Origin of the sequence: Halanaerobium sp. DL-01 (genome assembly GCF_003338615.1) — a bacterium.
Taxonomy (GTDB): Bacteria; Bacillota; Halanaerobiia; order Halanaerobiales; family Halanaerobiaceae; genus QPJE01.
This window is the reverse complement of record NZ_QPJN01000018.1, coordinates 1-47,362: the sequence shown is the minus strand read 5'-3', so window position 1 is coordinate 47,362 and position 47,362 is coordinate 1. Positions and strand designations below refer to the sequence as shown.

Below are 47,362 nucleotides of genomic sequence, written 5' to 3'. Positions count from 1 at the left end.
AATTTTCTGCCGCTCTTGCTGACTGTATTCCATAATAGGCATCTTTCGGCACTTTTTTACTGCCTATTGAATCTTGTTCTTCTCTCATTAGCATTGGATAAACCCTCCATTATGTTTATATATATTTATATTTTGAAACATCTATAATTTTACTGAGATTTTTTTGACTTGTTTGATCATCATTAAACCAGAATTTAGAATTTGATAAAATCAATTTATTATCAAGAACTTTCAGTATAACTGGTATATTTCCTTCTTTTTTGAAGAGAAATTTTTTTAAAGTAAAAATTTTTTTTCGTTCAATATTATTCAAATCTATAATTAATATTTTTCTTTCCATCGGGATAATTTTTGAAGCTATTACTTTTTTGTCATCTCTTCTTCCAACAACAAAAATCTGCCCAGATTTCTCCATATCAAAATCCAGTTCAGACAGCAGATCTGGAAATACAATTACATCTATCTTACCTGACCAATCTTCCAATGTCAAGAAGGCCATTTTGTTGCCTCTTTTTGTTATATGTGAACGATTATTTATTATTTGACCTGCAAAAAAAATCTCCCGATTTTCTTTAATATTTTCAATTTGACTTATTGAAAGATCAACTATTTCGTTTATTTTATTTTTGTATTTATCCAGAGGATGACCGGAAACATAAATTCCCAAAAACTCTTTTTCCTGTTCTAACAGAACGTCTTTTCTCAGTTCCTGTATATCCTGATAAGCAAGATCTTCTTCCATAAAGTCATTACTTTTAGAAAACATATCAAAAAATGATATCTGGCCCTGAGCTCTTTCCTTATACAGCATATTATATTTTTTATACAAATCTTTATAGTTTAATAAAAGCTGAGACCTTTTAGCAGAAAACTGAGAAAATACTCCGCTTTTTATAAAAGCCTCTAAAACCTGAATATTTATTCTGCTCATATCTATTCTCTGCAGAAAATCCGTAAAACTTTCAAATTTTTTTTCTTTACGTGCCTCTATAACAGCTTCTATGGAACCGCTGCCTACATTTTTAACTGCTTTTAAACCAAATCTTATTTTATCTTCCGCCTCAGGTGTAAAATAAAATCCGCTGATATTTATATCTGGCGGCAGTACTTCTATATTTATTTCCCGGCATGCTTTAATATAATCCGAAATTTTATCCTGATTACCCATAACAGATGACAGGAGAGCAGACATAAAATCAGCTGGATAGTGTACTTTTAAGTAAGCTGTCTGATAGGCGAGAAATGCATAAGCAGTACTATGGGATTTATTAAATCCATATCCAGCAAAATATTCCATCTGATCAAAAATTTTATTGGCTGTTTTTTTATCTATACCATTTTCTACAGCACCATTTATAAAACGCTTTCTTTCGCCCGCAATTAATTCTAATTTTTTCTTGCCCATGCCTCTTCGCAAAAGGTCAGCTTCTCCCATAGTATATCCACCGAGCGTACTGGCAATCTCCATAACCTGCTCCTGATAAAGAATCATACCAAAAGTTTCTTCTAGAATTGGCTTAAGTTTTGGGTGCAGATATTCCGGCTCTTTTTCACCATGTCTACTCTTTATATAATCATCAACCATATCACTACCAAGTGGTCCGGGCCTTCCCAGAGCCAGCAGAGCTATAAGATCACTAAAGCGGTCAGGTTTTAATCTTCTATTTAAAGATTGAAATAAATATGATTCCATCTGAAAAACTCCAGCAGTATTTCCTGACTGAAGAAGACGATATACTTTTTTATCATCAAGTGGAATACTGTCAATATCTATTTCTTTCCCGTGCCTCTGCTTAATCAAATTTAATGTATTTTCTATAACTGTTAGATTGCGCAGACCTAAAAAATCCATTTTCAGAAGGCCCAGTGCCTCCAGATCACCCATAGGCAGCTGAGTAATTATGCTGTCATCCTGTTTCTGCAGAGGAATAATTTCAGTCAGAGGCTGGGCACCAATTATTATGCCGGCAGCATGTGTGGAGATATGTCTGGGCATACCCTCCACCCCTCTGGCATAATCTATTAATTTTTTAATTTCCGGATCGTTTTTATAATAATCCTGCAGTTCTTTAACAGAACTTAAAGCTTCTTTAATCGTTGTACCAGGCTGAGTTGGAATAAGCTTTGCAATTTTATCAACCCTTCCGTAGGATATCCCAAGCGCTCTACCTACATCTCTAACAGCTGCACGAGCTGCCATTGTTCCAAAAGTACCAATTTGTGCCACTCTCTGTTCTCCATACCTCTTTTTTACATATTCAATAATTTCATCTCTCTGTTCATCAAAATCTATATCTATATCAGGCATTGTAGCTCTTTCTGGATTTAAAAATCGTTCGAATAAAAGCCCGTATTTTAAAGGATTGACCTTTGTAATATTTAATAAATAAGCAACAAGACTTCCAGCTGCAGAACCTCTACCAGGGCCAACTCTAATACCGTTTTCTTCCGCATATTTAACAAAATCATATACAATCAAAAAATAAGAAGCATAACCCATTTTATAAATAATACTAAGCTCATATTCCAACCTTTTTTCTGCTTTTTTAATATCCTGAAATACTTTATTTTTTAATCCTTGACAGCACAATTTTTTGAGAAAACTTTCAGGATTTTCTCCATTTTCTATATCAGGATAATCAGGAAGATAAAACTTATCAAAATCGAGTTCAACATTACATCTTTCAGCAATTTTTACTGTATTCTCATAAGCAGTTTTAATATCAGGAAATAATGCTTCCATTTCTTCAGGTGTTTTAAAATAAAATTCCTTTCCTTCAAAGGTCATTCTATTTTTATCATCTATTGTTGTTCCTGTCTGCAGTGCCAGCAGAACATCCTGAAGATCTGCATCTGATTTATTTAAATAATGTGCATCATTGGTAATTACAAGAGGAAGATCAAGCTCCTGAGAAATCTTTATAATTCCTGAAGCAGCTTCTTTTTCAGACTGAAGATTGTGATCCTGAAGTTCAAGAAAAAAATTATCCCTGCCAAAAATCTGTCTGTATTCTGCTGCAGCATTTTTAGCTGCTTTATATCGACCTTTTAAAATAAGCTGAGAAATCTCTCCTTGAATACACGCAGATAGACATATGAGACCATCACTATATTCTGCCAGCAGTTCTTTGTCCACCCGCGGCTTATAATAAAAACCTTCCAGCCATGCTTTGGAAACCAGCTGAATAAGATTATGGTATCCTATGTTATTTTCAGTCAGTACAATCAGGTGATACCGTTCTCTAGATTTTTCAAATCTGGAACCTGTGGTCAGATAAAGCTCACACCCTAGAATTGGCTTAATATTCTCACTTTTTGCATGTCTATAAAATTCTATCATACCATAAAGAACTCCATGGTCTGTCATAGCAACTGCAGGCATATTATTTTCTTTTGCCTTTTTAACCATATCTTCAATCCTAAGAGCACCATCCAGCAGGCTGTAAGCGGTATGGTTATGAAGGTGTACAAATTTAGACATTTTATCATTCTCCTATTAACAAAATCGAAAATATAATTTAGATAGAGTTTCCCCAAAATTATTTTTAGAGTTGCAAAATGGGAAAAGTCTTTATATAATTTAGTAGGAGTTTCTCCAAAATTTATTTTCAAGCTGCAAAAAGGGGCTTTAGTCATCAACGAAATTTTTAGATTTATCTAAAACACAATTCGGGTGTGAAATAGGGCACACTAATCAATGAGTCCTCCTGACTCATGATTAGCTCACTCCATCCTGTAGTTCAACCCTATTTCTTCCTTAATTTCGTTAAGATTCATTGACTAAAAATTTCAATATTCCTGCATCTCCCTTTTTTGCAGCAGTATATAAAAAATGGGGAAAATCCAGATAATTTAGGTGTTGTAAAAAGTTGAGTTTTTTAGTATAATATAATCAAATGTAAATTAGGAGGTGCAACATTGAAAAAAGAAGTTGAAAAATATATCGATAAAATCAGACCCAGCCTTCAGGCTGATGGTGGTGATGTTGAGCTGGTAGAAGTCACTGAAGACGGAATTGTAAAAGTTAAATTACTTGGAGCCTGCAGTGGTTGTCCAATGTCAACACTGACCATAAAAAATGGTATTGAACGTACACTGAAAAATAACATTGACGGTGTAAAAGAAGTACGTCCTGTATAACCTGTATAAAATGTATCTTATTAAAAGCACCCAGACACTGGGTGCTTTTTTTCTGCCTGACTTTTAATCCTCTTTTTCTGAACTATCCTCGGCTTCATTATTCTGCGGTATACCAATTTCTATATCTGAAAATATAATTTTCTGAAGATCATTTAACATAACACTTAATTTATATTCTGCCTCCAGATATTTTTTAACATTGTTATTAATTTCAATAAAATTATTAAGATTATTGAGCTTTTCTTTTTCTTCTTCACTTATTTCCTGCCCGGAAAGCTGTTTTGTCTGCAGCTCCATCATTAAATTCTGATAGTCTAAAAGCATTTCTCTTGAGCCTTTTTTTCCCATAACTTTTTTTCTTAATTCAGTGTATTCCTGATATTCATCAGAATCTTTTATTTTTCTTTCCAGCCTTCTTGCAATATCATACACAGACATTAAGATCCCTCCTTTAGAATTTTTATTTCAGAATTTATATCTTTATTAATATCTATTATACCAAAGGTATAGTTTTTCTCAAATCTTTTATCTGTTGGAGAACCTGGATTAAAAAATAATTTTTTGTTAATATATTGATTTAACGGTCTGTGTGTGTGGCCAAAAATTATAATATCACAGTCCGGAAAACTGTAATCCAGAGAATTAATTAAATCTCCAGCCCTGAATTGATGGCCGTGAGTCAGCCCAATTTTCCTATCATTTATTTCAAATGTTATTTTTTTAGAAAGCTTATTTTTTATTAAATAATTATCCATATTGCCATAAACAGCGCGAACAGGTTTAATATTTTTTAGTTCATCCAATACTTTTTCTGACACATGATCACCAGCATGTATTATTAAATCTACGTTTTTTAATTCTTCCAGCAGTTTTGGAGGGAGTTTTTGCCCCCCCATAGATATATGTGTATCTGAAATTACACCCAGTTTCATTAATAAATATTCCTCCTCTATCTGCTAAAAAAAAGTTTGCCCAGCCAGGGATGTTTAATATTCACTGCATCATAAGGGCATAATTCCTGACAGCAAAAGCAGCGAATACATAGATCTAAATCAACTTTTGGAAAGCTGTCAACCATCTCTATTGCTTCAGGAGGACAGTTTTCCGCACAGGTTCTGCAGCTTACACATTTATTTTTATCAAAAACCGGTTTGGGCCGCAGAAATTTTTCCAGAAGTTCTGCTAAAAAATTAGGCATTTTATCCTTTAGAAGATTTGAATTCCCTTCTATAGAAGGAATTTTTGCATCTTTATAGCTGTCAAGCTGATCACCCACTATTTGATAATTATCTTCAGCAATTAAACCATCTTCACGAGAGATTTTAATAAGTGGAACTTCCTCTAGTGGATTAATGCCTAAAATTTCTACTGCCACCCTATCCAGATAAAAAGGGGATTCTGAAGCAAGCAGATATTTAAAATTTCTTGGTTCTCCAGAAGAAGGTCCATCTCCTTCCATTCCTATTATTCCATCCATAATTGTTAATCCTGGTTTAACAAGTAAGGCAAGATCATTTAACATACGCGAAAAATCATCCACATTTGGCATTTTAAGATGATATTCTGCTTTTAAAACACCCGGTATACATCCAAATAAATTTTTTACAGCTCCTGTATACATAGTTAATCCATGTGTTTTTAATTTAGGTAGATTTATAATAAAATCTGCATTTAAAACATATTCTCCAAGAACAAAAGACTTGATTATTTTCCCATCTTTAAATTCCACTGTTTTTTCTTCCGTATTATAATTGAGTTCAAAACCTTCCTCAGCTGCCATTTCATAAATACCGCTTTTTTTATAGGCTCTTTTTAGTAAATTTTCATTAAAAGGTCCTCCAGGACTATCACCAATAACTACCTCTGCTCCCAGAGATTTTACTTTTATTCCTACAGCTCGCAGAATCTCCGGATGTGTAGTTACAGCCTGATCAGGATCTTTTCCCATTAAAAGATTTGTTTTTAACAAAACCCTTTTACCTTTTTTAATATATTGCTCCCATCCACCAAGATTATCGATTAGAATATCCAGTGAATTTTTTATTTTTTCTCTATTATATGAATCACATTTTTTTAAAGACACTTTTATCATTTTATTTTACCTGCCTTTATTTTACCTAAAATTAATTATAATTTTATACACTTCATCAACTATTATACAGCTCACACAGGAGAACATTTCAAAAAAAGCCGGCACTACTAGTGCCGACTTTTATTGTTTTTAAGATGCTTTATCAGTATTTTCCTTATTTTTCTTTTCTTTTTTTTCAGATTTTTTATTTTCCTGATTTACATAAAAATTAGAACCTTTAAAAATAATGCCGGGAGCACCTATAATGCGTTTTACTTTACCTCCACACTCCGGACATTCTTCCAGAGGCTCATCCTTAATATTTTGAAATTTTTCAAACCTTCCACAGCTTTTACATTCATATAAATATGTCGGCATTTTTATTCCTCCCTATTGTGTTATTTATATTTACTTATTTATTTTTTAGACCCTGTTCAGCAGAATTTTTTACCTGTCTTATTATAATGGGAAATATTATTCATGTTCAGCATTTAATAATCCCCAGTAATTATAAAGCTGAATAAAAATGAACAGGGCTGTTATCAGCCATTTTTTTGTATAAATAAAATAGCCACCACCTATTACTGTCGAAATTAATATTGATATCAAAACAAATTTTTTGTTCAATTTAATTTTCAAAAGCTGCCATGGTATTAATCCAAACCCTATAAATATACCTGAATCAACCTGATAAAAAAGGCCTGCAGCCCCAACTAATACAAAAAGAATCAGAAAAAAGATATTCATATTTACTCCTCCTATTTTGTGGAGCATTTTTTAACTATACTATAATATATCACAAATCACCCTTAATGAGCAAGGAAACAATTTAAAGAAGTTTTTCATATTTAAGCATAAAACTTAATATTTTATAAGAGGCAGTTTTCTTATGTAAATTTTTTTAATAATGCAACAGACTCAACGTGATATGTCTGTGGAAACATATCAACTGGCTGTATAACTTCAACCTTATAATCACTTTTTAAGTTTTTTAAATCCCTTGCCTGTGTGGCTGGATTACAGGAAACATATATAACCTTCTCTATACCACTTTCTTTTACCATTTCAACTGTTCTATCTTCCAGACCTTTTCTGGGGGGATCAAAAACCAGCAGATCTATCTTATTATCCTTTAATAATTTTCCCAGTTCTTTTTCTACTTCACCTTCAATAAATTCAATATTATCCAGAGAATTCAAATGTATATTTACTTTCCCATCTTTAACTGCAGATGCAGAATTTTCTATACAATATATTTTTTCTATATTATTTTTTTCTTTTTTCATTTTCTGAGCCAGGTAAACAGCAATACTTCCTGTGCCAGAAAAGGCATCTACTATTTTTTCGCCTCCATTAAATTCAGCCATTGAAAAAATCTGCTTATATAATTTTTCTGCCTGAAGTGTATTAACCTGGAAAAAAGATGATGGAGAAATAACAAACTCTGCTTTCCCAATATATTCTTTTATCTTATTTTCTCCAAATAGATTTATATTTCTGCTGCCCATAATTCTATTTGTATTTTTTATATTTATATTCTGAGTTACGCCTTTTAGTTCTGGAATTCTGTCAAAAATTCTTTTGGCTATATTTTTAGAATTTGGAAATTCAAGTTCTGATGTTACAAAAGTAAGCAGAGCTTGGTTTGTACATACTCCAGCTCTAATTATTAAATGCCTCAGCAAACCAACACCTTTCTTCTCGTCATAAACTGATAGTTCTTCCTTGTTCAGCACTTCAAGGGTTTCTCGCAGAATTCTATTTATAAGTGGGTGCTGGATCAAACAGTTATTATATGGAACTATAGAATGAGATGCTCTCTGATAAAATCCAGCCACTATTTCCTCACCAACTTCTGTGAGTGGAAATTGAGCTTTATTTCTGTAGCGAAATGGAGGCTGATAGGGAATTATTTCTTTTAAAGGAATATTATCAAGTTCTCCGATTCTTGCCATTAAATCATAAATCATATTTTTCTTGAATTCCAGCTGTTTTTTATAATTTATATGCTGAATCTGACAGCCCCCACATATATCAAAAACCGGACACGGAGGTTCTATTCTATCTGGAGAAGATTCAATTAGCTCTATTAATTCACCCTGTGCAAAATTCTTTTTTTTGTATGTTATTTTAATTTTTACATAATCACCAGGAAGAGTTAGGGGTACAAAAACTACCAGATTATCCTCTATTCTTCCTACACCATCTCCACCATTGGCAAGATCTTCAATTTTTACTCTATATATATCATTTTTTTTAACCATTTTAGCAGCCCCCTGTAAATCTTATAAGACAATTTTATCAATTAAAACTTAAAATGCAAATATATTTACTAAAAGACTTTCCCCATTTTTTTATATACTGCTGCAAAAAGGGGAGATGCAGGAATATTGAAATTTTTAGTCAATGAATCTTAACGAAATGAAGGAAGAAATAGGGTTGAACTGCAGGATGGAGTGAGCTAATCATGAGTCAGGAGGACTCATTGATTAGTGTGCCCTATTTCACACCCGAATTGAGTTTTAGATAAATCTAAAAATTTCGTTGATGACTAAAACCCCCTTTTTGCAGCTTGAAAATAAATTTTGGGGAAACTCCTATTATTTACTGTTTTTGACAGCCCACATCTTCTGTGGTAGAATTACTTGACAGTATTTATTAATATTTTGCCAGTATAATTTTAAATGGAGGCTAAAATCTTGGATTTTCAACTGATTATTGGACAGATAGTCTCACTGTTTATTCTTATTTTTATCGGTTATTATTTGAGAAAAATCAATTATCTTAATGAAAATAATATGGCAGCAATTTCTAAGCTGCTGATGAATCTTATTTTACCGGCAATGATTATATCATCACTGCAGATGGAATTGAATAAAAACTTGATATCTAATATGAAAACTATTTTAATATACTGGTTTATTTTCTATATTTTTCTTATTATTACAGCAAATTTAATCACCAAACTTTTCTCACTACCTAAAAGTAAAAAAATAATAGTAAAATTTTTACTAATTTTTGGTAATATAGGTTATATGGGGATACCGGTAGCAGATGCACTGCTTCCCGAAAATGGCCTGGCATATGCTGCCCTTGGTCTAATTCCATTTAATATAATTGTATGGACTTATGGGATCAGACTTTTTATAAATGACAGTGATGAGCTGGATTTTAATTTTAAAAGCATGTTTAACAATGGATTAATAGCAATATTTATAGGACTATTTTTAATGATTACTGGCCTTAAACTTCCCCTTCCTCTAGAGTCTGCAGTTGATATGCTGGGAAATGCTACTTTCCCACTTTCTATGCTTGTTATTGGCAGCAGTCTGGAAAAAATACAGTTGAGGGGAATTTTTACTGATATTAATTTAATAGTATTTTCTATCATTAAATTACTGATAATTCCGGCAGCAGCTTTTTTGGTGCTTTTTTATTTTGAAGTAGACAATCAAGTTAGAACTATTTTAACCTTACAGATGGGTATGCCGGCCGCATCCTATGGAGTTATATTTGCGGAAATATATAATGGCGACTACACCTATGCAGCAAAAAGTTTATTTGTTTCTACACTTTTTTCAGCATTAACAATACCTGTAATATCTTATTTTATCATTTAATTAATTTTAACAGCATATAATCTATAAGACAGAGGAGGTCTACAGAAAATGCAGCAGAAAGGTTCAGAAAAACTGGGAACTGAAAAAATAATACCGCTTTTATTGAGGTTGTCTGTACCATCAATAATTGCTATGGCCATTCAGGCCCTCTACAATGTAGTTGACAGCATTTATGTTGGCAGACTCAGTACTGAAGCTCTTTCGGCATTGTCACTTGCTTTCCCAATTCAAATTATCTTAATAGGTATTGGAGTTGGAACAGGTGTAGGTGCAAGTTCTCTTATTTCAAGAAGACTTGGGGAAAATAACAAAAAAGCGGCTGCAAATGCGGCAGAACACAGCATCATGATTACCCTAGTATATGGAATAACAGTAGCTGTAATTGGATTTTTTTATGCTGATAAAATCCTGCGTCTCTTTACAAATGATAAGCTTCTCATCCAAATGGGAGGTGAATATATCAGCATAATTTTAATGGGATCAATCGCCATGTTTTTCCCCATAATCACAAACAATATTCTCCGCGGTGAAGGTAATACATTTACACCAATGATTGCAATGCTTATCGGATCTGTAATAAATATTATCCTGGATCCTTTTTTGATTTATGGATGGTGGATCTTCCCTCGTTTGGAAGTTACCGGTGCCGCAGCTGCTACTGTTTTTTCCAGAGCAGTAAGTGGAATATTCCTTTTCTTTATTTTTTTCGATGAGCGCAATGAACTTCAAATAAAGCTTAGAGATTTTTCTTTCAGATTTCAGATAATAAAAGAAATTTACAAGGTAGGTTTCCCGGCAATGGTAATGCAGTTTTTGGCCAGTTTTATGCTGGGTGGTATGAATAAAATCCTGGCTGGTTTTGGCAGTACAGCTATTGCTGCCGCAGGTATTTATTTTAGACTTCAGTCATTTGTCTTTATGCCTGTTTTTGGACTCAATCAGGGATATATGCCTATTATGGGATATAACTATGGGCATAATAATCCAGCAAGAATGAAAAAAGTATTTAAATCAGCATTAATGATTGCTTTTACCTTTACTTTTATAGGATTTATCATCTTCCAGACTGTTCCAGAATTTTTGATTAAATTGTTTAACAGTGATCCAGAACTCATAGATATTGGAACAAATGCACTCAAAAAAATAAGCACAGCTTTTCCAATTATAGGTCCGGCAATAATTGTCTCAACTACTTTTCAGGCACTGGGAAACGGATTACCAAGTTTATTCTTTTCTTTCTTGAGACAAATAATAGTTCTGCTTCCTTTAATGTATATTTTAGGAAGGACTGTTGGTCTGGAATATCTTTGGTTTGCCTTTCCTATTTCAGAAGTTATAAGTGGTATACCGGCAGCACTCTGGTTAAAATTTAAACTTAATAAAATATTTTTCCAGATGAAAAATAAAGGCAGTTGATATTTTCAATCAGACTGCCTTTAATATTATCTTCAATCATCTAAGGACATTACGATTTTCTTAGCTTTATCACTGATAACATAATAATTTCTTTCCAAACCATTTCTTTTGCTCGAAAGTATACCTGCATCTCTTAATTTTGCTAGATGCTGTGACAGAGTTGACTGAGGTATATCCAGACACTGCTGCATCTTCGAAACATTACATCCTTCAACATCCAGCAGCCCTCTTACAATACAGAGCCTCACCGGATGTGCAAGCGCCTTTAAAATTTCAGCTTCTGACTCAAAATTAGAAAAATTATCTTCCAATAAATTTCCCGTTTCTGAATCTGTAAAAAAGGGCATTTTATTTCCTCCCAGCCTTTAATATTATTGTATTCAAATAATACGATATATAGAATAGAATGTCAAGCTTTATACTCTGTTTTTTAAGATATCAATAAAGTTTTTACTTATTTCTGCTGTTATTCCCCATATTATTCTATCTTCATACCTGTAAAAATAAACTGTATAGCTGCTTCTGCGGTGGTTGTACTCCTCTCCCCCTGGAATTAAATGATAGGGGAAATTATTATCCATTTCACTTTTCAGCTCTGCTCTGTATTCTTCTGGCTTATGGATCATAAGATAATCAACAGGAACTTTAAATATTTCTTTTACTTCATTTTTGTTAACTTCAATCCCATATAAATTATCAATATCAATTTGAGCAACAAACGCATATATTATAAAATTAAATGGGGTAATTAAATAATCTATTTCTCCCAGAACATCTATTTTTTCTTCAGCAATGTTTAATTCTTCTGAACACTCTCTTACAGCACCCTGACAGAATGTTTCTCCTCTTTCCACACGTCCGCCAGGAAAAGATATTTCTCCCGGCTGTGTGGAAAGATGATCTGCTCTCACCTCATACAGAATATAAGTTTTATTATTTATCTCAATCACTGGTATTAATACAGAATAATATCTTTCTATCCTCATCGGTCCTGGAATTCTGTTTTTTATTTTATTTTTTATTTTATCAATTTTCATTTCACCTCATCCTTATTTTGAACCCGCCTTTTCTGCGGCGGGTTCAATTGGTACTTATTTTATTCAGCAACTTTTTTCCTCAACATCTGATTTACCAGTCCAGGATTGGCTTTTCCTTTTGTCTCTTTCATTACCTGACCAACCAGAAATCCAATAGCCCTATCTTTTCCGTTCTTTATATCTTCCACTGCTGATGGATTATCTGCTATTATTTTATCAACGATTTTTTCTAGTTCATCCTCATCACTTATCTGCTTCAGTCCTTCTTCTTCAACAATTTTTTCAGCACTTTCTCCACTGCTGTACATCTTTTCAAATACTTTTTTAGCTATTTTCCCACTTATTACTCCTTCATCAATTAGTCCAAGCATTTCAGCAAAGTTTTTAGCCGAAATCCCAGTCTCATCTACACAGTCATTATTTTCATTAAGCAGGCGGAGAAACTCACCCATCATCCAGTTGCTGATTGTTTTAGCATCAGAGTAAGATTTTAAAGTTTCTTCGAAAAGTTCAGCCATTGCTCTATCTCCTATTAATACACCTGCATCATATTCCGGCAGTCCTAATTCAGAAACAAATCTTTTGTATTTTTCACGCGGGAGTTCCGGTATTTTTTTGCTCATTTCTTTTTTCCAGCCCTCATCTATTTCTAGAGGTACCAAATCCGGTTCAGGAAAATATCTGTAATCATGAGCTTCTTCTTTACCGCGCATAGATATTGTTTTATTTAAAGATTCATCCCAAGTTCTTGTTTCCTGAATAATCTCTCCTCCCTCTTCCAGTATCTGCTGCTGTCTTTTTATTTCATATTCCAATCCTTTTTCTACTGCACTAAAAGAGTTCATGTTTTTAAGTTCAGCTTTTGTACCAAATTCTTTTTGTCCTGCAGGGCGCAGAGAAATATTGGCATCACAGCGCAGAGAACCTTCTTCCATATTACAATCTGATATATCAAGATATTCCATAATAAGTTTCAGCTGTGTTAGATAAGCTTTAGCCTGAGCTGGAGTTCTTATATCCGGCTCACTAACTATTTCTATCAGCGGAACTCCGGTTCTATTATAATCTATTAGACTTCCTTCAGATTTATCAATACTACCTTCGTGAATTAATTTTCCGGCATCTTCTTCTAAATGAACTCTGGTAACACCTATGTTAAAAACTCCTTTATCTGTCTCAACTTCAATATTTCCATGTTCTGCAATTGGAAGATCAAACTGTGAAATCTGATAGGCTTTCGGCAGATCAGGATAAAAATAATTTTTTCTGTCAAATTTAGAATACTCTGCAATTCTGCAGTTTAAGGCAAGTCCTGCCATAATTGCATAATCCACTGCTTTTTTATTTAAAACCGGCAGTGTTCCTGGTAGACCCAAGCAGACAGGACAAGTATTTTCGTTTGGTTCTTTTCCAAATTCTGTACTGCAGCCGCAGAAAATTTTAGATTCTGTAGCCAGCTGTACATGGACTTCAAGTCCAATTACTGTTTCATATTTAGTAGCCATTTTTTCACCTCTCTCAATGATTTATAATTCTGCTCTTCTATCTTTAATATTCAGCAGTTTTTCTAGGGTATATGCTGCCTGTATAATTTTACCTTCACCAAAATGTGGTCCAATCAACTGCAGTCCAATTGGCATATTACTGGAGTCAAAACCACAGGGAACAGACATTGCAGGGACACCGGCTATATTTACTGGTACTGTAAAAATATCTGAATGATACATTGTTAAAGGATCACTTTTTGAGTCCAGTTCAATAGCTGTTGAAGGCGCAGTTGGAGTTATGATTAGGTCAAAATCATTAAAGATTCGGTCAAAATCATCCTTGATTAGAGTTCTAACCTTCTGTGCCTTAAGGTAATAAGCATCATAATATCCTGAACTTAATACATAAGTTCCAATCACAATTCTTCTTTTAACTTCATCACCAAAACCTTCATATCTGGTGTTTGTAAACATTTCTTCCACATCTGAAGCATGCTCACTGCGCAGACCATAACGCACTCCATCATACCGGGCCAGATTGGAACTTGCCTCAGCTGGAGCAATTACATAATAAGCTGCAAGAGCATAGGATGCATCTGTCATATGTACTGTTTCTACTTCTGCACCTGCTTTTTTTAGCTTTTCTACTGCTGACATTACACTGTTTTTAACTTCCTGATCAAAATCTAAGTTAAAATATTCTTCGGGAATACCTATTTTCATGCCGCTGACATCTTCTTTTAAGTATTCTGTATAATCTTCTTTTTTTCTCTCAACTGAAGTGGTATCTTTTGGATCATGACCTGCAATTACATTCATCATAACGGCACTATCTTCCACATCTTTGGTAAGAGGGCCTATCTGATCTAAAGAAGATGCAAAAGCAACCAGACCATAGCGGGATACCAGTCCATAGGTAGGTTTTAGTCCAACCACACCACAGTATGAAGCCGGCTGTCTAATTGACCCACCTGTATCAGAACCAAGAGCAGCTGCACATTCTCCGGCTGCCACAGCTGCTGCTGAACCACCACTAGATCCTCCTGGTGCACGATTTAAATTCCAGGGATTGTGGGTATTAAAAAAAGCTGAATTTTCTGTGGTTGAACCCATGGCAAATTCATCCATATTGGTTTTACCTAAAATTAATGCTCCAGCATCATTTAGATTTTCAACTACTGCAGCATTATAAGGTGGTTTATAATTTTCCAGTATTTTGGATGCACAGCTGGTTTTTATTCCATCAGTTGACATATTATCTTTTACTGCTATTGGAATTCCAGCCAGCAGGCCATCCTTATTTTCTTCATAGTTATTTAGCTGACGATTAACCAGCTTATCAATAACAGTAATATATGATTTGACTTTATCTTCAACGTCATTAATTCTATCTAAAAAAGCATTTTTTATCTCTGCTGCAGTCAATTCTCCATCAGAAAGTTTATCCTTTAATTCATGGATCGTTAGATCATAAATGTTCATTTTATTAATTACCTCTCTTTCTGCCTATATTTAGTCTGACATTATTTTGGGTGCTCTAAACTGACCATCTTTTTGATCAGGTGCATTTGCAAGTGATCTTTCTCGTGGAAGTGATTTTTCCACCTTATCCTCACGCAGAACATTTTTCATTGGTACTGTATAAGCTGTCGGCACAACACCATCTGTATTCAGTTCATTCAGCTTATCTACATAATTTAATATTTCACCAATCTGTTCTGTGTATTTTTCTTTTTCTTCTTTATTAAGTTTAAGCTTTGCTAAAGCAGCTGCGTGTTCCACATCTTTTCTTTTAATCATTAAATTTCCTCCTCACATATATAATTCATTTAATTTTTAGTATAAAATATCAGTTTCTTATCCTATCTTAGTGTTTTTAATCGGACATTTCTTCAATCATATTTTTAAATTCATCTTCATCTAATACTTTAACTCCAAGTTCTTTTGCTTTATCATACTTAGAACCTGGATTTTTGCCAGCAACAAGATAATCAGTTTTACTGCTGACTGAAGAAGAAGCTCTACCTCCAGCTTTTTCTACTATATCTTCTACTTCTGAGCGAGTAAAAGCGTCCAGTGTACCTGTAAAAACAAATTTTAAACCTTCCAGATAAGAATCCTTATTATTATTATTTTCTTTTTTTAACCTTACTCCTGCCTGTTTAAGTCTTGTTATCAGATCTTTATTATGTCTTTCCGAAAAAAATGAAACTATACTCTTGGCAATAACAGGACCAATCTCATCAATCCTGACAAGTTCTTCCTCTCCAGCATCTGCCAGCTGGTCAATTGAATCATAATTTTTATCCAGCACACGAGCTGCACCAAGACCTACGTGTCTTATTCCCAGTGCAAAAAGCACCCTAAAAAATTCTCGTTCCCGGCTTTTTTCTATTGAATCTATCACATTTTGCGCTGATTTCTCGCCCATCCTCTCCAGTGGAATAAGGTGTTCTTTTTTGAGAAAATATAAATCAGCATAATCTTCAATAAGATTATTTTCCAACAGCTGGTCAACCAGTACTGGCCCGATTCCTTCAATATCCATAGCATCTCTGGAAACAAAATGAAGTATACTTTCTTTTCTCTGGGCCGGACAGGTAATATTAGTACATCTTGTAACTGCTTCACCTTCTTCTCGGATAACCTTACTGCCACAAACAGGACATGAATCAGGCATTTTAAATTCTTTTTCACTGCCGTCTCTTTTTTCTTCAATAACTTTTACCACTTCCGGTATAATATCACCAGCTTTATGCACTAAAACATGATCTCCAATTTTTATATTTTTTCTTTTGATTTCATCTTCATTATGAAGTGTAGCCCTGCTGACAGTGGAACCTGCCAGCTGTACCGGTTCCAGAACAGCTGTAGGTGTAAGTGCTCCTGTTCTTCCAACTGAAATTTCTATATCTTTAATAACTGTGGTCTTTTGCTGAGCTGGAAACTTATATGCTGCTGCCCAGCGTGGACTTTTAGCTGTTGAGCCAAGTTTTTCCCTCTGAGATAAATTATTTATTTTGACTACAAGTCCATCTATCTCAAAATCAAGCTCTTCTCTTTTATCCTCCCACTTTTTACATATAGCAATTACTTTATCAATATTTTCTGCTTTCTGATACCAGTTTACTCTAAACCCAATTTTTTTTAGATATTCCAGACTTTCAGTATGTGTTTTAAATTCTTTTTCGGAATGATCAATTAAGTCATATATTAAAATAGATAAATTTCTTTCTGCTGCAATTCGTGGATCCAGCTGTCTTATACTTCCAGCTGCTGCATTGCGGGGATTGGCAAAAAGAGGTTCGCCATTTTTTAGCCTTTTTTCATTGATCTTCTCAAATTCTGTTTTGCTTAAAAATACTTCTCCTCTAATTTCAATATGGGCCCTATCGTTTATTTTTAATGGCAGAGACCTAATTGTACGGAAATTTTCTGTTACATCTTCACCAACAACTCCATTACCTCTTGTTGCTCCAAGAACAAAACTGCCGTCTTCATAGGTTAATATTGCCGATAAACCATCAATTTTGTGTTCAACAACATATGAAAAATTATCTTTAATTGTCTTTCTTACACGAGAATCAAAATCACGCAGTTCTCCCTCATTAAACGTATTAGCAAGGCTCAGCATCTGTCTTGAATGTTCAACTTTTTTAAATTCACCTACCGGCTCTCCACCCACTCTCTGTGTGGGAGAATCTTCAGTAATAAGTTCAGGAAATTTTTCCTCCAATTTAATAAGGTCACTCATAAGCTGATCAAACTCAGCATCAGAAATTGACGGATCATCCAGAACATAATATCTATACTCATGATCTCTTATTTTCTCTCTTAAAGCATTTATTTTTTTTTCAGCTTCTTCTCTGCTTAATTCCTGCATATAATCACCTACCTATACTTTCTGAATTGGAGCATATTCTGCGAGAAGAGTCCTTATTCCACCATTATGAAAACTTATTTTTAATTCTGTCCCTTTATTCTCTTTGATAGAAATGACAATACCAATTCCCCAGCGTGGATGTACAATTTTCTGGCCTATTACATATTCTGCAGGAGGATTTTTAGCGGTATAGTTTTCTTTTTTATCTTCTATATCTGTTTTTTGATCTTCTCCTGTTTTTAATAGTTCAGAAGGTATTTCTGCAAGGAATTGAGATGGTGGATTCATTTCTCTTTCTCCAAAGCGAAGCCGCAATTTTGCTCTGCTCAGATAAAGTTTGTCTTCAGCTCTTGTCATACCAACATAACATAATCTCCGTTCTTCTTCCAGACCATCACGTTCATAAAGTGAATTGGAATGAGGGAAAATACCATCTTCCATACCAACTAAAAAGACAACAGGAAATTCCAGACCTTTAGCAGAATGTATGGTCATCAATGTTAATGTACTTTTCTCATCTTCCATAGAATCCACATCTGACATAAGTGTCACTTCTTCCAGAAAACCACCCAGATTATTATCAGAACTCTGCTTCATGTATTCATCAATTACTGAAAATAGTTCTTCTATATTTTCCAGACGCGATTCTGCATCTGCAGTATTTTCTTCCTGCAAATTTTTTCTGTATCCACTTCTATCAAGCACTTTATCCACCAGCATTGAAAGTGCCATCTTATCCTGTTTTTTACGGAGTTCTTCCATTAATTCAAAAAAAGTTTTTATCCTTTTTAAGTACACTCCTGTAAGTGCTGTTATATTATCTGCCTGTAGTCCTGCTTCGTAAAGGCTAATATTTTCTTTTTCTGCATAATCACGCAGCTTAGAAACTGTTCCTTCACCAATTCCCCTTCTGGGCCTGTTGATAATCCTGAGCAGATTAATATTATCAGAAGGATTATATATAACTCTCAAATAAGCCATTAAATCTTTTATTTCCATTCTTTCATAAAAGCGAACTCCTCCAACTATCTGATAGGGAATTCCATATTTCATAAGCATATCTTCAAATGGTCTGGACTGAGAATTTGTCCTGTAAAGCACTGCTATATCATTGTAATTATAACTGCCTTCTTTTTTTAATTCTTCTACCTTTTTGCAGATAAAATCTGCTTCATCTTTTTCGTTTTCTGCTTCATAAAGTTCCAGTTTTGACCCCTCACCTCTGTCTGTCCACAGATTTTTCTCTTTTCGAGAAAGATTGTTTTTTATTACAGATTGAGCGGCCTTTAATATGTTTTCTTTGGAGCGGTAATTTTGCTCTAATTTTATTACCTCTGCCTCAGGATAATCAACTTCAAAATTTAAAATATTTCTTATATCTGCACCTCTAAAACCATAAATACCCTGATCCGGATCTCCAACAACACATATATTTTTATATTTATCTGATAGGAGTTTTACCAGTTCATATTGAGCTGTATTAACATCTTGATACTCATCAACAAGAATATATTTAAACCTCTGCTGATAATATTCCAGAACTGCCGGATAATTTTCGAATAATTTTACTGTAAGCATAATTAAATCATCAAAGTCTACTGCATTATTATTTTTTAATCTTTTTTGATATTCTTTATAAATATCTGCTGAAAGTTTAGCAAAAAAACTATCAGCAGTTAAAAGTGCTTTTTCCGGACTTTTTAATTCATTTTTGGAACCGCTTATATTATTTAAAACCGCTGCTGGTTTTGTCTTCTTTGTATCTAAATTTTTATCTTTTATTATCTCTTTTAAAAGCTTTTTTTGATCAAGTGTATCAAAAATAACAAAGTTGTTTTTATAACCCAGTTTTTCCGCTTCTCTGCGCAGTATTTGCACACAAAAGGAATGAAATGTACTGACAAGAAGTCTTTTATTTTTCTGACCCACAATTTTTTTAACTCTTTCTTTCATCTCATCTGCAGCTTTATTTGTAAAAGTTACTGCAAGAATATTTTCTGCAGGTACCCTGTATTTATCAATCAAATAGGCAATTCTATGTGTCAGAACTCGTGTTTTTCCACTACCTGCACCTGCAAGAATAAGTAGAGGACCATCTTTATATTTAACTGCTCTTTTTTGTTCTTTATTTAAACCAGCAAGTATATCATTATCTTCCATATAACCACTCCTTAAATTCTGAATTAACATCTATATTATATAATAACTCATTGACAAACACTTTCGCAAAGTTTTTTTGAAAAAAAACAAGATGACTCCTGCAGCTGCAGTCTCCTGCACCAAATGTGGGCACAACTATTCTGCCATTATTATTAATCATTAAATCAGTTAAAAAACACTCCCCCTTTTTAGGCAGCTCAAAAGCAAAATCATCTATCAGTTCTGCTTCTCCCAGCAGATAATCAATATGCCAGTGATATTTCTTCTCCTCAGAATAATGTCTTCTAACTCTAGCCGGTAAGTTTCTCTGTGCTGATCCAGCATAAAAATAATATCCTTGTGGAAATTCACATTCTCCTAAGGCTCCAATTTTGATGATCTTATTTTGAGATAAATATATTTTGAGAAGATAAACACCTTTTTTAATTTCTTTCTGCATATATATTCCTTTCTACAGTGTAAATAATTAAAATATTTCCTGATAAATACCCATATTTTTTCTAAAAATTGCTCCAACATTTATTATTCTTGATAAAGTGGTGAGAATCCTTTATTTATAAGCAAAAAGAAAAATGCCTAAAAACGGCATTTTGTTAAAGTTGTATTATATTTATTTTAATTTCAGATTTGATCTTTCAGCAAAATTTTCTATTAACTTTCTGGCAGCTTTTGGATTTATCATACTTCCAGGGCCACCTATACATCTATCTTTACAGGCCATTCCTTCAAGAAAGTCAAAATTACTTTTTCCTGCCTTTAAATTAGTCAATTTTTTTATACATTTTGCCAGGCCTTCAGCATTATCAGCTTTTATTTTTCCTTCAGATAATTCTTCTATTACACCTTTCAAACCCCCAGAATAAGCAAATTGTCTGCCGAATTTTGAAGCATCTCTAATTTCTCTTCTTTCAATGACTTTTTCAAGATTAATCTCAAATCCAGTAATAAGAGCTATGAGTTCTTCAAATGTAAGCACATAATCTACCACTTCACTATCTGCTGCCTCCTCTTTTTTAGCAGTACAGGGTCCAATAAATACAGTATTTATGTCTGAATTATATCTCTTTAATTTTTCTGCAGTTGTTAACATTGGTGAATCAGTATGTGAGAGATTATCTTTTAGATCAGGAAAGTCATTTACTATCATCTTCTTAAAAGCAGGACAGCAGGAACTAAGCAATATTCTATCATTTTCTAAACTCTCTATAGCTTCTCTGCTTTCTTCTAATGCAACTCTATCTGCTCCTTCTGCAACCTCAATAACTTCATCAAAGCCTATTTCTAATAAAACATATTTTACTGTTTCAGGGCTTACTTTAAATCCAAATTGTCCTACAAAAGAAGGTGCAATTAAAGCAGCAGTTTTTTCATCTTTTTTTAATATTTTATCGGTAACCTGCACAATACTTGACTTATCAGCGATTGCTCCAAATGGACATGCTACTATACATCTTCCACAGACTACACATTTTTCTTTATTAATTCTCGCCTGTCTTTTAGCATCAGATTTTATGGCATCTACCTCACAGACTCTGACACATGGTCTGCTGTTTTCTAATATTGCTCCATAAGGGCATTCTCTTGCACATTTTCCACATTCCAGACATTTGTTCTGATCAATAAATGCTTTGTTCTGGATAATTACAATTGCATCTGCTGGACAGGAGTTAAGACATTTATGAGCCACACAGTTTCTACAGGCATCAGTTACTATATATTTATCAATGGGACAGCTGTCACATGCCTGTTCAATAACTTCAACAATATTATTTATATTATCAGCCTTATAGAGATCTGAAGCTAACTCATGTAACTCTATATTTTTATTATTTAAAGTACTATATCCAAGAGCCATTTTTATTCTCTCTGAAAAAATCGCCCTCTCTTTAAATTCACAGCATCTGTATCTTGGTGTGTCGTCTCTGATCATTTTTTTGGGAAGATAATCTATTTCTTCTACCAAATTTTCTTTTATCATCATTTTGACCAATTCTACATATAGCTTTCTTTTTAATTTAACTACATCAGAGATGGTATTATTGGACACTTCTATCACTCCTATTGTGTTTTTTTTCTTATAATCTTACTCAATCTCTCAGGGGTAACATCAAAATATAATTTATCATCAAATTTTATTACAGGTCCTTTTTCACATTTATCCTCTAAACAGTGGGATGTCCTCAACTCAATCTTATCTTTTATTCTACTTTCAAGATTATTGTAGTATTCTATTAACTCTGAGGCTCCCATCAGATAACAGGGTGTTCCTATGCATATTTCCAGTATTTTTTTAGTCAATTAAAGACCTCCTCAAAATTTATTTGCAGTTATTATATATTATAAATATGTTGAATTGAGTTTGTGGTTTTAATACCATTCAATATAAATCTCTTTTTTTAGCTTTTTTAAATGGGTTGCTATCAAACTTATTATCTGGCTTCTTATTCCAAGCTCAAGTGGCAGGTTAAGACTCTGATGTGATTCATTGACTGCTCTGCCAACAAGAAATGTTATTTTATCACTTTCTAATAAGAGTTTTAATAATTTTGAAGCACCATCTTCCTTTTTAATAATTATCTGTCCAGGTTTATAAGTTTCTAATTTATCAAGTACTTTATTTAATGTCAAAAGACCTTCTGTTAATAAATCAATACCTTCCATCTCACTAATCGGCGGTACACTTTTATCTTCATATTTTAGGCTTGTTTTCAATTCTCTATCAAGCTCTCTAGCTGCAATATGAGCTGTTGTTCCTCCACTAATAACTTTTTTGCCATCTGATTTAATCAATTTTTTTACAATACGGCTGTCGTCCTGCTTTTTTAGAGGTGGGCCTGACCAGAGAGTAAGTTTTCTTTTTTCTCTATATCTCATACCTATTATTGTAAAATCATCTCCTGGCTTATCTTCATAAAAAGCCATAAAAATCTTTACCAGCTTTTCAATAATTTCTTTTAGATCAAAATCATTATAATTGATTACTCTAGTAATTTGTTCTGCTGTTCCATCCCACCCTAAACCAAAACTTAAAAGACCACCTAAACCGGCATGTATTACTCCATCACTAACTAAAAACAACTTATCATTTTTGTGAAAGTGAAAACTACTTTCTCTAATATTTTTTCCTTCCAGCACATATTCTTTATAATTTAATTTTTCTATTTTTCCATTTCTATACAAAAAAGCTGCTGGGGTATCTATTTCTACCAGTTTAGCATCTTTATTATGGTCAATTACCATAAAAGCCAGAGTAGCATATGCAATACCTCTAACTTCACAGACAGGCAGAGCAGCTAAAATTGTTGAAAGTATTTCTTTAAGTGGAAGCTCTTTTTCTAGCAAACCAGATGCAATTTTTGAAGTTAGAGTTGATAATATATTGGCTTTAATACCACTTCCCAACCCATCAGAAAGAACAATAATTGTCTTATCGTTTTTCTTAATTATTTCTACATTGTCTCCACATACTTCTTGACTATATTTAGGAACTGATTGATAAAACTCTTCAAATACTATATCCAAGGCTATTCACCCACCTGAAGCAGGTCTGACAGCTCTGAAAGTGCTGCTTTTGTTTCCACAGTTGTTTCTCCTAATAAACCTGCTATTTCCTGTACTATCTGCATCTGTTTATTTATTACAATATTTGTTTTTTCTACAGCAAGTTTTTTCATTTCCTGTACTTCTTCTCTCTGTTTTTCCTGTTCTGTTATATCTGTCAGTATACCTATTACAACTTTGTGTTCTGGAAGAGGAAATATTGTTTGATCAACTACAGTACTTCCGTCGAAATATGAATATTTATGATGTGAAATTATCTGCTGATTTAACCAGGCTTTTTTGAATATAGAACTATCTATTATTTTACCCAGCTTTAAATTTTTTATTTTTCTATTATTTTTATTAAACAATTTATTTGCTACCGGATTAAATTCCTGAATTTCCATTTTCTCATTGACAACTATTATAGCATTGTGCGAGGATTCCACTATGATTTGAGAGAGTGATTCTGCTCTTGATTTCATATATGGTATACACATTTTCTTTTCTGCAAATCCATAATAAACTGCTGCTGCCTTTTCTCTACAGGTAGAATAACCACAGCCTCCGCAGTTTTTTTCATCTTCTTTAGAATATTTACCTATTGAAACAAGTATTTCTCTTATTGCTTGTTCGGGTGGTTCTTCACGAATTTTTTTCTTATCTTTATGAATACGGTTTAAATCAATCTTTTCTCTAACAGCAGTTTTGCTTTTCTCCGGATCATAACTTTGGGATTTTTGCAGATAATTGTTAACTAATATTTCCTTTACCGGTATACTGAGGTCATTTTCTATTGCTGGTCCGGAGATACATCCTCCATCACAGGCCAGCAGCTCTACAATATCTGTATTTAATTTCTCTTTTTTTATATCCTCAAGCACTTCAACAATATTATCTATTCCACTTATGTAAACTGAAGTTATTTTATTATCAATTCCATCAGCACTTAAGCCAGCTGCCTTTACCGCTCCACCTGAAAGTGGATAATCAGCAATTTGTGGGCCAGCCACCAGATCTGGTTCAGATTCCTCAAAGTCTTCCGGGAAAATACCATTTTCCTCAAATAAAACTCTCAGCTGTTTAAAATTAATAACAATATCAGGTCTTAATAATCTATCTTCAACCCGATTCATTTCCTCTATTTTCGATAGGCACGGTCCGATAAAAATTACTCTTGCCTTTTTATACTTTCTTTTTAATTCTCTGACCTGCAGCATCATTGGTGATAAAACCGGGGCCAGCTGTGGAATTAATTCTGGATAATGTTTTTCAATCAAATTAACAACAGTAGGACAGCAGGAAGTAATTAAAGATTTGTTCATATTATGAGCATGATAATTAAACATTGCAGCAACCCTTTTTGCAGCTTCAGCTGTCTCTGCAATATACTCAAAACCAAGTTTCTTTAGAGCTGTAATAATCTGACCACTTTTATATTCAGGAAAAGCAGCTGCAAATGACGGGGCAAGTGAGGCAATAATAAAACTGTCAGACTGAAGAAAAGACTCCACTTTCTTTTTTTCAAATAATGCCTCCTTTGCCCCCTGGGGACAGGTTTTAATACAATTACCACAGTATATACATTTATCTTCTATAATCCAGACCTGATTATCTTTAAAACCAATTGCACCAACACCGCATTCCCTGAGGCATTTATGACAGTCTTTACAGCTTGCTGGATGAACTATTAGAGGTTCTACCATCATAAACACTCACTTATTTTTTCTCTAAATATTTTCTCAGCATTTTCCGGGCCAACATCTGGAATGATTTTACCATCAATAACTACATTAACCCCATTTGTACAATTTCCCTGACAAAAACTTGCACTGAGCTCCACTTTGTTATCTAAACCTAATTTTTTATGTAAATTTTTAAAAATATCAACAACTTCTGCAGCTCCTTTTAAGTGACAGCTGCTTCCTACACAAATAGAAACGTTTTTCATTATCATCACCTCTATTTTTTCTATTTTTGTGAATATCTTCACAAATAATTTTAACGCAAAATCATCTCTCTGTCAAGATGGTTTGAGGGTGATTTTTATTATAAATTTACCCTTAGAGATATTTTAACCTATCAACAAAAATGCTATAATATATTTACATAGAGTTGAAAACTACAGACATGAATTTACTGAAAAGATAAACTTAATTGAAAGAGGGAGGTAATATCTATTAATAATAATTTTAAAGTCTCAAATGAAGATAAAATGTATAACCTTAACCAGCTTAAAGAAAAGGCTGTGCTTGTGGGTTTAAATGAGAGTGATTTAAATGAATTGGAACAGCTTGTTTATACTGCTGGTGCTGAAACCATTTTAAAAATGTCATATCATAATAGAAAAATAGATCCTGCTTTTTACATCGGTACAGGTAAAGTACATGAAATTAAAAAAGCTGTCAGCACAGTATCAGCAAACCTGGTTGTTTTTGATAGTGAATTAACTCCTGTACAGCAGAGAAATCTTGAAGAGGAAATTGATGTTAAAGTAGTAGACAGAGCCCAGATTATACTTGATATTTTTGCCAGACATGCCCACAGCAGGGAAAGTAAAATACAGGTCGAGCTGGCTCAACTGGAGTACAGACTACCCCGTCTAAGGGGAAGAGGTATAGAAATGTCAAGGCTGGCAGGTGGAATTGGCACTCGAGGCCCTGGAGAGACAAAACTGGAAGTAGATAGAAGGCGTATTGAAAAACGAATTTATCGATTAAAAGAGAATTTAAAGAAAATAAAAGGAACACGCAGTCTGCAGAGGTCAAATAGAACTGATCCCCTTATTTCTCTAGTTGGATATACAAATGCAGGCAAGTCAACACTCATGAACCTTTTAACTAATGCGAAAACCTTTGTGGCAGACCAGCTTTTTGCAACACTTGAGTCTACAATGAGAAAAATAACTTTACCTGTGGGCAGACAAATAATTTTAAATGATACTGTTGGTTTTATAGATAAACTTCCACATCAACTTGTGGCTTCCTTTAGAGCCACCCTGGAAGAAATTAAAGAGGCGGATATTTTAATACATGTAATCGATGCATCTCATGAAGATATGGAACGGCATATTAGAGTCGTGCAGGAGGAGCTGCGTAATTTGCAGGTTGTTGATAATACTGAAATAATTAAAGTATTTAACAAAATAGATTTAATTTCTAAAGATCGTCTGAAAAATCTCGAATTAATCTATCCAGATGCAGTTTTTATTTCCGCCCATACTTCGCAGAGAAAAGATGATCTGCTTAATTTATTAAATAGCATAATAAAAGAACAGATGATTGAACTGGAAATTGACCTTCCTTATTCTGCTGCTGACTGGATAGAAAAAATATACAATAGTGGGCAGGTTAAGACAGAAAAATATGAACAGGAATATATCCACTTAAAAGCACTTCTTCCATCTCCACTTGCAGCTAGATTAAATAAATACAGCAGCAGGAATTAATTATCCTCTGCTGTATTTTTAAGCAACTCTTCTATTTCTTCTCTGGAAAAACTATATACACTGTTGCAGAAATGACATTTTACCTCAACCTTACCCTGTTCTGCAAGTGTTTCTGTTAATTCCTCTTTTCCCAGACCAGAAACCAAATTATAGATCCTATCTCTACTGCACCTGCATTTAAATTCAACTTTTTTACTGGTCATTACTCTAAAATCAAATCCATCCAATACTTTCTCCAGCAGCTCTTCGGGCTGCATGCCTGATTCTATTAGTCTGCTGACAGAGTTAATTTGTTTTATATTTTTTTCCAATCTATCCACTGTTTCCTCTGATGCATCCGGCATAAGCTGTACTATAAATCCTCCTGCTGCCCTAACAGTTAAGTCTTTTTCGACAAGCACACCCAGTCCAACAGCTGATGGTATCTGTTCAGATGCTGTAAAATAATAACTTAAATCCTCACCTATTTCGCCAGAAACAAGTGGTACACTGCCAGTATATGGTTCTTTTAGCTTCATCTTTTTTGTTACAGAGAGCTTTCCATTCCCAACTGCTTTTGCAACATTCAGTTTTCCTTCAGGAGTTCTGTAAAATTCCAAATCAGGATTAGAAATATACCCTCTAACTTCTCCATACTGATTTGCTTCTGCAACAATATTTCCTGCAGGGCCATCCCCTTCTACTTTTATGGAAATTTCATCACCAGATTTGACCATTGAACCAACCAAAACTGCTGCTGTAATTACTCTTCCCAGAGCAGCTGTTGCCACAGGTGTCGTATTATGAAGTTTCTGTGCAGTTGAAACGGTATATGTAGATTTTACTGCCAGAGCTCTAATTTCTTTATTTGTAGTAATTGCCCTTATAAGATAATCTTCCATATATAAATTCCTCCATCTTTAAATTAAAATTAGTTATCAAACTGATAAAATTTATTTAAAATACCAAGATATTTATTTTGATGATCAGATTTTTTTAAAGTAAATATACTGTTTTAGAAGGATTGCTTGCAGCTGCTGCCAGCAGCACAGTCATTTCAATAAATATAATTATCAGTATTTTTTTATCAATTTTCTCTTTTCAAAGAGATATTTTTGTTAGTTCAAAAATATCTTCACCCTGTTTTTCAGCTTTTAAAACAAAATCGAATTTATCAAAATCCAGTGAATAATAAAAATCTTCTTCCGGCATATCAGCCTGTGTATCATCTGCAAAAAATCTTCTGCCTGTACTTTTCTGCAGCCGATCAATCAATTCTTTTCTTTCAATTACTTTATTTCCAAGCAGCAAGTTTTTTAAATGTACAGCACAGCTAAGATCTTCTTCAGCTCTTTTTTCCCCACCGATTCCCATTGCAACTAGTGATACCTCTTCTGGTGAAATTTTTTTAATATATTGAGCCACTGAAGCTGAATTAACAAAACTACCTGTTATTATCTGTTCGGCATTTTCAGCACTGATAATTCCTTTAGTACCAGAACTTGTAGTCAGAACAATTTCTTTTTTGCTAAAATCATGCTGATCAATTAAATAAGGAGAATTGCCAAAATCAAATCCTTTAAGTTTTTTCCCACCTCTTTCTCCAACTAAAACCGGCCTATCTAATTTACTTTTTAATTTTAAAGCTGTTTCTATTTTGCTGACAGTATAAACATTTTCGGCACCATTTGCAAAAAGGTAACAGGCTGTAGTAAATGCTCTAAAAACATCTATTATTACTGCAAGCCCTTCAGCTTTTTTGGCCCCGGCAATCAGCTCATATATATTTATTTTCAATATTAACTCTCCCTAATTATTTTATTTTTCATTATTTATTTTCTTTCTTCGTTCAGTTTGCTGATAATTAAATTCTTTATATCTTCTGTATCAGCACTAAGAATATATCTGCGGAAAGCACGGCTTTCCTCAAGCAGTTTATTTAAATATTTCCAGGCAATTCTAGTTTTAGAAGGTCTTTCTATTCCATTTTTGGAGACTACTAGATTGTTATAATCCAAATATTCATAATCTATAAACCCTCTGCCTGACAAATAATCTATTCCCCTTCTCACTGTATTTTCTTGTTCAGAGAGAAATAATGCAGCTTTTTCAATAGAGAAAATTCTATTTTCGTTTACAAAAACATATTTAATCATAGCAGTCAATTTTTTTATAAACTCCTCAATATTTTTAATATTTTCAGCAGCAGAATAAATTTCAATATATTCTGCACCGGTCATTACTACAGCTTCTGCCAAAATATCGGCTGATGGTGGAATACTGAGAAAAGCTATACATTTTGCCTTTTTATAGTAGAAACGGTTAATGAGTGGATAAATATTTTCCTCGGTTCTACCTTCTAAAAAATAAGCTGTTCCTTCTTTACCAGCTTCAGCATCTTTAATATTTTTATTTCTAAAATCTCTTACTTCCAGCTTTATATCAGCTGATTTTTCCTTTTTTATCTTTTCAGTTTCAGTCTCAATAAGTGATTTGATTTCCAGCTGCAGACTTCTACTGCCATTATAAATATTTTCATTCAGTGTATATAAAACCCTTATTTTTTCCTTAATTTTAACTTCATCTGCCCACCACCACAGAGCAGTAAAATGATTTAAACCATCACTCAAAACAAATTTTTTATGATTTTCTGCAATTATTCTAGAACTAATTATCTTTATTCCATTAACTGAAAAAATAGGTTCAGGATTTGCCTCACCAAAAGGAGCCATCATTCTCAATTTGCTGTAAAAATCTTCATCAATTTCATTAAATTTAAGTTCTATATCTGCTTTAGGTTTATAGCTGCTGCTTAAATTTATCATACTGCAGTTCAGCAGCTGATTTAATCTAATTTTTAATTTCTCCAGTTGAGATGGTTTTAAAGAAAATCCGGCTGCTGCCGCATGTCCTCCATATTTGACCAGCAGATCTGAACACTGCTTTATTATTTCATTTATATTTACACCCTCTACAGATCTGGCAGAGGCTGTTATTAATTCTCCTGTTTTATTTTTAGTCATCAGTACAGTAGGAATATTATAGTTTTCACTTATCCTACCTGCAGCTATGCCGATAACCCCCTGGTGCCAGTCAGGATTATATCTGATCAAAGCTCTCTGCTCAGTTGACATATTATTTTCCAAATCTTTGACAATTTCTGAAGTTATTGTTTTTCTTCTTCTATTTATATCTATTAATTCTGCAGTAAGTTCAGCTGCTTCTATTTTACTATCTGTCAGCAGAAGTTTCAATCCTTTAGCTGCATCATCCATTCTACCAGGTGAATTTAATACAGGACCAAGCTGAAACCCCAGCACCTGTTCATTTATATCACCTGCAGAAATATTCAGTTCTTTATAAAGTGTTTTTAAACCAATTCGATCCGTATTTTTTAAATATTTAAGACCTATCTGATATAAATATCTATTTTCTCCAACAAGTGGAACAACATCTGCAATTATAGCAAGCAGAAGAAGATCATAATATTCCTTCTCTTTGCCGGACAGTCCTAATTTTTTGTAAAGTGCTTTCAGCAGAAAAAATGCCATTCCCGCACCAGGAAGCCAGTAAGCCCTATGATTTTCTGGCAGCAGTCTTGGAGAAAGAACATAATCTGCATTTGGGAGTTTTTCCGGCAGTTCATGATGATCTGTAATAACTATTTCTAAACCCATTTTCCTGGCAAATTCTACTTCTTTATGGTTTGTAATACCACAATCACAACTTATAATTAAATCAACTCTGTCACTATATGCTTCTATCACATCTCGATTTAAGCCATATCCTTCTTTAAATCTATCAGGAATATGATAATATACATTTTCGGTTAAATCAGATAGTCCACCTGTTAATATAGATGTAGATGTAATTCCATCAACATCATAATCTCCATAAATAAGTATTTTTTTATTTTTCTCTATTCTGTCAATTATAAATTGAGCGGCATTCATTAGATCTGGAAATTCTTCACAGTCAGCCGCATCATAGTATTCTGGATTAATATAACTTTTTACATCACTTAAACTGCTGAAACCCCTTTTAATTAAAAGAGAAGCAATCTTTTTATTCCCAATATATCTCTCAATCTGTTTTCTTTTAAAATCCCTATTACTGGAAACTTTAGATTTCATAATTACACCTCAAAACTAAAATTCTAATTCTTCTATCTCCTCCCAATTTAAATCCATATCTAAATCTTCTTCAAAAATCTCTTTTTCTTCAGTTTGTTTACTGCGGCAGATAGGTCTGTACTCACAGTAGCGGCAAATATTGAGGTTATCGGTCATTGGAAACTCATCTTCCATTAAAATTTTTTCAACCAGTTCTTCAAAATAAATGCTGTCATTAAAGAAATTTTTATCACTATAATTAACAATTTTTTTTTCTTCAGGAAAACGCGGATTCCAGAATATTAAATCCGGATTGTTCTGAATATCAAATTTATCTGAATAATATTTCTGACCTACTTTTTTAAACAGATAAAGATAAAATCTACTCTGAGTAGAATTTTCCAGTTCTTTTTTCAGCAGGCTTTTTTTATCTGTTTTCCAGTCATATAGTTCTATCAGCTTTTTACCTTTATTGTAATAAAGGAGATCATATTTTGCCAAAAATTTAAATTGTTTTTGACGATAGCGAAGTTCCTGTTCAGCCGAAATAATATATTGAGAATAAGGCAGAAAACGCTTTAATCTTTTTAACCATACATTTAATTCTGGATCCTCAACAATCTGATGCTGTATACTGCCACCTAAATAATACCTTTCAGCCAGCAGATGAAATTTCCTCCCTTTTTCCAGCTCTTTTTCTGTCTCTGCATCTATTCCCCATTCAGCAGGCCAGTAAAGACCATCAATATATCTATACTGAAATCTCTTCCTGCATTTTTGAAAGATATCCAGAGCAGACTGACTAAAATACAAATCATGCAGTTTATTATCAGACATTTTTATTCCTCCAGTTTTTTTCCGCATTATCAATAAATTGATCCAGAATATTAAATGCTGCAGCTGCTTCTTTTTCCCATTTTTTACCCTGCTTCTGATGAGCTGATAAATAAAGATTTTCTTTAGCTCTGCTTATACCAACATATATGAGCCTGATTCTTTCCGCAATTATTTCCTGCCTGGCCTTTACTTCAGGATTTTTTGCGAATTTATCTTTCAGTATTTCCTCCAGCTGTGCCTTTGCTGCTGCTTCTGGGTTTTTAATTTCTTCACTGAGGTAAAATTTTTCACTGCGAAAATAGTCTTCTTCAGTATGCTGAAACTGGTCTGAAGTCAATGCACCTAAAAATACAGTGTCCCACTCCATACCTTTTGCTTTGTGAATTGTTGAAAGGGTGACTTTGTCAGCTGCAGGTTCAAAACCATCCAGATCATTTAAAGTTACTATAAAGTGCTTTAATCTATCTTTTAAAGAAGGCATTTCTCCCAGCAGCTGATCAAGCCGCCAGGCAGGATGCTGATTTAAAAGGCGGCTGAACTGAAGTGCTAAATTTTGAACTACAGCAAGTTTTTTCCCTTCCAGTTTTATTCTTTCAGCAATAAACAGAAGGAGTTCATCAGGGGGGATTTCTGATGCTGCTTCCAGCCATCCCTGTATTCTATTTAAATTTTTATAAAACTCATTAAAAAATTTATTTCTTCTTATTTCTCCTGAAAAATTATTGCAGCTCAAACCTGCATCAGGATAGATCAAACTTCTGACATCATTACTATCAATTATATTTTTGCTGAATAAATATTTTTCCTCTTCCTCTTTATAAAAAATTTCCCTAAATAACATCTTTAATTTATCTTTTTGATGAGGGTAGGTCAAAAAATTAAGTATTACTTCTATTTCATTAAAATAATTATCCCCACTGCTGCTGCCTGTAATTTGATATTCAAACCCCATTGAATTTATCTCGGCTCCTATCTTTTCCAGCTGATATCCGGCCGGCATAAGTACTGCCACAGTTTTGCCGTCATTTTTTTCTGCCATGCGGACAGAATTGCGTGCCAAAAATTTAGCCTCCATCTCCCAGGTCTTAAATAATCTTGATCCTATTTTATAGCTGTCTGGTACTGGATTGGGCATCGGGTCATCTTCTGGCACAGGTCTTATATATCTTTCTTCTAACGGAGAAAACCCTTTATCTGAAAATTCTTCTGTACTCCAGCGGACAAGATAATTAGCCAGATCTATAATGTCTCTGCTGCTTCTGCCGGACATTGTTAATTTCTGTACAGAAACATCATCCTTACTACAGAATGATCTAAAAATCTCTGGATCTGACATGGTAAAGGTACCTGTAATAGCCTGATTGCTATCTCCCACTCTCACAAAATTTTTTTCACTGCCTGCCAGCAGGTAAAGCATCTCTTCCTGTGCTCTATTGGAATCCTGTGCTTCATCTTCGAAAATATATTTATAATCTTCTGCCATTCTCTGACAGAAGTCGCTGTCTTCTTTCAGCAGCTTCAGGCTGTGCTGAACAAGGTCATCAAAATCAAGCAGTCCATCTGCAGCCAGTCTATCTGAATATTCTTCATATATTTCTGCCAGCCAGCTTAAAAGTTTAAATTTTTTGTTATCTATTTGATCTGTAATTTGTTTTAGCTTTCTACTGGAAATTAAGTTTAATTTAAAATAAGAAATCATTGTAGAAACAAAATCAGGAAAATCATTCTGTCTCCATTTATCAGCATATTCGTTAAATCTATAATAATTTTGATCTAAATCAAAAAAATCCATCAGGCGGTCGCGATTTTTCCCTGCCCATATACCGGATATTCTTCTGATAAGTGAATATCTCTGTCCACCATCTACCAGCTCAAATTCCTTATTGATTAGCCTTGCTTCGGGTTTTTCTTTAATAATTCCTAAGGCCAGGGAATGAAGAGTTTTAACAGTATATCCTCTGCTGCGAGGGCGACCTCTATCTGCCAAAAAATCTCCAATTTTTTTACGAAAATTTGCTGCGGCAGAATTCATATAAGTAACAATTAATACTTTTTGATTTCCATTAATTTTCTCGTCAATCAATTTTGCCGCCAGATAGGCAAGTACTGTAGTCTTTCCTGCCCCAGGTACCGCCGGAATTGCCAGCATACCACCGCTGTAGTTCAAAATCTTCTTCTGTTCTGGTCTGGGTTTAAACTTCATTATTTTCTCTCCTAACCATAATCCATTTATATAATGGGCCATCCTGTTCCCATCCCATGCTGTTTAAAAAACTATCAGTAAATATAATTCCATTATTGACTTTATTGACTAAATTTATTAAAAAATCACTCAACTGCCTCCTCCTTATATTTTGATCAATTTTGTCATTCCATTCTTTTTTAATTTTCCACTGATCGGTAAATATATAAGGATTAACCAGCTCTTTTGCAATACTTCTCAACCAGTTTTCACTAGAAATATCAATTAAAAACATATATTCTACCCCATCGGTTTCTGGTGAAAAAAGAAATTTATAGGGAGTTGAAAGAATGATTCTCTCTTTTTTTTCCTCTTCCAGAAAAAGGGTGTCGGCTGCAAGTGTACCCTCATAAATCATATCAATATATCTGCCGCTGAGGTCATCATTCTGCATATGAAAGTTGCTGACTGCTTCTCTAAATCTAGCCACAGATTCAATCATCTGTTTGCAGGCAAAAATATCCTCTCGTGATGGATTGAGGGGAGATAAAAGCTGGCTGAATACCGCCTGGAAAAAATGCTCTATTTCCAGTTCTTCATTTTCTTTTTCCTTCAGCCATTTTTTTAAGTAATCATATCTTTCACTGCCTGCAAAACCAATTTTTTCTCTAATGTTTTTATCATCAAGATCTATCAGCCTCATGCCGGCAGCTGCTATTTCTTCTGCCAGCAGTGAACTCCTCACAGGATCCAATTCCAGGAGCAGAGAAAATGTCTGCTGCAGAGCCGATATGCCTATCATTTCTGTTCTATTTTTATAAAAAAGATATAGTATAACTAAAGCTCGGGCAAATGGTATATCTACAAGTTTTTTCGATTTATTTAAATTATTTAATTTATAGCCATGTTTTTCTAAAATATGGTTTAAACTAAACAGAAGAACCTTATCTATCTGGGGAGAAATTACAGCGATATCTTCAGCTTTAACACCCTGTTCAATTAAAAAAATAATTTTTCTGCCCAGCTTTATAAGCATATCACCTCTAAGTTCACTATCTATTTCACCTTTAAACAGAGGTGATTCAACAAACTTTTTCTTCCCCATTTCTATTACTGATTTTATTTCCTGTTCTAAATTATCACTTTCAGCTGGCGAAGTAAAATTGTTTTCTAAATCAATAATACTTTCTGCATCTTCTAAAAATAACTTTTTAGAAAGCTGGGGATTACCCCCAAAAAACCTATTGAATCCTCCATGCTCATTATATGTAAGATATCCATCTGTACCCATGTCGATTATTTTTTTTATAAACTTCTGTCCTGATGGAACCATTTTTTCCAGATCATCAACTAAAATGTGTTTATAATTTTTTTCTAAAAAACTATAGTAATCTTTATTTTTAAGCATATTATTATTAAACAGGCTTACTGATAGTGAATAATCCAGCAGCCTATATTTTATGCAAAAAGCCCGAAAAATTTCCATAATCTCTAAAGATTCTTCAATATATTTTTTCTTCTCCATATCACCATTAGTAGAATAAATCAGTCTGTTTTTCAAGTCATCTAATGACAGAAGATTAAATGCAGCCAGGTTTAGATTATCAATTAGCTGAACAGCTATCTGAACTGATTTAGCTTTTATGTTTTTAAAAAAATTTTTTTTGCTGCGAAATTTTTCTACATAATTACTCATCAAAAAATGAGAAGTTTCTATAGTCATAAAAGTTGGTTCAATAACTGATCTGTCATCCTTAATGTTTTCCTCAAGCAGCGGCCAGTGTTTTTTTATTTCTGAGTTAACAAAACCAAAATAAGTGTATATATTTAGATTTCCAGCAGTCATTAAGTTAATGTTTTCTCTAAAATTTCTTACATTCTGAGCACTGCTGAGAAAAACAAGTATATCTTCTGTACCATTATTTTTAGCTATACTGTGATATTTTTTTAATAATTCAGTAGTTTTTCCACTACCACCTGACCCTCTATAAATTGTGTGCATTTTAACCACCTTAAGTTATCTCAATAATAAACCAAATAATTAAAATAATCTGCAGGAAAAATCTTGCTGCAGTTCCTGCAAAAAATCCCATAATAGCACTCAAAGCCAGTTTAAAAGAGTTTTCTCTATCTCTGCTTTTCCAGTACTCTAAAGCAAAGATAAACAAAAAAGGAGCTACAGCAATACCAACTGGTCCCAGAAAAATTATCCCAACCACCAGCCCCACAGCTGCTGCAAGCATTGTATCTCTGCCGCCACCCCTTTTTTTGATAAAATAAATATTTGCCAGATAATCGGCAGAAAATATCAGCAGTGTCAGCAGTATAGAAGCAGTCCAAAAATAAGGGGAATATAAGGTTCCAGACATTACAAATCTATAAAGAAGTATAGCAATCCAGAAAAACAATGAATCTGGAAGTGCCGGAATAAAAACTCCTATAATATTAAAAATAAGCAGTACAGCAGTTAAAAAAATTATAAATAATTCCAATATTTATTTCCCCTCGTATAATATGATTAGTGACATTAAATAAAGTCACTTTATATTAATTTCTTTTCATTTAAGTTAATTTTAACCCCTTGTAAATGGACTGTCAAGCTAATTACATAAATAGACTTTCCCCATTTTTTATATACTGCTGCAAAAAGGGGAGATGCAGGAATATTGAAATTTTTAGTCAATGAATCTTAACGAAATGAAGGAAGAAACAGGGTTGAACTGCAGGATGGAGTGAGCTAATCATGAGTCAGGAGGACTCATTGATTAGTGTGCCCTATTTCACACCCGAATTGAGTTTTAGATAAATCTAAAAATTTCGTTGATGACTAAAGCCCCCTTTTTGCAGCTTGAAAATAAATTTTGGGGAAACTCCTTAATTACATAAGGAGTTCTCCCTAAATTATTTTTAAAGTTATAAAAAAATTCGTAATAAATGAAATTTATACATGTTTATTCTTAAGTGACCTTATTACCCAGAAATTAAAATTAAATTTGGAAGATATTCTCTTTTAAAAAAAATACCTCCAAATAGACAGCCTAATTAATTAGGCTGTCCACTTTGGAAGTATCCATAAGATCAGTATTATCTTTAAAAACTATATTATTATATTTCAATATTCGTATTTGTACTACAAAGAATTATCTTTAACTATTGTCTTCAACTGCAGCTATAACTTCCTCAATATCAGGAAGTTCAGGTATATCATAAACCTTAAACCAGAGAATCTCACCACTGTCATCTACCAAAATATTTACCCGACCTGAAATTCCTTTTTCTTCAATAAATATTCCCAGCTGATCAGCAAACCCACCATGCGGCCAGAAATCTGACAGTATCTTTAGTTTTTCAAGTCCCATATCTCCAGCCCAGGCTTTTTTAGATGGAACAGGATCAACACTTAAACCAACTGCAGCTGTATTATTTTCTGCAAACTTATCATAATTTTTCTCAAGTGCCTTCATCTGCTTGGTGCAGACACCTGTCCAGGCCAGTGGATGAAAAGAAAGAAGAACATTAGTTCCTTTAAAATCAGATAGACTTACTTCCTCACCATTTTGATCATTTAACTTAAATTCTGGAATTTTGTCTCCTACATTCAATTTCATACTATCTCCTCCTGTTTTAAATTACGTTACGTCAAATCTAAAAAATTATCTTTAGTAATTAACTATAGTTTACTTCAATTTTTTATTAATAGCAAGTTAATATTTTACAAAAATGCAGATATTATTATTTTTAGAGTTGCAAAAATGTTGAACTCCTTTTATAATATACATTAAATCTGGATAGACCTACTGTTGAAGCAGTATATAAAAATAGGTTTAAAATAGGAGCAAATAAAATGACAAAAAAACTTTATTATCAAAATCCATATCTTACTGAATTTCAGGCAAAAATACTGGATATTAAAGAAAAAGATAATTTTTTTCATCTTTTACTTGATCAAACAGCATTTTATCCTGGAGGTGGTGGACAACCCGCAGATAAAGGCACTATAAATGATATTGAGGTAAAAGAAATTTATACTGAAAAAGACAAAATATTTCATGTAATAACAAAAATGCCTGATACAAATTTAATTAAAGGTGTAATTAACAAAAAATTTCGCCTGGAAATGATGCAGCAGCATTTAGGTCAGCACCTTTTATCTGCTGTCCTATACAAAAATTTTTCTGCCAGAACCGTTGGCTTTCACCTCAGTGAAAACAATCTAACAATTGATATAGATAAAGTTCTCAATCCTGCACAGATTGAAAAAACAGAAAAAATAGCAAATGATATAATTTACAGTAATCTGGATGTAAAAAAAATTTATCCAGGAGAAGAAGAATTAAAAAATATGCCTCTGAGAAAAAAACCCTCTGTTTCAGATAACATTAGAATTATAGCAGTGGGTAATTATGATTTTTCTCCCTGTGGAGGGACACATCCAGAAACTACAGCAGAAGTAGGAATTATAAAGATCAATGAATTTGAAAACTATAAAAATGGATTGAGAATACATTTTTCCTGTGGTATAAGAGCTTTAAAAAATTATGCTAAAAAAGAAAAAATTCTTCAAAAAACAGTTGAAATTTTATCTGTACCTGAAGAACAAATTACTAAACGAGTAAATAAATTGCTGACAGAAAATAAAAATCTGCAGAAGGAAAAAAAATTTATTAAAAATAGACTTCTTAAATTTTTAGCAGAAAAACTGCTCAGTGAAAGTGAGGATTATGCAGGAATTAAATTTATTTCTAAAATATTTTCCGACCAAAAAATCATTACACAAAATGAACTCTCATACTTAGCTTCAGAGCTAACTAAAAACAAAGATGTTGTATTTATCTCTTCTCTTAATATAAATGGAATATGCAGATTTATTTTTAGCCGCTCCAAAAATATTAACAGCCTTAATATGCAGCAGATACTGAATCAGGCACTGGAAATAACTGGTGGAGGAGGTGGAGGCAGCAGCCTTACTGCACAGGGGGGTGGTGGTGATGCATCTAAAGTTAAAACAGCCTTTGCAGAAGTTAAAAACAGCATCTTAGAAAAGATATCTTAATGAACCTCCCCCTAAATCACAATTAAATTTAGCAGAAATTCATTTTTACCATTTTTTAATAAAATTGCAATTTAAAAATTTATCACTGCTGGAACTTTACTTATTAACTTTATTGTGCTATAATATTTTTTGTTGATAATTAACTGGCTGTGGCGCAGCTTGGTAGCGCGCTTCGTTCGGGACGAAGAGGTCCGGGGTTCAAATCCCCGCAGCCAGACCATTTCATTTTATATACTTTAAGAACAAAACCGACCTGATCAGGTCGGTTTTTAGTATTTATTCTGCTAAAAATATTTTTTTATACTTATAGTGGTTATAATAGTGCTTATAATTTTTTTATAATTGAATCTGCAATAACAATACCAGATACAGATGCCTGCATTAAACCTCTTGTAATGCCTGCTCCATCACCACCGGTATAAAAATTTTTAATTTTTGTTTCCAGATTTTGATCTACTTCAAGTCTGGAAGAATAAAATTTCACTTCAACACCATAAAGAAGAGTATCTCGGGAATAAAGACCTGGAGCAAGGTTATCCAGAGCTTCAAGCATTTCCATAATTCCGGTTAAATGTCTGTGCGGCAGAACAAGTGACAGATCCCCTGGAGTAGCGCCTTTAAGAGTGGGATCAACTATACTCCTGGCCAGCCGTGTACTGGTAGATCTCCGGCCCTGCAGCAGGTCCCCCAGTCTCTGAACCAGAACACCTCCTGCCAGCAGATTTGCAAGCTTTGCTATATCTTTACCATATGTAATAGGTTCATGAAATGGTTCAGTAAATGTTTTACTAACAAGCAGAGCAAAATTTGTATTTTCAGTTTTTATATCAGAATGACTGTGTCCGTTAACTGTAATAAGCCCCTGATTATTTTCACTGACTACTTCTCCATAAGGAGACATACAGAAAGTCCTCACTTTATCATCAAAAGTAGGTGTCTGATATATTAATTTTGATTCATAAATATTATCGGTTAGATATTCTGTTATGACAGCAGGACATTCAACCCGCACACCTATGTCAACTGGATTTATAGCCGTATTTATGCCCATTTTTTTCGCTTCACTGCTCAGCCATTCTGCATTTTCTCTCCCAGCTCCTACAACAACAAAATCTGCATAAATTACTTTTCCGGATGCAGTTTTCACTCCTTTTATTTCATTTTTTTCTGTAATAATTTTTTTAACATTTTCTCCAAATCTAATTTCTACTCCTTTACTGGCAAGATAGTCCTGCATATTCTGCAGTACTACTTTACTGTAACCTGTTCCAAGATGACGCAGTTTAGCCGGTATAAATTTAAGGCTTGATTTAATAGCCTTTTTCTTTATTTCATCTAATTTATCTCCTTTAACTCCAAAAACTCTTTCTGGTGCACCAAATTCCATATAAATATCATCAGCATATTCTATATGTTCAATTAATGATTTTTCTCCAATATATTTTTCTAGATTACCGCCAATTCTTGGTGAAAGGGACAGTTTTCCATCACTAAAAGCTCCAGCTCCTCCCCAGCCTGAAACGACTGCGCAGCTGGGACAATTGACACATCCAGTGCCAGGATTTTCTTTCATTGGACAAACTCTGTGTTCAAGATCTGTACCTTTTTCTAAAATTAGAATATCAATATTTTTTTCTTTTTTTACAAATTCAATTGCAGTAAATATTCCTGTTGGACCAGCACCAATAATTATTACATCATATTTTTGGCTGTTCATACGATTAATACCCTCCAGATTTTAACTATTCTTTACCATAGTCCATCAATAATATTCTATATTATTAATACAAATCCTTTATTTTTTATAATTCTATTTTAAAGCATATATATTTGCCTCAATTTGTGTAAACAGCAGAAGCAGATCTTATTTATTTAAAATTAAAAATTCCCTGCAGACTGATATGCTGAAACACATCTGCAGGGAGCATAATTTATTCACTTTCAAGTCGATTTAAAATTAAATTATATCCATCTTCTCCATATTCTAAAGAACGTTTTACCCGACTTATTGTTGCAGTACTTACTCCTGTCTCCTCAACAATATGGTCATAGGTATACCCGTTTTTTAACATTCGAGCTACCTCTAGCCGCTGTCCCAAAGCTTTTATTTCACCAATTGTAGCAATATCACAAAAAAAACGATAACATTCATCTACATTTTCCAGCTTTAATACAGCTTTAAATAACTGTTCTGTAAATCTATCTCTAATCTCTTTAGACAAGTACTACACCCCTTTTCTTTTATTTACTCCCATTCGATAGTTCCAGGGGGTTTAGAAGTAATATCATATACAACCCGATTTACTTCTTTTACCTGATTTACTATTTTAACTGATATAGACTGCAGTAAATCATAAGGTAATTTCGCCCAGTCAGCTGTCATAGCATCATCACTTGTCACAGCTCTAAGAATCACTGGATAGCCATAGGTTCTCTCATCCCCCATAACACCAACACTCCGCAAATCCGGAAGAACAGCAAAGGACTGCCATATTTCTTTATATAAACCTGCTTCTTTAATTTCTTCCTGTATTACAGCATCTGCATCTCTTAGGATTTTTAATTTTGCTTCATCTATTTCTCCAATTATTCTGATAGCAAGTCCCGGGCCTGGAAATGGCTGCCTCCAGACGATTTCTTCCGGAAGTCCAACTACCTCACCAATTTTCCTTACCTCATCCTTAAACAAAAAGCGCAGTGGTTCTACCAGATCAAATTCCATATCTTCAGGCAGTCCCCCAACATTATGGTGGCTTTTTATTGTAGCAGCCTTATCTGTACCACTTTCTATAACATCAGAATAAATTGTTCCCTGAACAAGGTATTTCACATCTTCAAGTTTAGATGCTTCTTCTTCAAATACACGGATAAATTCGTTTCCAATAATTTTTCTTTTTGTTTCTGGATCACTTACACCGATGAGTCGGTTTAAAAATCTCTCTCGTGCATCCACATATACTAATGGTATATTAAACTCTTCACCAAAAGTTCTCCTCACCTGTTCTGCTTCCCCTTTACGCAGCAGTCCATGATCAACAAAAATACAGGTCAACTGATCCCCAATAGCTTTATGCACGATTGCAGAAGCTACAGCAGAATCTACCCCACCAGAAAGACCGCAAATTACTCTGCCTGTTCCAACCTGATTCTGAATTCTATCCACTTCTTCATTTATATAATCCGCCATATTCCAGCTGGCTCTAACCTTACAAATTTTAAAAAGAAAATTATGAAGAATAGTTTTTCCCTGTACAGTATGTAGTACTTCTGGATGAAACTGAACACCATAAAAATCTCTCTCATTATCTGACATTGCTGCTACTGGAGTCAGATCTGTTCTGCCAATAATTTCAAAACCTTCGGGTACTTTCTGTACGTGGTCTCCATGGCTCATCCAGACCTGTTTTTTATTATCCAGCCCATCAAAAAGACTTTTATTAGTAAAAATTTCTAATTCAGCTTTTCCATATTCACCATGTTCGGCCTTTTCTACAACTCCCCCTTCAAGCAGCTGAGCCATAAGCTGCATACCATAACAGATTCCCAAAATAGGAATTCCCAGCTCAAATACAGCGCTGTTTACACCAGGTGCACCTTCTGATGTAACACTATCCGGACCTCCAGAAAAAATTATTCCATCTGGATTTATTTCTTTTATTTCATCTAAAGCAATATCATGTGGTTTAATTACAGAATAAACATTAAATTCTCTCACTCGACGTGCAATAAGCTGACTGTACTGCCCGCCAAAATCGAGAATAAGTATTTTATTGTATTCCATTCAAATCTCCTTTCCAACTCTTTTTACTTTCCTGCTTTTTTTAACTAAAGTATTTTTTAAAGTATACAGTCAATTATAGTTAATTGTCAAGAAAAAACTCTTCAGATAAGGAATCAAGGAATCTCTCCTTCACCTGAAGAGTTTTTAAAATTAATCTTTTTTTATTCTCAAAAATTACTCATTATCTATAGCTGATTGAGCAGCTGCAAGTCGGGCAATAGGAACTCTATAAGGTGAACAGGAAACATAATTTAGACCTGTTCTATGGCAGAAATCTATAGAAGCTGGCTCACCACCATGTTCTCCACAGATACCTACTTTAAGATCCTTATTGCTTTTTCTTCCCATCTTAACAGCCATTTCCATTAACTTACCTACACCTTCCTGATCAAGAACAGAAAAAGGATCTTTGGGTAATATCTCTTCATCTACATATTCACCTATAAATTTACCAGCATCATCACGAGAAAATCCAAACGTCATTTGAGTAAGATCATTAGTTCCAAAGGAGAAGAAATCTGCATGTTTTGCTATTTTATCAGCAAGCAGGGCAGCTCGCGGCACTTCTATCATTGTACCAACTGAGTAATTTATATCAACTCCTGCTTCAGAGATTAGCTCTTCAGCAATCTCTACTGCCATTTTTCTTAAAATAACCAGCTCTTTTTCAGTACCAATAAGTGGGATCATAATATCAGGTTTAACATCATATCCTTCTTCCTGTTTAACTTCTACAGCAGCAGATATAATTGCTCTAACCTGCATTTCATAAATTTCTGGATAAGTTATACCCAAACGACATCCTCTGTGACCGAGCATTGGATTCATTTCTTTTAGATCTTCTACTGTTCTCTTCAGCTCATCTGCAGTAATACTTAATTCTTTTGCCAGAGCTTTTATATCTTTCTCAGTGTTGGGCAAAAATTCATGTAGAGGTGGATCCAGCAGACGGATAGTAACATTTAAATCTTTCATTACTTTAAATATACCTTTAAAATCTTCTTTTTGATACGGGAATAATTTATCCAGTGCTTTCATTCTCTTACTTTTACTGCTGGAAACAATCATTTCTCTTACAGCCATAATTCTTTCACTGTCAAAGAACATATGCTCTGTCCGACAGAGGCCTATACCTTCTGCTCCAAAATCTAAAGCTACTTCAGCATCATGTGGAGTATCAGCATTTGTCCAGACACCAAGTTTTCTGTATTCATCTGACCATTCCATCAGTATCTTAAAGTTTTCTGTTAAAAATGCATCGGTTGTTTCCACGATTCCAGCGTAAACCTCTCCAGTAGTTCCGTTAAGAGAAACAAAATCTCCTTCTTTAAAGACTCTATCATCAACAGTAAACTGCTTATTTGCTTCATCTACCTTTATTTCACCGGCACCAGCTACACAGCATTTGCCCATTCCACGAGCTACAACAGCTGCGTGTGAGGTCATTCCACCACGTGATGTAAGAATACCCTCAGCCTTAACCATTCCTTCTATATCTTCAGGTGAAGTCTCCTTACGTACTAAAATTACTTTTTCTCCATCTTCTGCTGCTTCTGCTGCTTCTTCAGAAGTAAAATATACTTTACCTGTTGCTGCTCCAGGTGAAGCTGCCAGTCCTTTTGCAAGTATATCAGCTTTTTCTAGTTCTTCATCTTTAAAGTTAGGATGTAAAAGCTGGCTAATATCTTCAGGATCTATCCTCATTATAGCTGTCTCTTTATCAATCAAGCCTTCTTCTTCCATATCTACGGCTATGTTAACTGCAGCATCTGCAGTACGTTTTCCTGTTCTTGTCTGCAGGAGGAATAAATTACCTTCCTGAATAGTAAACTCTATATCCTGCATATCCTTATAATGCTGTTCTAATGTCTCAGTAACATCCATAAATTCTTCATATACTTCAGGCATCAGTTCTTTTAACTCACTAATGTCTTTTGGAGTCCTTATACCAGCAACAACATCTTCTCCCTGAGCATTAAGCAAAAATTCTCCAAATACTTTATTTTCCCCTGTAGCAGGATTTCTGGTAAATGCAACTCCGGTTCCAGAGTTTTCTCCAATATTACCAAAAACCATTGCCTGAATATTAACAGCTGTTCCTAAATCGTGTGGAATATCATTAATGTTTCTATATGATATTGCACGAGAATTATTCCAGGAACTAAAAACAGCTTTTACTGCCATTAAGAGCTGTTCATTTGGGTCCTGTGGAAACTCTATGTTAGTTTTCTTTTTAATTAATTTCTTATAATCATCAATTATATCTTTTAAATCTTCTACTGTCAGTTCAGTATCATTGTCATATCCATTCTTCTCTTTTTTCTTTTCCAGAAAATTATCAAACTGATAACCCGGTATTCCCAGCACAACATTACCAAACATCTGAATCAATCTTCTGTAGCTGTCATAAGCAAATCTCGGATTATTTGTTCTTTCTGCCAGTGCTTCAACACTCTTATCATTAAGGCCGAGGTTGAGCACTGTATCCATCATACCGGGCATAGAAATTACGGCACCGGATCTAACGGATACCAGTAAGGGGTCTTCTAGATCACCAAAATTCTTACCGATCTTTTCTTCAAGTTCTTTCATGTGTTCAAAGATACCTTCTTTTATACTTTCCTCCAGAGTTTCATCCATTTCAAGATATCTTATACAGGCCTCAGTGGTTATTGTAAAACCTGGGGGTACAGGTAATCCTATATTGGTCATCTCCGCCAGATTTGCACCTTTACCACCTAATAATGACTTCATTTCCTTTTTGCCTTCTTCAAAAGAATAGATATACTTTTTCAACAAAACCCCTCCTTTAATTAATTCAAGTCATTGACAATATCAATAATAATACTTGCTGCTTCTTCCACAGCTTTTGTAGTCATATCAATAACTGGACATCCAATTCTCTTCATTACGTTTTCTGCATAATTTAATTCTTCCATTATTTTTTCCAGTGAAACATAATCTACACTGTTGTCCAGTCCTAAAACCTTTATCCGTTCTTTGCGTATTTCAATTAAATCAACTGGGTCTATCGTTAAACCAACAATTTTTTTCTTGGGAATTTGAAATATTTGCTCAGGAACTTTTGCATCTTTAACCAGGGGAATATTTACTACTTTATAGTTTTTGTGAGCAAGATACATGCTGAGTGGTGTTTTTGAGGAACGGGAAACACCGATTAAAACAATATCTGCCTTTAATATCCCTCTTGGATCTTTACCATCATCATATTTTACTGCAAATTCTACTGCTTCAACTCGTTTGAAATAATTTTCATCCAGTTCTCTAATCAGTCCAGGCTGGCGAATCGGGTCACTGTTGAGAAATTCACTAAAAACTTTTAAAGCAGGAGTCATGATATCAATATATGGTATATCTTCTTCAGAACAAACCTTTATTAAATATTCATAAATATCGTCATTTACCATAGTGAATATTACAATAGATTTACTATTTTTAACTTCAACAATAATATCATCTATTGATTCTCTGCTTTCTACATAGGGGTATTTTTTTATTTCATAATCAATGTCTCTAAATTGTTCGGCTGCAGCTCTTGCAACCTGTTCTGCTGTATCTCCTATTGAATCAGATATTATATAAATCTGATAATTGTTTATCATGATATCACCAAACCTCAGCATATTTATTTTTAACTTTATCATTAATTATTATACCATTTTAAAGGAAAAAACTCAATGTTTTACTCTCTTCGAGAAGTTTCCGTATTTTTATTAAAATCATCTTCTGCAGACAAACGTTCCAGCAGTTTTTCTCGGTAATCGACAAATACTTTATCGGTTCTGCAGCGGGGAGGTTGAAGGTCAATCTTTAATTTGTCAGTTATTCGCCCTGGACGCCCGTTTAAAATAATAATTCTATCTGCCAAAAGAATTGCTTCTTCAATATCATGAGTAATAAATAAAATAGTCTTATCCAATTTTTCCTGAATTGATAAAATCCATTCCTGCATGGTAGTTCTTGTCAGTGCATCCAGAGCTCCAAAAGGCTCATCCAGGGCTAGAATATCATTATGTGTTAGCACTGTCCTCAAAAGAGCCGCCCGCTGACGCATACCTCCAGAAAGTTGATCAGGATAATGATTTTCAAATCCTTTCAGGCCAAAGAGGGGAATTAATTTTTCTGCTTCCTGATAAGCTTTTTGAAGATTTTCTTTTTTTATTTCAACTCCGAGCAGCACATTTTCCATTACAGTTCTCCAGGGAAACAGAAGATCTCTCTGCGGCATATAAGCAATATGTCCCCGGGTTCCAGTTATATCTTCACCTTTCAGAAATATTCTTCCTTTATCAGGTTTTTCTAAACCAACTAATATATTAAAGAGGGTACTTTTTCCACAGCCGCTCGGTCCTATTATACAGATAAATTCTCCTCTTTTAACAGATATATTTATTTCAGCCAGCACAGGCAGTAAATCATTGTTTTCTTTATAATCATAATAAATATTTTCTATTTTAAGCAGCATTTTTTCCATAATGACACCCTCTATTTTATTTACTGGACTTTCCCCATTTTTTATATACTGCTGCAAAAAGGGGAGATGCAGGAATATTGAAATTTTTAGTCAATGAATCTTAACGAAATGAAGGAAGAAA

39 protein-coding genes, 1 tRNA gene and 1 pseudogene are annotated in these 47,362 nt (G+C 33.8%); 6 read left to right on the top strand and 35 right to left on the bottom strand.

The genetic code is table 11. The features are described 5' to 3' along the window. Together DER71_RS12515 and DER71_RS07555 are read right to left on the bottom strand one after the other, a co-directional pair. A pseudogene (locus tag DER71_RS12515) lies at nucleotides 1-94 on the bottom strand (aspartate ammonia-lyase); the annotation flags it as partial. Between the two features lie 21 nt (nucleotides 95-115). Then, entirely contained in the window at nucleotides 116-3,481 is a 3,366-nt protein-coding gene (locus tag DER71_RS07555) for a DNA polymerase III subunit alpha (protein ID WP_114457585.1), read from the bottom strand. A gap of 437 nt (nucleotides 3,482-3,918) precedes the next feature. Here DER71_RS07555 and DER71_RS07550 point away from each other — a divergent pair, with 437 nt between their 5' ends. Next, nucleotides 3,919-4,140: a NifU family protein gene (locus DER71_RS07550; protein WP_114457586.1), complete on the top strand. Its 222-nt coding sequence runs from the start codon at nucleotides 3,919-3,921 to the stop codon at nucleotides 4,138-4,140. Nucleotides 4,141-4,203: 63 nt separating this feature from the next. On the opposite strand, the gene DER71_RS07545 is transcribed toward DER71_RS07550, so the two are convergent. From DER71_RS07545 to rlmD, 6 genes are all read right to left on the bottom strand, one after another. Further along, the gene (locus DER71_RS07545; RefSeq protein ID WP_114474493.1) at nucleotides 4,204-4,578 is read right to left on the bottom strand and encodes a YlbF family regulator; all 375 of its coding nucleotides are present in this window, start codon (nucleotides 4,576-4,578) and stop codon (nucleotides 4,204-4,206) included. Then, entirely contained in the window at nucleotides 4,578-5,072 is a 495-nt protein-coding gene (locus DER71_RS07540; RefSeq protein WP_114457588.1) for a metallophosphoesterase family protein, read from the bottom strand. Before DER71_RS07540 ends, DER71_RS07545 begins: the two co-directional genes overlap by 1 nt. A 17-nt stretch (nucleotides 5,073-5,089) precedes the next feature. Continuing rightward, entirely contained in the window at nucleotides 5,090-6,232 is a 1,143-nt protein-coding gene (locus DER71_RS07535; RefSeq protein WP_114457589.1) for a DUF362 domain-containing protein, read from the bottom strand. A 129-nt stretch (nucleotides 6,233-6,361) separates the two neighbouring features. After that, on the bottom strand, nucleotides 6,362-6,589 hold the full coding sequence (locus DER71_RS07530) for an FmdB family zinc ribbon protein (RefSeq protein ID WP_114457590.1): 228 nt from the start codon (nucleotides 6,587-6,589) through the stop codon (nucleotides 6,362-6,364). A 96-nt stretch (nucleotides 6,590-6,685) separates the two neighbouring features. Further along, nucleotides 6,686-6,958 (bottom strand): hypothetical protein, encoded by a 273-nt coding sequence (locus DER71_RS07525; protein WP_114457591.1) that lies wholly within the window; start codon nucleotides 6,956-6,958, stop codon nucleotides 6,686-6,688. Nucleotides 6,959-7,098: 140 nt separating this feature from the next. Further along, the gene (rlmD, locus tag DER71_RS07520; protein WP_114474492.1) at nucleotides 7,099-8,475 is read right to left on the bottom strand and encodes a 23S rRNA (uracil(1939)-C(5))-methyltransferase RlmD; all 1,377 of its coding nucleotides are present in this window, start codon (nucleotides 8,473-8,475) and stop codon (nucleotides 7,099-7,101) included. Nucleotides 8,476-8,910: 435 nt separating this feature from the next. Here rlmD and DER71_RS07515 point away from each other — a divergent pair, with 435 nt between their 5' ends. Next, nucleotides 8,911-9,831 (top strand): AEC family transporter, encoded by a 921-nt coding sequence (locus DER71_RS07515; protein WP_158531709.1) that lies wholly within the window; start codon nucleotides 8,911-8,913, stop codon nucleotides 9,829-9,831. A 48-nt stretch (nucleotides 9,832-9,879) separates the two neighbouring features. After that, the gene (locus tag DER71_RS07510) at nucleotides 9,880-11,247 is read left to right on the top strand and encodes an MATE family efflux transporter (protein WP_114457594.1); all 1,368 of its coding nucleotides are present in this window, start codon (nucleotides 9,880-9,882) and stop codon (nucleotides 11,245-11,247) included. 32 nt (nucleotides 11,248-11,279) lie between these two features. Here DER71_RS07510 and DER71_RS07505 read toward each other — a convergent pair whose 3' ends face one another. From DER71_RS07505 to DER71_RS07445, 13 genes are all read right to left on the bottom strand, one after another. After that, nucleotides 11,280-11,594, bottom strand: coding sequence for a helix-turn-helix transcriptional regulator (locus tag DER71_RS07505; protein ID WP_114457595.1), 315 nt, complete (start codon nucleotides 11,592-11,594; stop codon nucleotides 11,280-11,282). A 69-nt stretch (nucleotides 11,595-11,663) separates the two neighbouring features. Further along, entirely contained in the window at nucleotides 11,664-12,284 is a 621-nt protein-coding gene (locus tag DER71_RS07500; protein WP_114457596.1) for a CoA pyrophosphatase, read from the bottom strand. A gap of 59 nt (nucleotides 12,285-12,343) precedes the next feature. Next, nucleotides 12,344-13,789, bottom strand: coding sequence for an Asp-tRNA(Asn)/Glu-tRNA(Gln) amidotransferase subunit GatB (gene gatB / locus DER71_RS07495; RefSeq protein ID WP_114457597.1), 1,446 nt, complete (start codon nucleotides 13,787-13,789; stop codon nucleotides 12,344-12,346). 21 nt (nucleotides 13,790-13,810) lie between these two features. Then, complete coding sequence (gene gatA / locus DER71_RS07490; RefSeq protein ID WP_114457598.1) at nucleotides 13,811-15,253, bottom strand: Asp-tRNA(Asn)/Glu-tRNA(Gln) amidotransferase subunit GatA; 1,443 nt, start codon at nucleotides 15,251-15,253, stop codon at nucleotides 13,811-13,813. 30 nt (nucleotides 15,254-15,283) lie between these two features. After that, complete coding sequence (gatC, locus tag DER71_RS07485; RefSeq protein ID WP_114457599.1) at nucleotides 15,284-15,571, bottom strand: Asp-tRNA(Asn)/Glu-tRNA(Gln) amidotransferase subunit GatC; 288 nt, start codon at nucleotides 15,569-15,571, stop codon at nucleotides 15,284-15,286. 76 nt (nucleotides 15,572-15,647) lie between these two features. Next, on the bottom strand, nucleotides 15,648-17,654 hold the full coding sequence (gene ligA, locus DER71_RS07480; protein WP_114457600.1) for an NAD-dependent DNA ligase LigA: 2,007 nt from the start codon (nucleotides 17,652-17,654) through the stop codon (nucleotides 15,648-15,650). 12 nt (nucleotides 17,655-17,666) lie between these two features. Then, a complete protein-coding gene (gene pcrA, locus DER71_RS07475) occupies nucleotides 17,667-19,814 on the bottom strand; it encodes a DNA helicase PcrA (RefSeq protein WP_114457601.1) in 2,148 nt (715 codons plus the stop codon). Beyond that, on the bottom strand, nucleotides 19,804-20,253 hold the full coding sequence (locus DER71_RS07470) for a DUF123 domain-containing protein (protein WP_114457602.1): 450 nt from the start codon (nucleotides 20,251-20,253) through the stop codon (nucleotides 19,804-19,806). Before DER71_RS07470 ends, pcrA begins: the two co-directional genes overlap by 11 nt. Nucleotides 20,254-20,424: 171 nt before the next feature. Continuing rightward, nucleotides 20,425-21,861: a monomeric [FeFe] hydrogenase gene (locus DER71_RS07465; RefSeq protein ID WP_114474491.1), complete on the bottom strand. Its 1,437-nt coding sequence runs from the start codon at nucleotides 21,859-21,861 to the stop codon at nucleotides 20,425-20,427. 11 nt (nucleotides 21,862-21,872) lie between these two features. Beyond that, a complete protein-coding gene (locus tag DER71_RS07460; RefSeq protein WP_114457604.1) occupies nucleotides 21,873-22,112 on the bottom strand; it encodes an NAD(P)H-dependent oxidoreductase subunit E in 240 nt (79 codons plus the stop codon). 69 nt (nucleotides 22,113-22,181) lie between these two features. Beyond that, nucleotides 22,182-23,336 carry a PP2C family protein-serine/threonine phosphatase gene (locus tag DER71_RS07455; protein ID WP_114457605.1) on the bottom strand — a complete coding sequence of 385 codons (1,155 nt, stop codon included), beginning with the start codon at nucleotides 23,334-23,336 and terminating at the stop codon, nucleotides 22,182-22,184. Between the two features lie 2 nt (nucleotides 23,337-23,338). Further along, a complete protein-coding gene (locus DER71_RS07450) occupies nucleotides 23,339-25,060 on the bottom strand; it encodes a [Fe-Fe] hydrogenase large subunit C-terminal domain-containing protein (protein WP_114474490.1) in 1,722 nt (573 codons plus the stop codon). Continuing rightward, nucleotides 25,060-25,305, bottom strand: a complete 246-nt coding sequence (locus tag DER71_RS07445; protein WP_114457606.1) for a (2Fe-2S) ferredoxin domain-containing protein — start codon at nucleotides 25,303-25,305, stop codon at nucleotides 25,060-25,062. The genes DER71_RS07450 and DER71_RS07445 overlap by 1 nt, the downstream gene beginning before the upstream one ends. Before the next feature lie 264 nt (nucleotides 25,306-25,569). On the opposite strand from DER71_RS07445, the gene hflX reads away from it, so the two are divergent. Further along, the gene (gene hflX / locus DER71_RS07440) at nucleotides 25,570-26,802 is read left to right on the top strand and encodes a GTPase HflX (RefSeq protein WP_114457607.1); all 1,233 of its coding nucleotides are present in this window, start codon (nucleotides 25,570-25,572) and stop codon (nucleotides 26,800-26,802) included. On the opposite strand, the gene hslO is transcribed toward hflX, so the two are convergent. The 8 genes from hslO to DER71_RS07400 form a co-directional block, all read right to left on the bottom strand. Continuing rightward, complete coding sequence (gene hslO, locus DER71_RS07435) at nucleotides 26,799-27,683, bottom strand: Hsp33 family molecular chaperone HslO (RefSeq protein WP_114457608.1); 885 nt, start codon at nucleotides 27,681-27,683, stop codon at nucleotides 26,799-26,801. The genes hflX and hslO overlap by 4 nt on opposite strands. Nucleotides 27,684-27,882: 199 nt before the next feature. Then, on the bottom strand, nucleotides 27,883-28,578 hold the full coding sequence (locus DER71_RS07430; RefSeq protein ID WP_114457609.1) for a 2-phosphosulfolactate phosphatase: 696 nt from the start codon (nucleotides 28,576-28,578) through the stop codon (nucleotides 27,883-27,885). Nucleotides 28,579-28,613: 35 nt separating this feature from the next. Beyond that, a complete protein-coding gene (gene recJ, locus DER71_RS07425; RefSeq protein ID WP_114457610.1) occupies nucleotides 28,614-30,914 on the bottom strand; it encodes a single-stranded-DNA-specific exonuclease RecJ in 2,301 nt (766 codons plus the stop codon). A gap of 15 nt (nucleotides 30,915-30,929) precedes the next feature. Beyond that, nucleotides 30,930-31,730 (bottom strand): PD-(D/E)XK nuclease family protein, encoded by an 801-nt coding sequence (locus tag DER71_RS07420; RefSeq protein ID WP_114457611.1) that lies wholly within the window; start codon nucleotides 31,728-31,730, stop codon nucleotides 30,930-30,932. Next, complete coding sequence (locus DER71_RS07415; protein WP_114457612.1) at nucleotides 31,723-33,933, bottom strand: ATP-dependent helicase; 2,211 nt, start codon at nucleotides 33,931-33,933, stop codon at nucleotides 31,723-31,725. The genes DER71_RS07420 and DER71_RS07415 overlap by 8 nt, the downstream gene beginning before the upstream one ends. Further along, nucleotides 33,923-35,914 carry a UvrD-helicase domain-containing protein gene (locus DER71_RS07410; protein ID WP_114457613.1) on the bottom strand — a complete coding sequence of 664 codons (1,992 nt, stop codon included), beginning with the start codon at nucleotides 35,912-35,914 and terminating at the stop codon, nucleotides 33,923-33,925. The genes DER71_RS07415 and DER71_RS07410 overlap by 11 nt, the downstream gene beginning before the upstream one ends. Before the next feature lie 10 nt (nucleotides 35,915-35,924). Then, nucleotides 35,925-36,404: a DUF456 domain-containing protein gene (locus DER71_RS07405; protein ID WP_114457614.1), complete on the bottom strand. Its 480-nt coding sequence runs from the start codon at nucleotides 36,402-36,404 to the stop codon at nucleotides 35,925-35,927. 654 nt (nucleotides 36,405-37,058) lie between these two features. Beyond that, on the bottom strand, nucleotides 37,059-37,520 hold the full coding sequence (locus DER71_RS07400; protein ID WP_114457615.1) for a peroxiredoxin: 462 nt from the start codon (nucleotides 37,518-37,520) through the stop codon (nucleotides 37,059-37,061). A gap of 236 nt (nucleotides 37,521-37,756) precedes the next feature. On the opposite strand from DER71_RS07400, the gene DER71_RS07395 reads away from it, so the two are divergent. Beyond that, the gene (locus DER71_RS07395; protein WP_114457616.1) at nucleotides 37,757-38,965 is read left to right on the top strand and encodes a DHHA1 domain-containing protein; all 1,209 of its coding nucleotides are present in this window, start codon (nucleotides 37,757-37,759) and stop codon (nucleotides 38,963-38,965) included. 143 nt (nucleotides 38,966-39,108) lie between these two features. After that, nucleotides 39,109-39,185 (top strand) — tRNA-Pro (locus DER71_RS07390). A 105-nt stretch (nucleotides 39,186-39,290) separates the two neighbouring features. Here DER71_RS07390 and DER71_RS07385 read toward each other — a convergent pair. The 6 genes from DER71_RS07385 to DER71_RS07360 form a co-directional block, all read right to left on the bottom strand. Further along, nucleotides 39,291-40,682, bottom strand: coding sequence for an NAD(P)/FAD-dependent oxidoreductase (locus DER71_RS07385; protein WP_114457617.1), 1,392 nt, complete (start codon nucleotides 40,680-40,682; stop codon nucleotides 39,291-39,293). Between the two features lie 214 nt (nucleotides 40,683-40,896). Beyond that, nucleotides 40,897-41,187 carry a YerC/YecD family TrpR-related protein gene (locus DER71_RS07380; RefSeq protein WP_114457618.1) on the bottom strand — a complete coding sequence of 97 codons (291 nt, stop codon included), beginning with the start codon at nucleotides 41,185-41,187 and terminating at the stop codon, nucleotides 40,897-40,899. 23 nt (nucleotides 41,188-41,210) lie between these two features. Next, complete coding sequence (gene guaA, locus DER71_RS07375) at nucleotides 41,211-42,746, bottom strand: glutamine-hydrolyzing GMP synthase (protein WP_114457619.1); 1,536 nt, start codon at nucleotides 42,744-42,746, stop codon at nucleotides 41,211-41,213. Nucleotides 42,747-42,920: 174 nt separating this feature from the next. Continuing rightward, on the bottom strand, nucleotides 42,921-45,545 hold the full coding sequence (ppdK, locus tag DER71_RS07370) for a pyruvate, phosphate dikinase (RefSeq protein WP_369834906.1): 2,625 nt from the start codon (nucleotides 45,543-45,545) through the stop codon (nucleotides 42,921-42,923). 14 nt (nucleotides 45,546-45,559) lie between these two features. Continuing rightward, nucleotides 45,560-46,369 (bottom strand): pyruvate, water dikinase regulatory protein, encoded by an 810-nt coding sequence (locus tag DER71_RS07365; RefSeq protein WP_114457695.1) that lies wholly within the window; start codon nucleotides 46,367-46,369, stop codon nucleotides 45,560-45,562. Nucleotides 46,370-46,449: 80 nt separating this feature from the next. Further along, nucleotides 46,450-47,241, bottom strand: a complete 792-nt coding sequence (locus tag DER71_RS07360) for an ABC transporter ATP-binding protein (RefSeq protein WP_114457621.1) — start codon at nucleotides 47,239-47,241, stop codon at nucleotides 46,450-46,452. Between the last annotated feature and the right edge of the window lie 121 nt (nucleotides 47,242-47,362).

Excerpts from the sequence above, each read along its gene's own strand:
- DER71_RS07555 (WP_114457585.1), bottom strand. The coding sequence starts at position 3,481 with ATGTCTAAATTTGTACACCTTCATAACCATACCGCTTACAGCCTGCTG.
- DER71_RS07545 (WP_114474493.1), bottom strand. The coding sequence starts at position 4,578 with ATGTCTGTGTATGATATTGCAAGAAGGCTGGAAAGAAAAATAAAAGAT.
- DER71_RS07540 (WP_114457588.1), bottom strand. The coding sequence starts at position 5,072 with ATGAAACTGGGTGTAATTTCAGATACACATATATCTATGGGGGGGCAA.
- DER71_RS07535 (WP_114457589.1), bottom strand. The coding sequence starts at position 6,232 with ATGATAAAAGTGTCTTTAAAAAAATGTGATTCATATAATAGAGAAAAA.
- DER71_RS07530 (WP_114457590.1), bottom strand. The coding sequence starts at position 6,589 with ATGCCGACATATTTATATGAATGTAAAAGCTGTGGAAGGTTTGAAAAA.
- DER71_RS07525 (WP_114457591.1), bottom strand. The coding sequence starts at position 6,958 with ATGAATATCTTTTTTCTGATTCTTTTTGTATTAGTTGGGGCTGCAGGC.
- rlmD (WP_114474492.1), bottom strand. The coding sequence starts at position 8,475 with ATGGTTAAAAAAAATGATATATATAGAGTAAAAATTGAAGATCTTGCC.
- DER71_RS07510 (WP_114457594.1), top strand. The coding sequence starts at position 9,880 with ATGCAGCAGAAAGGTTCAGAAAAACTGGGAACTGAAAAAATAATACCG.
- DER71_RS07505 (WP_114457595.1), bottom strand. The coding sequence starts at position 11,594 with ATGCCCTTTTTTACAGATTCAGAAACGGGAAATTTATTGGAAGATAAT.
- DER71_RS07500 (WP_114457596.1), bottom strand. The coding sequence starts at position 12,284 with ATGAAAATTGATAAAATAAAAAATAAAATAAAAAACAGAATTCCAGGA.
- gatB (WP_114457597.1), bottom strand. The coding sequence starts at position 13,789 with ATGGCTACTAAATATGAAACAGTAATTGGACTTGAAGTCCATGTACAG.
- gatA (WP_114457598.1), bottom strand. The coding sequence starts at position 15,253 with ATGAACATTTATGATCTAACGATCCATGAATTAAAGGATAAACTTTCT.
- gatC (WP_114457599.1), bottom strand. The coding sequence starts at position 15,571 with ATGATTAAAAGAAAAGATGTGGAACACGCAGCTGCTTTAGCAAAGCTT.
- ligA (WP_114457600.1), bottom strand. The coding sequence starts at position 17,654 with ATGCAGGAATTAAGCAGAGAAGAAGCTGAAAAAAAAATAAATGCTTTA.
- pcrA (WP_114457601.1), bottom strand. The coding sequence starts at position 19,814 with ATGGAAGATAATGATATACTTGCTGGTTTAAATAAAGAACAAAAAAGA.
- DER71_RS07470 (WP_114457602.1), bottom strand. The coding sequence starts at position 20,253 with ATGCAGAAAGAAATTAAAAAAGGTGTTTATCTTCTCAAAATATATTTA.
- DER71_RS07450 (WP_114474490.1), bottom strand. The coding sequence starts at position 25,060 with ATGGTAGAACCTCTAATAGTTCATCCAGCAAGCTGTAAAGACTGTCAT.
- DER71_RS07445 (WP_114457606.1), bottom strand. The coding sequence starts at position 25,305 with ATGAAAAACGTTTCTATTTGTGTAGGAAGCAGCTGTCACTTAAAAGGA.
- hflX (WP_114457607.1), top strand. The coding sequence starts at position 25,570 with ATGTATAACCTTAACCAGCTTAAAGAAAAGGCTGTGCTTGTGGGTTTA.
- hslO (WP_114457608.1), bottom strand. The coding sequence starts at position 27,683 with ATGGAAGATTATCTTATAAGGGCAATTACTACAAATAAAGAAATTAGA.
- recJ (WP_114457610.1), bottom strand. The coding sequence starts at position 30,914 with ATGAAATCTAAAGTTTCCAGTAATAGGGATTTTAAAAGAAAACAGATT.
- DER71_RS07420 (WP_114457611.1), bottom strand. The coding sequence starts at position 31,730 with ATGTCTGATAATAAACTGCATGATTTGTATTTTAGTCAGTCTGCTCTG.
- DER71_RS07415 (WP_114457612.1), bottom strand. The coding sequence starts at position 33,933 with ATGAAGTTTAAACCCAGACCAGAACAGAAGAAGATTTTGAACTACAGC.
- DER71_RS07410 (WP_114457613.1), bottom strand. The coding sequence starts at position 35,914 with ATGCACACAATTTATAGAGGGTCAGGTGGTAGTGGAAAAACTACTGAA.
- DER71_RS07400 (WP_114457615.1), bottom strand. The coding sequence starts at position 37,520 with ATGAAATTGAATGTAGGAGACAAAATTCCAGAATTTAAGTTAAATGAT.
- DER71_RS07395 (WP_114457616.1), top strand. The coding sequence starts at position 37,757 with ATGACAAAAAAACTTTATTATCAAAATCCATATCTTACTGAATTTCAG.
- DER71_RS07385 (WP_114457617.1), bottom strand. The coding sequence starts at position 40,682 with ATGAACAGCCAAAAATATGATGTAATAATTATTGGTGCTGGTCCAACA.
- guaA (WP_114457619.1), bottom strand. The coding sequence starts at position 42,746 with ATGGAATACAATAAAATACTTATTCTCGATTTTGGCGGGCAGTACAGT.
- DER71_RS07365 (WP_114457695.1), bottom strand. The coding sequence starts at position 46,369 with ATGATAAACAATTATCAGATTTATATAATATCTGATTCAATAGGAGAT.
- DER71_RS07360 (WP_114457621.1), bottom strand. The coding sequence starts at position 47,241 with ATGGAAAAAATGCTGCTTAAAATAGAAAATATTTATTATGATTATAAA.